32 protein-coding genes (2 of these 32 only partly in view) are annotated in these 57,671 nt (G+C 68.9%); 22 read left to right on the forward strand and 10 right to left on the reverse strand.

Annotated elements, in window-relative coordinates; genetic code table 11:
• The 6 genes from OHS03_RS32055 to OHS03_RS32080 form a co-directional block, all read left to right on the forward strand.
• A protein-coding gene (locus OHS03_RS32055; protein WP_407942432.1) for a non-ribosomal peptide synthetase crosses the window boundary here: on the forward strand, positions 1-1,387 show its end. 5,963 nt of this gene lie to the left of the window's left edge; only the last 1,387 of its 7,350 coding nucleotides appear in the window; the start codon falls outside the window, past its left edge; its stop codon occupies positions 1,385-1,387.
• 132 nt (positions 1,388-1,519) lie between these two features.
• On the forward strand, positions 1,520-7,315 hold the full coding sequence (locus tag OHS03_RS32060) for a non-ribosomal peptide synthetase (RefSeq protein ID WP_407942532.1): 5,796 nt from the start codon (positions 1,520-1,522) through the stop codon (positions 7,313-7,315).
• Between the two features lie 141 nt (positions 7,316-7,456).
• Positions 7,457-14,965: a non-ribosomal peptide synthetase gene (locus OHS03_RS32065; protein ID WP_328659183.1), complete on the forward strand. Its 7,509-nt coding sequence runs from the start codon at positions 7,457-7,459 to the stop codon at positions 14,963-14,965.
• Between the two features lie 122 nt (positions 14,966-15,087).
• Complete coding sequence (locus tag OHS03_RS32070; protein ID WP_328659185.1) at positions 15,088-31,926, forward strand: non-ribosomal peptide synthetase; 16,839 nt, start codon at positions 15,088-15,090, stop codon at positions 31,924-31,926.
• A 226-nt stretch (positions 31,927-32,152) separates the two neighbouring features.
• Positions 32,153-33,175 carry an alpha/beta hydrolase gene (locus OHS03_RS32075; RefSeq protein ID WP_056819268.1) on the forward strand — a complete coding sequence of 341 codons (1,023 nt, stop codon included), beginning with the start codon at positions 32,153-32,155 and terminating at the stop codon, positions 33,173-33,175.
• 144 nt (positions 33,176-33,319) lie between these two features.
• Complete coding sequence (locus OHS03_RS32080) at positions 33,320-34,558, forward strand: TetR/AcrR family transcriptional regulator (protein ID WP_328659186.1); 1,239 nt, start codon at positions 33,320-33,322, stop codon at positions 34,556-34,558.
• A 4-nt stretch (positions 34,559-34,562) separates the two neighbouring features.
• Here OHS03_RS32080 and OHS03_RS32085 read toward each other — a convergent pair whose 3' ends face one another.
• Positions 34,563-36,071: an aldehyde dehydrogenase family protein gene (locus OHS03_RS32085; protein WP_063004852.1), complete on the reverse strand. Its 1,509-nt coding sequence runs from the start codon at positions 36,069-36,071 to the stop codon at positions 34,563-34,565.
• Positions 36,072-36,386: 315 nt separating this feature from the next.
• On the opposite strand from OHS03_RS32085, the gene OHS03_RS32090 reads away from it, so the two are divergent.
• Genes OHS03_RS32090 through OHS03_RS32100 form a run of 3 tightly spaced genes read left to right on the forward strand, consistent with a single transcriptional unit; the run spans position 36,387 to position 39,039 of the window.
• Complete coding sequence (locus tag OHS03_RS32090; RefSeq protein ID WP_056818502.1) at positions 36,387-37,388, forward strand: daunorubicin/doxorubicin resistance ABC transporter ATP-binding protein DrrA; 1,002 nt, start codon at positions 36,387-36,389, stop codon at positions 37,386-37,388.
• Positions 37,388-38,197, forward strand: coding sequence for an ABC transporter permease (locus OHS03_RS32095; protein WP_062982471.1), 810 nt, complete (start codon positions 37,388-37,390; stop codon positions 38,195-38,197). The genes OHS03_RS32090 and OHS03_RS32095 overlap by 1 nt, the downstream gene beginning before the upstream one ends.
• Entirely contained in the window at positions 38,194-39,039 is an 846-nt protein-coding gene (locus tag OHS03_RS32100) for an ABC transporter permease (protein WP_056819265.1), read from the forward strand. The genes OHS03_RS32095 and OHS03_RS32100 overlap by 4 nt, the downstream gene beginning before the upstream one ends.
• Positions 39,040-39,090: 51 nt before the next feature.
• Here the strand turns inward: OHS03_RS32100 and OHS03_RS32105 are convergent, their stop codons facing one another.
• The 4 genes from OHS03_RS32105 to OHS03_RS32120 all read right to left on the reverse strand — a co-directional run bounded on the left by OHS03_RS32105 (position 39,091) and on the right by OHS03_RS32120 (position 42,935).
• Entirely contained in the window at positions 39,091-40,275 is a 1,185-nt protein-coding gene (locus OHS03_RS32105; protein ID WP_328659188.1) for a lycopene cyclase family protein, read from the reverse strand.
• A 74-nt stretch (positions 40,276-40,349) separates the two neighbouring features.
• Positions 40,350-41,519: an ABC transporter permease gene (locus OHS03_RS32110; protein ID WP_328659190.1), complete on the reverse strand. Its 1,170-nt coding sequence runs from the start codon at positions 41,517-41,519 to the stop codon at positions 40,350-40,352.
• On the reverse strand, positions 41,516-42,394 hold the full coding sequence (locus tag OHS03_RS32115) for an ABC transporter ATP-binding protein (RefSeq protein WP_328659192.1): 879 nt from the start codon (positions 42,392-42,394) through the stop codon (positions 41,516-41,518). Before OHS03_RS32115 ends, OHS03_RS32110 begins: the two co-directional genes overlap by 4 nt.
• Positions 42,395-42,458: 64 nt before the next feature.
• On the reverse strand, positions 42,459-42,935 hold the full coding sequence (locus OHS03_RS32120; RefSeq protein WP_194825856.1) for a hotdog fold domain-containing protein: 477 nt from the start codon (positions 42,933-42,935) through the stop codon (positions 42,459-42,461).
• A gap of 556 nt (positions 42,936-43,491) precedes the next feature.
• Here OHS03_RS32120 and rpsJ point away from each other — a divergent pair.
• From rpsJ to rpsQ, 11 genes are read left to right on the forward strand one after another with little or no spacing between them, the layout of a single operon-like run.
• Complete coding sequence (rpsJ, locus tag OHS03_RS32125; RefSeq protein ID WP_040804197.1) at positions 43,492-43,797, forward strand: 30S ribosomal protein S10; 306 nt, start codon at positions 43,492-43,494, stop codon at positions 43,795-43,797.
• Between the two features lie 14 nt (positions 43,798-43,811).
• Positions 43,812-44,477 (forward strand): 50S ribosomal protein L3, encoded by a 666-nt coding sequence (gene rplC / locus OHS03_RS32130; protein WP_056818490.1) that lies wholly within the window; start codon positions 43,812-43,814, stop codon positions 44,475-44,477.
• Positions 44,474-45,148, forward strand: a complete 675-nt coding sequence (rplD, locus tag OHS03_RS32135; protein ID WP_056818488.1) for a 50S ribosomal protein L4 — start codon at positions 44,474-44,476, stop codon at positions 45,146-45,148. Before rplC ends, rplD begins: the two co-directional genes overlap by 4 nt.
• Positions 45,145-45,450 (forward strand): 50S ribosomal protein L23, encoded by a 306-nt coding sequence (rplW, locus tag OHS03_RS32140; protein WP_056818486.1) that lies wholly within the window; start codon positions 45,145-45,147, stop codon positions 45,448-45,450. The genes rplD and rplW overlap by 4 nt, the downstream gene beginning before the upstream one ends.
• Positions 45,451-45,482: 32 nt before the next feature.
• Positions 45,483-46,319: a 50S ribosomal protein L2 gene (rplB, locus tag OHS03_RS32145; protein WP_056818484.1), complete on the forward strand. Its 837-nt coding sequence runs from the start codon at positions 45,483-45,485 to the stop codon at positions 46,317-46,319.
• A 14-nt stretch (positions 46,320-46,333) separates the two neighbouring features.
• Positions 46,334-46,615: a 30S ribosomal protein S19 gene (gene rpsS / locus OHS03_RS32150; protein ID WP_056818481.1), complete on the forward strand. Its 282-nt coding sequence runs from the start codon at positions 46,334-46,336 to the stop codon at positions 46,613-46,615.
• The gene (rplV, locus tag OHS03_RS32155; protein ID WP_062982460.1) at positions 46,612-47,025 is read left to right on the forward strand and encodes a 50S ribosomal protein L22; all 414 of its coding nucleotides are present in this window, start codon (positions 46,612-46,614) and stop codon (positions 47,023-47,025) included. The genes rpsS and rplV overlap by 4 nt, the downstream gene beginning before the upstream one ends.
• Complete coding sequence (gene rpsC / locus OHS03_RS32160) at positions 47,026-47,820, forward strand: 30S ribosomal protein S3 (RefSeq protein WP_062982459.1); 795 nt, start codon at positions 47,026-47,028, stop codon at positions 47,818-47,820.
• A 3-nt stretch (positions 47,821-47,823) separates the two neighbouring features.
• Positions 47,824-48,240, forward strand: coding sequence for a 50S ribosomal protein L16 (rplP, locus tag OHS03_RS32165; RefSeq protein WP_056818475.1), 417 nt, complete (start codon positions 47,824-47,826; stop codon positions 48,238-48,240).
• Entirely contained in the window at positions 48,240-48,479 is a 240-nt protein-coding gene (rpmC, locus tag OHS03_RS32170; protein ID WP_056818473.1) for a 50S ribosomal protein L29, read from the forward strand. Before rplP ends, rpmC begins: the two co-directional genes overlap by 1 nt.
• Positions 48,476-48,745, forward strand: a complete 270-nt coding sequence (gene rpsQ, locus OHS03_RS32175; RefSeq protein ID WP_056818470.1) for a 30S ribosomal protein S17 — start codon at positions 48,476-48,478, stop codon at positions 48,743-48,745. Before rpmC ends, rpsQ begins: the two co-directional genes overlap by 4 nt.
• Before the next feature lie 152 nt (positions 48,746-48,897).
• Here the strand turns inward: rpsQ and OHS03_RS32180 are convergent, their stop codons facing one another.
• The 5 genes from OHS03_RS32180 to OHS03_RS32200 all read right to left on the reverse strand — a co-directional run bounded on the left by OHS03_RS32180 (position 48,898) and on the right by OHS03_RS32200 (position 54,497).
• Positions 48,898-50,898, reverse strand: a complete 2,001-nt coding sequence (locus OHS03_RS32180; protein ID WP_328659194.1) for a helix-turn-helix domain-containing protein — start codon at positions 50,896-50,898, stop codon at positions 48,898-48,900.
• 135 nt (positions 50,899-51,033) lie between these two features.
• The gene (locus tag OHS03_RS32185) at positions 51,034-51,870 is read right to left on the reverse strand and encodes an SDR family oxidoreductase (protein WP_328659195.1); all 837 of its coding nucleotides are present in this window, start codon (positions 51,868-51,870) and stop codon (positions 51,034-51,036) included.
• Positions 51,871-52,073: 203 nt separating this feature from the next.
• Positions 52,074-52,808 carry a CPBP family intramembrane glutamic endopeptidase gene (locus tag OHS03_RS32190; protein WP_063004755.1) on the reverse strand — a complete coding sequence of 245 codons (735 nt, stop codon included), beginning with the start codon at positions 52,806-52,808 and terminating at the stop codon, positions 52,074-52,076.
• 127 nt (positions 52,809-52,935) lie between these two features.
• Positions 52,936-53,877 (reverse strand): RluA family pseudouridine synthase, encoded by a 942-nt coding sequence (locus tag OHS03_RS32195; protein WP_328659197.1) that lies wholly within the window; start codon positions 53,875-53,877, stop codon positions 52,936-52,938.
• 44 nt (positions 53,878-53,921) lie between these two features.
• The gene (locus OHS03_RS32200; protein WP_328659199.1) at positions 53,922-54,497 is read right to left on the reverse strand and encodes a putative glycolipid-binding domain-containing protein; all 576 of its coding nucleotides are present in this window, start codon (positions 54,495-54,497) and stop codon (positions 53,922-53,924) included.
• A 118-nt stretch (positions 54,498-54,615) separates the two neighbouring features.
• On the opposite strand from OHS03_RS32200, the gene OHS03_RS32205 reads away from it, so the two are divergent.
• Together OHS03_RS32205 and OHS03_RS32210 are read left to right on the forward strand one after the other, a co-directional pair.
• On the forward strand, positions 54,616-56,448 hold the full coding sequence (locus tag OHS03_RS32205) for an ABC transporter ATP-binding protein (RefSeq protein ID WP_328659201.1): 1,833 nt from the start codon (positions 54,616-54,618) through the stop codon (positions 56,446-56,448).
• Positions 56,445-57,671: the 5' portion of an ABC transporter ATP-binding protein gene (locus tag OHS03_RS32210; protein WP_328659203.1), read on the forward strand. The gene runs 510 nt beyond the window's last position; the window shows 1,227 of its 1,737 coding nt (coding positions 1-1,227); its start codon is at positions 56,445-56,447; its stop codon lies off the right edge, out of view. Before OHS03_RS32205 ends, OHS03_RS32210 begins: the two co-directional genes overlap by 4 nt.

Raw genomic sequence — 57,671 nt, forward strand, 5'->3', positions numbered from 1 at the left:
CGCTGTCGCCGGGCGCGGTGAGCGGGCGCTCGACGAGCTGGTCGGCATGTTCGTCAACACGTTGACGCTGCGCACCACCCTCGATCCGGCCGGTTCCTTCGACGAGGCCGTCGATGTGGCCCGCGAGACCGATCTCGGCGCGTTCGCCAATGCGGATCTGCCGTTCGAGCGGGTCGCCGAGGTCGTCGCGCCGGGTCGGGGCAGTGCGCAGAGCCCGCTGTTCCAGGTGGCGCTCACTTTCAGCAACAACGAGGCGGCCGCGCTCGAACTGCCCGGCCTCACCGTGAACGCCCTGGACACCGCGATCGCGGCCAAGTTCGACCTGCAGGTGGACGTCGAACCGCGCTTCACCGCCGCCGGTGATCCCGACGAGCTGGTCACCCTGTTCAACTACGCCACCGACCTGTTCGACGAGGCCACCGTGCGCAGCATCGGCGCCCGCTTCGCCCGCATCCTGACCGCGGTGGCCGCCGACCCGCAGATCCGCATCGGCGATATCGACATCCTCGACGAGTCCGAACGTGCTCGGCTGCTCGCAGGCGCGGCACAGGCGCCCGCGCCGAGCGCCCCATCGGGCGGCACCACGCTCGCGCAGGCCTTCACCGCCGCCGCCGAGGACGATCCCGACGGACCCGCCCTCGTCTGGGGCGACGACGCGTTGACCTACGAGCAGCTCGACGCCCGCTCCGCACGCCTGGCCCGGCTGTTGATCGCCAGGGGCTTCGGCCCCGGAGACGGGGTGGCCGTCGATCTTGCGCGCGGTGTCGACTGGGCCGTCGCGGTCTGGGCGATCCTCAAGGCAGGCGCGGCCGTGGTCCCGGTGACCGGCGCCCAGCCGCACACCGAACCCATCGCGAAGCTGGGCATCACGGTCGGCGAATCCCGTGGCGTCGACTGGATCTCACTCGACGACCCGGCGATCAAGACCGAGCTGTCCACCTATTCCGCCCGCCCGGTCACCTACGCCGACCGCACCCGCGCCCTGCGCGGCGGCGACCCGGTGTTCGTGGGCGCCGACGGCACCCGCAGCTACGACGAACTCGCCACGGCGGGTGCGCGGGTGCGCGCCGACACCGACCTGACCTTCGAAGCGCGAACCTTCGGGTACGGCGCTGTGGACAGCTTCACCGCCCTGGTGGAGCCGGTCGCCGCGGGTGTGGCCGGTGCATCGATGGTGCTGGTGCCGGATGCGGTGGACGGTTTGTCGGCGGCGCTGGCCGAAGAGTGGGTAACCCACGTGTTCGGTGATCGCGCCGGGATCGAGGCACTCCACACCGCCGAACTCGGCGATCTGCAGGCACTGATCGCCGACGACGCCGCACCGGGCAATCCGGGCTCGGCCGATGTGGTGCTGGTACTCGGGGACTCGCGCGCTCAGGTGGCATGACCTCGGCACTTCGCGCCGACGTGTGGGAGCTGGTGCGAGACAACAAGTTTCGGTGATGGGTGAGGTGGAACAGCTATGACACGACCGGCAAGAACCCGACCGGTACGTACGCGTCGCCCGCGCGTCACCGCGTTGGCACAGCTGCTGGCCACCGCGGTCGAGACCAATCCCGACGGTCTCGCGGTCGTCCTCGCCGACGCCACCCGCACCATCGGCAGCCTCACCTACGCCGAACTCGATGAGCGCTCCAATCGCATCGCCCGCCTGCTGATCGACCGCGGCATCGGCGCGGGCGACCTGGTGGCAATCGGAATCCCGCGCTCGGTCGAGTCCGTGCTCGCCGTCTGGGCCGTCACCAAAACCGGCGCGGGCTTCGTCCCGGTCGACCCGAACTACCCGCCGGACCGTGTGGCCCACATGATCACCGACTCGGGCGCCGTCTTCGGCTTGACCGTCGCCGCGGTCGCCGACCGCCTCCCCGCCGAGGTGCGGTGGCTGCCACTCGACGGTCACCAGCCGGGTCGGCCCGCCGACGGCGACGAGCCCTTCTTCGACGATATCTCCGGTGCGGCGATCACCACCGCCGACCGGCTGCGTCCGGTGCGGGCCGAGGACCTCGCCTACCTCATCTACACCTCCGGCTCCACCGGCCTACCCAAGGGCGTCGCGGTGACCCAGGCCGGACTCGCCGGATTCAGCGCCGAACAGACGCGTCACTACGGTGTCGAATCCGGCTCGCGCACTTTGCACTTCGCCTCACCGTCGTTCGATGCCTCGCTGCTCGAACTGCTGCTGGCGATCGGGGCAGGCGCCACGATGGTGATCGTCGACCCGAGTGTCTACGGCGGCGACGATCTGGCCGCCCTGCTGCGGCGCGAGCGGGTGAGCCACGTTTTCATCACCCCGGCCGCGCTGGCCTCGATCGATCCGGACGGGCTCGACGATTTCCGGGTGGTGGCGGTTGGTGGTGAGTCCGTGCCGCCGGATCTGCTGCGGCGCTGGGCGATACCGCTCGCCGACGGCACCCTGCGCGAGTTCCACAATGTGTACGGGCCCACCGAGACGACCATCGTCACCAACATCAGTGTGCCGCTGAAACCGGGCGATCCGATGACCATCGGCGGCCCGATCAACGGCGTGGCCGAATATGTCCTCGACGACCGGCTCGGTCCCGTTCCGCCCGGCGTCACCGGCGAGCTCTACATCACCGGCGCCCAGCTGACCCGTGGATACCACGCCCGCCCCGGACTCACCTCCTCGCGCTATGTCGCGAATCCGTTCGACCTGACGGGTTCTCGCCTCTACCGCACCGGCGACCTGGTCCGCTGGACCGCCGACGGTGCGCTGGACTATGTGGGCCGCAACGACTTCCAGGTGAAGATCCGCGGCTTCCGGATCGAACTCGGCGAGATCGACGCGGTGCTCTCGGCGCACGAGAGCCTCGACTTCGCCGCCACGATCGGCCACGAACTCGACAGCGGCGCAACCATTCTGGTGTCCTACGTGCACGCCGCGCCGGGCGCTGCCGTGGATACCGCCGCCCTCACCGCCTTCGCCGAGCGCAGTCTGCCCGCGCACATGGTGCCGACCGTGCTGATGGAACTCGACGCGATCCCGCTCACCCCGGTCGGCAAACTCGACCGAAAGGCGCTCCCCGCACCGATTCTCGAGCACGCCGAATTCCGCGCTCCCACGACGCCGGTGGAGCAGATCGTGGCGGGCACCTTCGCCCAGGTGCTCGATCTCGGCGACACCCAGCTCGGCCTCGACGACGACTTCTTCGCCCTCGGCGGCAACTCGCTGATGGCCACCCAGGTGGCCGCCCGCCTCGGCGTCGCGCTGGACACCGACTTCCCGGTCCGACTGCTGTTCGAGGCGTCGACGGTGGAAACGCTGGCACGGCGACTCGCCGAATCCGCCGGAGCGGGTGCTCGTCCGGCACTGGCGGCGGGGGAGCGGCCCGCGCGGATTCCGCTGTCGCTGGCCCAGCAGCGGATGTGGTTCCTCAATCAGTTCGACCCCGGATCGGTCGCTTACAACATCCCCATGGCGGTGCGGCTACACGGCGCGATCGATGTCGAGGCGCTGCGCGCTGCCGTGGCCGACCTCGTCGCCCGGCACGAAACCCTGCGCACGATCTACCCCGAGACCGACGACGGGCCGATCCAGCAGATCCTGGCCGAGACCGAGGCGACGCCCGGGCTCGAGGTGCGCTCGATCGCGCCCGATCAGCTCACCGCCGTCATGCACGAGTTCGGTTCGTCCGGGTTCGATGTGCGCGCCCAGGTGCCGTTGCGAGTCGCGCTGTTCGAGCTCGACGCCGACGCCTCGGTGCTGGCGGTGGTGGTGCACCACATCGCCGGTGACGGCTCTTCGCTCGCGCCGCTGACCAGGGACCTCATGCTGGCCTATGCGGCGCGTTCGGCCGGTAGCTCGCCGGAGTGGGCGCCACTGACGGTGCAGTACGCCGATTACGCGCTGTGGCAGCGAGACCTGCTCGGCAGCGAGGACGATCCGCAGTCACTGGCCTCGGCTCAGCTCGCCTACTGGCGCGCGGCGCTGGCCGGGCTGCCCGACCAGCTCGACCTGCCCGCCGACCGGCCGCGTCCGGCCGTGCAGACCTTCGCCGGTGGTCGCGTTCCGATCGAGGTCGACGCCGAAACCCATCGCGCACTGCTGGCTTTGGCGCGCACGCAGGGTGCCACGCTGTTCATGGTCGTGCACACCGCCCTCGCGGTGACCTTGGCGAGGCTGGCGGGCACCGACGATCTGGCGGTCGGTACTCCCGTCGCCGGCCGCGGTGAGGCCGCGCTCGACGACCTGATCGGCATGTTCGTCAACACCCTGGTCTTCCGCACCACCCTCACCTCCGGCGAGTCGTTCACCGAACTCCTGGCCCGCCAACGGGACAGCGACCTCCAGGTGTTCGCGAACGCGGACCTCCCGTTCGAGCGCCTCGTCGAGGCGATCAACCCCGCCCGCTCCACGGCGCGCCATCCGCTGTTCCAGGTCGGCCTGTCCTTCCAGAACCTCAGCCGCACCGGCCTCGAACTCGGCGAGACCGCGGTCGAGGGCGTCGACGTGGACCTCGCGGTCTCCCAGTTCGATCTGCACGCCATCGTCGCCGACGCCTACGACAGTGACGGCGTCGCGCAGGGAATCAGTGGCGTATTCACTTATGCCACAGACCTTTTCGACGAGTCGACCGCCCAGACCTATGCCGACCGTTTCGCGCGAGTTCTCACCGCCATCGCCACCGCGCCCGAACGTCCCGTCGACGAGCTCGAACTGCTCTCCGATGCCGAGCGGGAACGAATCCTGCACGACTGGAACGCAACCGACCACTCGTGCCCGTCCGCGACGCTGGCCTCGCTGTTCGCTGACAGCGCGGCAGCCGACCCCGATGGTGTGGCGCTCGTCGATCCCGCCGGCGCGCAGCTCACCTATCGTGATGTCGCCGCGCGGGTGAATCAGCTTGCGCGACATCTGATCACGCGGGGCGTGGGAGTAGAGGACCGCGTGGCGCTGGCGATCCGGCGCTCCACCGACCTCGTCGTCGCGATGTACGCGGTGACGCAGACCGGCGCGGCCTACGTCCCCGTCGACCCGGATCAGCCCGCCGACCGCGTCGCTCACCTCCTCGATACGGCGGCGCCTGCCTGCGTATTGACCACCACGCGTGACGGATTCGCGGCTGTGTCGGCGCCGGTGATCGCCATCGACACGATCGATACTTCCGCGGTCTCGACCGCGCCGATCGTGGCGAGTGAGCGCGTCGGCGTGCTGCGTCCGGAGAACACGGCCTACATCATCTTCACCTCCGGGTCGACCGGCAAGCCGAAGGGCGTGGCGGTCTCGCACGGCGCGATCGTCAATCAGTTGCTCTGGAAGACGGCTGCTTTCGGCCTCGGTCGCGACGACTCGGTCCTGTTGAAGACCGCCGCCACCTTCGACCTCTCGGTCTGGGAGTTCTGGTCGGCCGCGAGCTGTGGTGGCCGCCTGGTGATCGCCGCCGCCGACGGCCACCGCGACCCCGCCTATCTGCTGCGTGCACTCGCCACGCAAGCGGTGACAACCCTGCACGTGGTGCCCTCGATGCTCGACGCGTTGCTCACCGAATCCGCCGGCGCGCTCCCGCGTTCACTGCGCCGCGTACTCGCCATCGGCGAAGCCCTGCCCGCCGCTACCGCCCAGCGTTTCCTGGCGACTACCTCGGCGGCACTGCACAATCTGTACGGCCCCACCGAAGCCGCGGTCTCCATCACCGACCACCGCGTCACCACCGCCGATCGCGCCACGGTCCCGATCGGTCGACCGGTGTGGAACAGCGGCGTCTACGTCCTCGACGCCCGGCTGCGCCCGGTTCCGGTCGGTGTCGCAGGCGAGCTGTATCTCGCGGGCGCGCAGCTCGCTCGCGGCTACTACGCCCGTCCCGACCTCACCGCCGACCGCTTCGTCGCCGACCCTTTCGCCGGACCCGGCGGCCCGCGTATGTACCGCACCGGCGACCTCGTCGCCTGGACTGCCGACGGCGAGCTCGACTACCGCGGTCGCACCGACTTCCAGGTGAAGATCCGCGGATTCCGCATCGAGCTCGGCGAGATCGAGGCCGCCCTGCTCGCCGCGCCGCGGATCGCCAATGCGGCGGTCATCGCGTCGACGGATCCGCAACTCGGCGACCGGCTCGTGGCCTACGTCGTCCCCGCGTCCGGAACCTCGCTCACCGCCACGGAAGCCAAAGCCGCCGTAGCGCAGGTGCTCCCGTCCTACATGGTCCCCGCCGCCTTCGTCGTCCTCGACCACCTCCCGCTGAACGCCAACGGCAAACTCGACAGAGCCGCGCTCCCGGCGCCGGTCCTCGAACCGCGTCGCTATCGCGCACCCGAGACCGATCACGAGATCGCCGTAGCCGCCGTCTTCACCGAGGTCCTCGGCGCGCGAACCCCCGGCCTCGACGACGACTTCTTCGCCCTCGGCGGCAACTCGCTGCTGGCCACTCGCGTTGTGCACCACCTCCGCGAACACACCGGCGTCGAACTCACCGTCGCGGCGTTCTTCGCCGACCCGACCGTCGCCGGTCTCGCCGCGAGAATCAGCGACGGACCGGCAGGCGCCGCCGACCTCGAAGCGGCACTCTCGGTCGTGCTCCCGATCGCGCGCCGCGGCACCCGCCCGCCGCTGATCTGTGTGCACCCGGTCTCGGGTCTGGCATGGGCCTACGCGAGCCTGGTGCCGTATCTGCCCGACGATCTGCCCGTGGTCGGCATCCAGTCGCCCGCGCTGAGCGATCCGGAATTCCGGCCCACATCGGCTGAAGAACTGGTCGACCGCTACCTGGCCGAAATCCGTGGCGTCCAACCGCACGGCCCCTATCAGCTGCTCGGCTGGTCGCTCGGCGGCGTGCTCGCACAGGCTGTCGCGACCCGTTTACAGGCCGAGGGTGAAACGGTGGCATCGCTGACGATGCTCGACAGCCTCCCCGGCGCGGCACTCGCCGATTTCGGTACCGAATTGCGGCACGTGCTCGTCGAACTCGGCATCCCGGAGCACCAGCTACCCGACCGTCTCACCGAGCTGGGCGAGGAGGCGCTCGAATCGCTGCACGACGCGCTGGCGGGCGACGCGCCGATCTCGCGTGCGCAATTCGTCGGCATGTACCGCGGCGCGCTGCACTCGGTGGCGTTGCTCACCGAGCTCGAACACACCGGATTCGAGGGTGATCTCACCTATTTCACCGCCGTACGGACCCCCCAAAAGCTGGGGGACGGCGCCTCGCGATGGCGGCCGTTCGTCAGCGGAATCATTGCTGACCACCCGGTCCAGGCCACTCACCAGCAGATGCTCTCGACTGTGGCGGTAGCCACGTTCGCACCGGCAATTGCCCAGGTCGTCGCGGGTAGGCACGGATCCGTCGATACGTGTCCGTAACAGGCTCGATGGGCATTACGATTCCGTTGCGATAGAGTTGGTGTGTCGTGGCGCACACCTCGGCGACGGTCGGCAGCGGCTATGTAGGTGTGGCTATGCTGTGTCCGACTCGGCCGCCGGACGCGAGAGGTGTATTGGTCTGTGGAAACCCCCCGCCGCACGGGCCGTGCCGGTCGCCGACGTGCTACCGGCGTTCCGTTGTTCGGTCAGCTACTCACGGCCGCCGTCGAATCCGCGGCCGATTCGATCGCGCTGCGCTACAACCCGACCGGGATGCCAGGTGCGGAACTCGCGCTCACTTATCGTGAGCTCGACGAGCGATCCTCGCGCTTGGCCCGTGAACTCATCGACCGTGGCATGGGCGCGGGCGATGTCGTCGCGATCGCGATCGCTCGATCGATCGAATCCGTGCTCGCCGTGTGGGCCATCGCCAAGACCGGCGCCGCGTACGTGCCGGTCGACCCGGCCTACCCGGCCGACCGAATCGCCCACATCGTGGCCGACTCCGGCGCGACCATCGGCCTGACCACCGCGGCCCATCGCGCCTGCCTCGGCACCACCGCGTATTGGATCGAACTCGATGACCCGGTGGTCGCCGAACGCATCGCCGTACGGCCCGCGCACGCGGTGAGCTACGCCGACCGGGTCCGCCCGATCGACGAACGGCATCCCGCCTACGTCATCTACACCTCCGGCTCCACCGGCAAGCCCAAGGGCGTCGTGGTGACCCATGCCGGGCTGGCCACGCTGGTGGCCGCCGAGCGCGAACACTATGGCGTGGAACCCGATTCGCGCGTGCTGCATGTTTGCTCGCCGAACTTCGATGTGTCGGTGCTCGAGCTGCTGCTGCCCTTCGGCGTCGGCGCCACGCTGGTGGTCTCGCCGCCACGGGTGTTCGGCGGTTTCGAACTGTCGGACCTGCTGCGCCGCGAGCGCATCACCCACCTGCTGATCACCCCGGGCGCGCTCGAGTCCGTCGATCCGGCCGGGCTGCCGGATCTGGCGACCGTGATCGTCGCGGGCGACCGGTTCGGTCCCGAGCTCGTCGGCCGCTGGGCGACCGGTGGGCGCGAGTTCTACAACGGCTACGGGCCCACCGAGGCCACGATCCTGGCTACCAGCACCGCGGCGCTGCGGGCGCACGCGCCGATCACCATCGGCACCGCGGTGCCCGGCATGGGTCTGTACGTGCTCGACGCGCGGCTGCGGCCGGTTCCCGCCGGAGTGGTCGGCGAGCTGTACCTGTCCGGCCCCGCGCTGGCACAGGGGTATCTGGGCAGGCCGGGGCTCACCGCCGAACGTTTCGTCGCCTCGCCGTTCGGGCCGGGCAGGCTGTACCGCACCGGCGATCTGGTCCGCCGCTACGAACACGACGGCACGCTGGAATACCTCGGCCGCACCGATTTCCAGGTGAAGGTGCGCGGCTTCCGGATCGAGCTGGGCGAGATCGACAACGCGCTCACCGCGCACCCCGACCTCGACTACGCGGTGACGCTGGGCAAGACGATGCCATCGGGTGCGACGGCACTGGTCGCCTATGTGCTGCCGCGCGTCGGCCACACGGTCGATACCGGGGCGCTGGCGGAGTTCCTCGCGGAAACGTTGCCCGCGTACATGATTCCGTCGGTCATCATGGTGCTCGACGCGGTGCCGCTGACCCCGGTCGGCAAGCTCGATCGCGCCGCGCTGCCGACGCCGGTGTTCACCGTGCGCGGCTTCCGCGCGCCCGCCACCCCGGCCGAGCAGGTGGTAGCCGATGTGTTCGCGGCGCTGTTGCTGCGTGACGGCGCGGGCCGGGTCGGCGCCGACGACGACTTCTTCGAACTGGGTGGCGACTCGCTGCTCGCCGCCCAGGCGGTGGCCCGCATCGGTGCCGCGCTGGATGTGCGGGTGCCGGTGCAGGCGGTCTTCGAGGCGCCGACCGTCGCCGGTCTCGCCCATCGCGCCGAGCAGCAACGACTGTCGGCGCACGCGCTCCCGTTGACGCCGCGTCCGCGCCCCGAACTGATCCCGCTGTCCTACGCCCAGCAGCGGATGTGGTTCCTCAACCGCTTCGACCCCGCGTCGGCGGTGGACAACATCCCGGTCGCGGTCCGGCTCTCCGGTCGCCTCGACCTACCCGCCCTTCGCGCCGCGATCGCCGACCTGATCGCCCGCCACGAAGTTCTTCGCACGGTCTATCCGGTATCCGGCGGCGTCGGTTCCGAGGGCTACGGCGCGGTGCTCGACGGCGAAGGTCACCAGCTGGTGCTGGCGGCGGGCGATCCGGCCGCGATGCCCGAGTTCGACGTCGTCGAGGTGGCCGAGGACGAGCTCACCGAGGCGATCGGCGCCGCGGCGCTGACCGGCTTCGACGTCACGGCCGGTCCGCCGGTGCGGGTTCGGGTGCTGGCGATCTCGGACAGCGAGCACGTCGTGGTGTGCGTGGTGCACCACATCGCCGCCGACGGATTCTCCTTCGCGCCGCTGACCAGGGATCTGCTCACCGCCTACGCCGAACGACGCGGTGGCGGCGCGCCGCAGTGGCCGCCGCTGCCGGTGCAGTACGTCGACTACACGCTGTGGCAGCGCGAACTGCTGGGCGTCGAGAACGACCCGAGTTCACTGCTCGCCGCGCAACTGGCCTTCTGGCGACAGACCCTGTCCGGCCTGCCCGAACAGCTCGAACTGCCCACCGACCGCCCCCGTCCGGCGGTCTCGAGCCGGGCGGGCGGCTCGCTGAGCATTCAGGTGCCCGCCTCGGTCCACGCCGGCCTGTCCGCGCTGGCCCGCGAGCACAACGCCACACTGTTCATGGTCGTGCACACCGCGCTGGCCATGCTGCTGGCCCGGCTCACCGGCACCCGCGACATCGCGATCGGCACCCCGGTCGCCGGCCGTGGTGAGCAGGCGCTCGACGAGCTGATCGGCATGTTCGTCAACACCCTGGTCCTGCGCACCGAGGTGAATCCGGCGGCGAACTTCGCCGAGTTGCTCACCGAAGTTCGTTCGCGCGATCTCGCGGCCTTCGGACACGCCGACGTGCCGTTCGAGCGCCTCGTCGAACTGCTGGAGCCGGTGCGTTCGACGGCACGGCACCCGCTGTTCCAGGTGATGCTGACCTTCCAGAACCTGGCCCGTTCCGATCTCGCCCTGCCCGGCCTCGCCGTGTCGTCCGCCGATTTCGCGGTGCCGCTGGCGAAGTTCGATCTGCAGGTGGAGCTCACCGAACACATCGGCATCGACGGCGCACCGCAGGGCATGGCGGCCACATTCGTCTATGCCACAGATCTTTTCGATCGCGGCACCGTCGCCGACTTCGCCGACCGCTGGACGCGGGTCCTCGCCGCCGTGGTGGCCGATCCGGCCAGGCCCGTGGGCGACATCGACGTGCTCGCGCCCGGTGAGCGTGAACTCGTGCTGCGCGAGGGCAATTCGCCCGGCATCGCGGTTCCCGAGGTGACCCTCGCCGATCTGATCACCGCCCAGGCGCGACAGCGACCCGACGCGATCGCGATCAGAGCGGGGGAGCGATCTATCACGTTCGCCGATCTCCTCGGCCGGGCATCGGCGCTGGCGCGTGCGCTCATCGCGCAGGGCGCGGGCCCGGAAACCCTGGTGGCCGTTGCTGTTCCGCGCACCGAGGAATTGCCGGTCGCCTTGCTCGCGGTGCTGTTGTCGGGTGCGGGCTATCTGCCGATCGATTCCGGATACCCGGCGCAGCGCCTCGGCTACATCCTCGCCGACGCGAAACCCGCTGTGCTGCTGTCGACCTCGGCGGAGCACGAACTGCTGACGCCCCTCGCGAATCTGCCCGTGGTGTTGCTCGACGAGCAACCCGTCTACTCCGAGGCCCCGCTGCATCCTGGCGAACGCCGCGCCGGGTTGTACCCCGATCACCTGGCGTACGTCATCTACACCTCGGGTTCCACCGGCCTGCCCAAGGGCGTCGGCGTGACCCATCGCAATGTGCTCGAGCTGTTCGCCAACACCCAGTTGCTGTTCACTTTCGACGAGGACGACGTGTGGACGGTGTTCCACTCCTTCGCCTTCGACTTCTCGATCTGGGAACTGTGGTGCGCGCTGGCAGGCGGCTCGTCGGTCGTCGTCGTCGACCACCTGACCTCCCGTTCGCCGATCGAGTTCCGCGAGCTGCTGGCCACCGAACACGTGACGGTGCTGAGCCAGACCCCCACCGCCTTCGCGCAACTGGACGAAGCCGACCGCGCCGCACAGGCCGCGGGCGCCACACCGCTGCCACTGCGCTACGTGGTCTTCGGTGGCGAGGCCCTCGACCCACGCAAGCTCAACCGCTGGTACGACCGGTACGGCAACGGCCATGGCGCGCCGGAACTCGTCAACATGTACGGCATCACCGAGACGACGGTCCATGTCTCCCACCAGGTCCTGACTTCACGGACGGCGGAGATCGTGGCCGAGCGGGCGGACGTCGGGGGAGCGGATGCGGCGGTAGAGCGGCGTGAGGATGCCGCCGAACTGCCCGGCAGCCTCATCGGCCGCGCACTGCCAGGGCTGTCGGTGGTGGTCCTCGACGATCGGCTGCGCCCGGTGCCCTTCGGCGTCGCGGGTGAGCTCTACATCGCGGGCAACCAACTCTCGCGCGGCTACCTCGGCAAGCCGGGCCTCACCGCCACCCGCTTCGTCGCCGACCCGTTCGGCGAACCCGGCGCGCGCCGCTACCGCTCCGGTGATCTCGGCCGCTGGATCGGTTTCCGCGGTACCCCCACCCTCGAATACGGCGGCCGCGGCGACCAACAGGTCCAATTGCGTGGTTTCCGCATCGAACCGGGTGAGATCGAGGCCGCCCTGCTCCGGGTACCCGGCGTCGGTCAGTCGGCGGTCATCGTGCGCGCCGACGAGCACGCCGGTGACCGCCTGATCGCCTACGTCGTCGCGGCGACAGATATCGTCGAGCCCGAGGTTGCCGGTCCGAAGAGCCCGGTAGGGGCACGCTTCGAACGTGGCGGCGCGGGCTTCGCCGACGAAGACTCCGGGGCGCGCGTGGCCACGGCACTGGACCCGGTGCAGGTGCGCGCCGCCGTCGCCGAATTCCTCACCGGCTATATGGTTCCCGACGCGGTCGTGGTGGTCCCCGAACTGCCGATGACCACCAACGGCAAGCTCGACCGGGCGGCCCTGCCCGCCCCGGAGTTCACCGCTGCCACCACCTTCCGCGCGCCGACCACGCCCATCGAACTCAGCGTCGCCGAGGTGTTCGCGTCCCTGCTCGGCGTGCCCGAGATCGGCCTCGACGACAACTTCTTCGACCGCGGCGGCAACTCGCTGCTCGCCACCAGGGCCATCGCCCGCATCGACCAGGCACTCAGTACCGACCTGGTGGTGCGCGACCTGTTCGAGGCGCCGACCGTCGGCTCACTCGCCGCGCGCGTGCGCCCGGGTTCGGTGACCGCGCCACGACCGCCGCTGATCCCGGCGCAGGATCGAGGCGTCATTCCGCTCTCGCCCGCGCAGCAGCGGATGTGGTTGCTCAACCGCATCGATCCCGACTCACCGGCGTACAACATCCCGCTGGTCCTGCGGCTGCGCGGCGCGCTCGACACCTCGGCACTGCGCTACGCCGTCGCCGACGTGCTCGAACGGCACGAGGCGCTGCGTACCCGCTTCCCGGCCGATGACGCCGAAGCTGTTCCGTACCAGGAGATCCTGCCCGTCAGCGCGGTGTTGCCCACCGGCCTCGCGCTAGAGGAATGCGACGATCCGCGCGAACGGGTAATCCGCTTGCTCTCCGGTGGTTTCGACGTCGCCGAGCGAGTTCCCCTGCGCGCCGGGCTGTTCACGGCCCGCGCCGACGATCCGCTCGCGGAGGAGGAATATGTGCTCGCCGTGGTGGTGCAGCACATCATCGCCGACGGCGCCTCCCTGGCACCGCTGGCGCGTGACCTCGTGATCGCCTACCGGGCCCGCGTCGAAGGCCGCTCGCCGGCTTGGGCTCCGCTGCCCGTGCAGTACGCCGACTACGCGCTGTGGCAGCGCGAGGTACTCGGCGCGGAATCCGATGAGAACTCCACCGCCGCGAGGCAGCTGGAATTCTGGCGGCACACCCTGTCGGGACATCTCGGCACGGTGGAACTCCCGCACGACCACCCCCGCCCCTCGCACGCCTCGCTGCGCGGCGCCGACGTGAGCGCCACGCTGCCCGCCGACGTCCATGTCGGCCTCGCCGAGATCGCCCGCAGGCACAACGCCTCGCTGTTCATGGTCGTGCACGCGGCACTCGCGGTGTTGCTCGCGCGGATCTCCGGCAGCACCGATATCGCGATCGGCACCCCGATCGCCGGACGCGGCGAACCCGAACTCGACGACCTGGTCGGCATGTTCGTCAACACCTTGACCCTGCGCACCGAAGTCGACCCGCGCCGCGGATTCGACGAATTGGTCAGCGCCGCGCGCGAAGTCGGCCTCGCCGCGTTCGCCAACGCCGACCTGCCGTTCGAGCGAGTCGTCGAGGAGGTGGCCCCGACCGGCACCGTGTCGCACAACCCGCTGTTCCAGGTGGTGCTCTCGTTCCACAACAACGAGACACCCGTGCTCCGCCTGCCCGGCCTCACCATCGAGGCGATGGACCTCGCGGCCCGGCCCGCCAAGTTCGACCTCCAGGTCAATGTCGAACCGCGCCTGTCCGCGACCGGCGAACCCGACGAGATCGGCGTCGTCTTCACCTACGCCACCGACCTTTTCGACGAGCACACCGTCGCGGCTTTCGCCCGCGGGCTCACCGAGATCGTCACCGCTGTCGCCGCCGATCCCACGGTGCGGGTCGGCGACATCGACCTGCGTGATGCCAGAGAACGCGAACGCGAACTGACTGCCGCGGCCTATGCGCCCGCGCCGTCGGCCAACGGCGCCGCGCTGGCGCAGGAACTGGCCTCGGCGGTGGAGGAGGACCCGGACGCGCCCGCTCTCGATCTGGGCGAATCAGAGATCGTCTACGCCGAATTCGATGCCCGTTCTTCGCAATTGGCTCGCTCGCTGATCGCCCGCGGCGCCGGGCCGGGCACCGGAGTCGCGGTGCGCCTCGACCGCGGGGTGGATGCGGCGATCGCGACCTGGGCGGTGCTCAAGGCCGGCGCCGCGGTGGTGCCGCTGATGACGATGAACGCGCGCCTGCCGGGCGGCCTCGAGGTGAAGCTCGGCCTGACCATCGACATCCTCGACGCACCCGACGGCCTGGACTGGTACGACCTCGCCGACCCGGCACTGCGCGCCGAACTGGCCGCGGAATCGCCGCGCCCGATCGGCTACGCCCATCGCACCCGCGCGCTGCGCGGCGACGACGTGGCCTTCGTCGGCGGTGGTCGCACGCTGAGCTACGACGAGTTGGCGACCGCGGCCGAGCAGGTGGCCGAGCGCACCGGACTCAACTTCGAATCGCGGACGCGAGCGGCGGGCAGGCCGGATTCGGTGGCGGGCGTGCTCGAGATCGTCGCGGCCGCGATCGCGGGTGCGACGCTGGTGATGGGGGCAGACCAGGGGGGTGCGGACGAGGTGAGCCACGTGTTCACCGAGGCCGCGGTGGCCGTCGCCGAGCCCGGCGACGGGACCGGTGCGAGGATTGTCGCGCTCAGTGAGATGATCGGCAACGCCGGGCAGCCGCACGAGCGGCGCACGGTAGTCGGGATGGATGGATAGGTGGAACGAACACTGGCTGGTCCGCGCGCGGTGCGGATGAGTGGCAGTGCGCGTCGATATCGGTACGAGGTGTGCATGACCGGGCAACGGCAAGTCGACTCCGTCGATCGGACGGAACTGTCGTGACCCGGGCGAACCGGGCGTCTGGCGCCCGCGCCCGGCAGCGCGGGAAGTCGCTGCCGCAACTGCTGTCCGTGGCCGTGGAGTCGAACCCGAGCGGGCTCGCGCTCTCCTGGGACGACGGTGTCTCGGCGCCGGTGCGCTGGACCTACGCCGAGCTCGACGAACGTTCCAACCGCCTGGCGCGGCTGCTGATCGCCCGCGGCGTCGGTCCGGAGGACGTGGTGGCCGTCGGCATTCCGCGCTCGCCGGAATCGGTGCTGGCGATGTGGGCGGTGACCAAGACCGGTGCGGCGTTCCTACCGGTGGACCCGAACTATCCGCCCGCCCGCGTGAGCCACATGCTCGGCGATTCCGGTGCTGTGCTCGGCGTCGCGGTCGGTGCGGCGGTGGACCGATTGCCGGGTGCGCTCGACTGGCTGTGTCTAGACGACGACGGCGTGCGTCGCGCCACCGACGATCAGTCCGGCGATCCGGTGACCTTCGCCGACCGGGTGCGCCCGCTGCGGCTGCAGCACCCCGCCTACGTGGTGTACACCTCTGGTTCCACCGGCCTGCCCAAGGGCGTTGTGGTGACGCACGCCGGGCTGGCCGGGTACTGCGCCGAGCAGCGCGCGCACTACGCGATCGAGCCGACCTCACGCACCCTGCACTTCGCGTCGCCCTCGTTCGACGCGGCGGTGCTCGAACTGCTGATGGCGGTGGGCGCCGGGGCCGCGATGGTGCTCGTGCCCGCAGGCATTCTCGGCGGCGCCGAGCTGGCCGATGTGTTGCGTCGCGAGGCCGTCACGCACATGTTCATCACCACTGCCGCGCTGGCCTCGCTCGATCCGGCCGGGCTGGACGCGTTGGCCGTGGTCACGACCGGTGGCGAGGCCTGCCCGCCGGACCTGATCCGACGCTGGGCCACGGATTCGCGCCGGTTCCACGATTGTTACGGGCCGACCGAGACCACCATCGTGACGAATATCAGCGCGCCGCTGGTGGTGGGCGACACGATGAACATCGGTGCGCCGCTGCGTGGGGTGACCGAGTACGTGCTCGACGAGCGCCTGGTTCGGGTGCCCGACGGGATGATCGGCGAGCTGTACATCGCGGGCAACGGGTTGGCGCGTGGCTATCACCGTCAGCCTGGATTGACCGCGTCGCGTTTCGTGGTCGACCCCTTCGCCGGGGCGGACGGGCGGATGTATCGCACCGGTGACCTGGTGCGTCGCCGGGTGGACGGTGCGATCGAGTTCGTGGGGCGCAACGACTTCCAGGTGAAGGTGCGCGGGTTCCGGATCGAGCTCGGTGAAATCGATACCGTGCTGACCGCGCACGACACCGTCGACTTCGCCGTGACCATCGGGCACGAACTCGACAACGGCACCACGATTCTCGCCGCCTACGTGCACGCCGCACCCGGCGCGCGAATCGACACCGACCAGCTGTTCGAGCACGCGAGGACCGGTCTGCCCGCACATATGGTGCCGACCGCGCTCACCGTGCTCGACGCCATCCCGTTGACTCCCGTCGGCAAACTCGATCGGGCCGCGCTGCCCGCACCGACCCTGCGGGCCGAGGAATTCCGTGCGCCCTCGGGTGCGATGGAAGAGCTGGTGGCGCACATCTTCACCGAGTTGCTCGCGCCGGAGCACCCGGTGGGCGCCGATGACGACTTCTTCGCGCTCGGCGGCAATTCGCTGCTCGCCACGCGGGCGGCGGCGCGCCTCGGGGCAGAGCTCTCGGCGCGGGTACCCGCGGGTCACGTCTTCGAAAGTCCCACTGTCGCAGGACTCGCCACGCTGCTGGAGCCGCTGAAGGGCGCGGGCGGGCACGCGCCGCTGGCGCCGCGCGGGCGTCCCGAACTGATCCCGCTCTCGCCCGCGCAACAGCGGATGTGGTTCCTCAACCAATTCGATCCGAATTCCACGGCCGAGACGATCCCGTTCGCGCTGCGCCTGTCCGGACCGTTCGACCCTCGCGCGCTGCACGCGGCGCTGACGGACCTGGTCGGTCGGCACGAATCGCTGCGCACGTGGTACCCGGTCTACAACGCCGACGAGCGTGAGCGTGGTGCGCGCGCGGGCGAAGACGGTGCTGTGGTCGACGGTGTCGGCCACCAGGTCGTGCTGCCGATGGCCGAGGCTGTCCCCGATGTGCTGGTCGACTCGCTCACCGAGGACGACTTGCCGCTGTGGCTGGCGGAATTCGCCGGGACCGGGTTCGACGTCGCCGCTGGTGTGCCGTTCCGGGTGGCGTTGGCCGAGCTCGGGCCGCACGACCATGTGCTCGCCGTGGCCCTGCACCACATCACCGCCGACGGCGCCTCGGTGGCGCCGCTGCTGCGTGACCTGCTCGGCGCCTACCTCGCTCGTCGCAACCGCTCGCGACCCAGGTGGCAGCCGCTGCCGGTGCAGTACGCCGACTACACGCTCTGGCATCGCGAGTTGCTCGGCTCCGAAGCGGACCCGGATTCGGTTGCCACCGCCCAGATCTCGCACTGGCGCAGCGCGCTCGCGGGCCTGCCCGACCGCCTCGACCTACCCACCGATCGTCCTCGCCCGCCCGTATTCACCGGCCGCGGCGCCGAATTCGGTTTCCAGATCCCGGCGGCGGTGCACACCGCGCTCGCCGCGCTCGCCCAGCGCAGCGGCGCCTCCGAATTCATGGTCGTGCACGCGGCTTTCGCGGTGCTGCTCGGTCGCGTCGCGCACACCGACGACATCGCCATCGGTACCCCGGTGGCCGGGCGCGGCGCCCGCGAACTCGACGACCTGATCGGCATGTTCGTCAACACGCTGGTGCTGCGCTCGCACCTCGACCCGCGAGCGAGTTTCGCCGAACTGCTGCGCGCGACCAAACGCGCCGACCTCGCCGCTTTCGCCCACGCGGACCTGCCGTTCGAGCGCCTGGTCGAATTGCTCGATCCGGTTCGCTCGCAGGCCCATCACCCGCTGTTCCAGGTCGCCCTGTTCTTCCAGAACCTCGACCTGCCGAACCTGCGACTACCCGGCCTCGACGCCACACCGGTCGAATTCGGTGGTGCGGTGGCACGTTTCGACCTGCAGCTCACCATCGTGCCCGGCGCCGATCCGACCGAGCCGATGGCCGCGTCGTTCAACTACGCCACCGATCTGTTCGATGCCGACACCATCGAATCCCTGGCGGCCAGGTTCACCCATCTGCTCGACGCGGTCGCCACCGACGCCGATATCGCGATCGCCGACATCGATCTGCTCACCGAGGCCGAGCGTGAGCAGACCCTGGTGAGCTGGAACGACACCCGTCATCCGGTGCCGCCGGAGCCGATGCTCGACGCGTATCGCCGTGCGGTGCAGATACATCCGGACGCCACCGCGCTCGTCTACGCGGACACGGAGCTGACCTACCGGCAGTTCGACGAGCGCGTGAACGCCCTCGCCCGGGTGCTGATCGAGCAGGGCGTCGGTCCCGAAAGTCTGGTCGGCCTGGCCATCCGCCGCTCACCCGAACTGGTGATCGGCATGTACGCGGTGCTCACCGCGGGCGGCGCCTACGTGCCGCTCGACCCCGACCACCCGGCCGAGCGCATCGCCTACATCCTCGACACCGCCCGGCCCGCCTGCGTGCTGAGCACCCGCGCCGACGCCATCGCGGTCCCGGACGGCACCTCGTCGCTGTTGCTCGACGATCTCGATGTCGTCGGAATACCGGTTGATCCGGTCCTACCGTCGGAATTGCGCGCGCCGCTGCGCCCCGAGAACCCGGCCTACGTCATCTTCACCTCGGGTTCGACCGGCAAGCCCAAGGGTGTCGCGATCTCGCACGCCGCCATCCACAACCAGCTGGTGTGGATGCTGGCGAAGTACCCGCTCGCGCTGGGTGATGTCTACCTGCAGAAGACCGCGACCACCTTCGACGTGTCGCTGTGGGGCTATTTCATGCCGCTGCGCGTCGGCGCGAAACTGGTACTGGCCACCCCGGACGGCCATCGCGACCCCGCTTATCTGATCGACCTGATCGGCAAGCACCAGGTCACCGTCACCGACTTCGTCCCGTCGATGCTCACGATGTTCGCCGCCCAGGCAGCGGCCGAGGACTCCGGGCAGGCGGGCCACGCCGACCTGGAGTCGCTGCGCGAGATCTTCGTCATCGGTGAGGCGCTCCCCGCGGAGACCGTCGATGCCATGGCCGCGGTCAGCTCGGCCAGGTTGCACAACCTGTACGGTCCGACCGAAGCCGCTGTCTCGGTGACCTACTGGCCCGCCCGGCCGGGTGAGCGCTCGGTGCCGATCGGGCTGCCGCAGTGGAACTCCCGTGTCTATGTCCTCGACGAGCGGCTGCGGCCGGTGCCCCCCGGTATCGCGGGAGAGCTCTATCTCGCGGGGGATCAGCTCGCCCGTGGGTACCTCGCGCGGCCCGGCCTGACCGCCGATCGCTTCGTCGCCGATCCCTTCGCCTCGGTGTCCGGCAGCGGGTCCGAAGGGGCGCGCACTCCAGGCCCCGTGCGGGGTGCGCGGATGTACCGGACCGGCGACCTGGTGGTGTGGCGACGGCCCACCTCGAATGCCCCGCACCGACTGGACTACCTGGGGCGTATCGATTTCCAGGTGAAGTTCCGTGGTCAGCGGATCGAGCTCGGCGAGATCGAGACCGCGCTGTTGGCGCACGAATCCGTGAGCCAGGCAGTGGCATTGGTCGTCGCGACCGAGCTGGGTGATCAGCTGGTCGCCTACGTGGTGCCCGCCCACGGCCACGGCACCGAGCCGGACCGGCTGCGGGCCGCTGTCTCCAAAACCCTTCCGGTCTATATGGTTCCGGCGTCGATCACCGTGCTCGGCGAGCTGCCGCTCAACCCCAGCGGCAAGCTCGACCGCAAGGCACTGCCCGCGCCGAGCTTCACCGCGCGGGCGTTCCGCGCACCGAGCACCGCCCAGGAGCGGCTCGTCGCCGGTCTGTTCGGAGAAGTCCTCGGCCGTACCGATATCGGCGCCGACGACGACTTCTTCGCGCTCGGCGGCAACTCGCTGATCGCCACCCGCCTGGTCGCCCGGCTCGGTGCCGCCACCGGTGGCCGAGTCGCCGTGCGCACGCTCTTCGAAACCCCCACGGTCGCCGCGCTCGCCGCTGTCCTCGGCTCCGATGTGGTGGCGGAACCGACCTCTGGGCTGGGCACCCTGCCCCGCCCCGACGTGCTGCCCCTCTCGCCCGCCCAGCGCCGCATGTGGTTCCTCAACCGCTTCGACCAGGGCGCCGACGACGGAGCCGCCGCCTACAACCTCCCCTTCGCGCTACGCCTGACCGGCACCCTCGACGTGCCCGCCCTCACCGACGCCCTGCGCGACGTGGTGGCCCGCCACGAGGTGTTGCGCACGATCTACCCCGACACCGCCGACGGGCCGATCCAGCAGATCCTGCCGGTCGACGCGGTGGACCTCGACGTCACCGTGCACCGGATCGGTGCCGACCACGCGACAGCACAGGTGAGCGCACTCGCGTCGACCGCGTTCGACGTGACGACCGAGGTTCCGCTGCGGGTCAGGCTGCTCGACATCACCGGCAGCGGACCCGACGCGCCCACCGAGCACGTGCTCGCCGTGGTGGTGCACCACATCGCCGCCGACGCCTCCTCGATGGCGCCGCTGGTGCGTGACGTGACCACCGCCTACCTCGCCCGCGCCGCGGGCCATGCTCCGGATCGGGCGCCGCTGCCGGTGCAGTACGCCGACTACGCGCTGTGGCAGTTGGACCGGCTCGGCGCCGAGGACGACGCGGATTCCGCCGGCGCCGAGCAGCTCTCGTTCTGGCGTTCCGAACTCGCCGACCTGCCGGATCTGCTGGAACTGCCCGCCGACTACCCACGGCCCGCGGTCGCCTCGCTCCTGGGCGGCCGGGTGCCGGTGCGCATCGGCGCCGAGACACACGCCGCGCTCACCCGGATCGCGCGGGAGAGTGGCGCGACCGTGTTCATGGTGTTGCACACCGCCTTCGCGGTGCTGCTGGCGCGGTTGGCCGGCGCCGCCGATGTCGCGGTGGGGACTCCCGTCGCCGGACGCGGTGAGCGTGAACTCGATGATCTGATCGGCATGTTCGTCAACACCGTCGTGTTGCGCACCCGCTACGACGGTGGCGCCACCTTCGCCGAACTGCTCGCCGCCCAGCGCGCGAGCGATCTCGCCGCGTTCGCCGCCGCTGACATTCCGTTCGAGCGGCTGGTCGAGGTGCTCGATCCGCCGCGCTCCACCGCACGCCATCCGCTGTTCCAGGTGGGGCTTTCCTTCCAGAACGTGGACCGGGCCGAACTGGAACTGCCTGGATTGCGGATCGCGCCGGTGTCCGCGGAACTGGCTGTGTCGCAATTCGATCTGCATCTGATCGTCGGCGACGCGCACGACGCGCACGGGGCGCCCACCGGCATCGAGGGCTTCTTCACCTACGCCACCGATCTCTTCGACGCGGCGACGGTGACAGCCTTCGCCGACCGGCTCGCGCTGGTACTCGACGCCGTGGTGCGCGAACCCGCCGTGGTGGTGGGCGATATCGAGCTACGGACCGCCGCCGAGCTGGCCTCCGAAACAGTCAGCGGGGCAGCTGATCTCGCTGTGCCCGGCGGCACGCTCGCCGACCTGCCGATGGTCGCCCGTCCCGAAGCCGTCGCGCTCGTGGCCGATCTGCCCGAGGGTCGCCTCGAGCTCACCTACGCCGAGTTCGAATCACGGGTGAACAGGCTCGCGCGCCACCTGATCTCGATCGGGGTCGGCCCGGAGTCGCTGGTCGCGCTCGCCCTGCCGCGTTCGATCGATCTCGTGGTCGCGATGTACGCGGTGACCAGGTCCGGCGGCGCCTACGTGCCCATCGACCCCGATCAGCCCGCCGATCGCACCGACTACATCCTGCACACCGCCGCTCCGATCTGCGTGCTCACCAAGGGCTTCCGTACCGATGCCGCGCCGGTGGTGCGGGTCGACCACCCGGTGATCGCCTCCGCCGATCCGCGCCCGATCACCGACGCCGACCGCCGCGCGCCGCTGCACCCGGAGAACACCGCCTACGTCATCTTCACCTCGGGCTCGACCGGTCGCCCCAAGGGTGTCGCGGTGCCGCACGCGGCGGTGGTCAATCAGTTGCAGTGGCTCCGTGGTGAATTCGGTACGACCGCCGCCGATGCCTTCCTGCTGAAGACTCCCGCCACCTTCGACCTGTCGGTCTGGGAATTCTGGTCCGCCGCCGTCTGTGGCGGCCGCCTGGTGATAGCCGCCCCCGACGGCCACCGCGATCCCGCCTACCTGGATACCCTGATCACCGACGCGGGCGTCACCACCCTGACCGCCGTGCCCTCCCTGCTCGAGGCGCTGTCGGGCTACTGGGAGTCGCACTCGCACGACGAGAACGGCGCCGGGCTCACGGGTTCGGGCCGCGTCGGTCCGTTGACCCGCATCCTCGCGATCGGCGAGTCCCTGCCCGCCACACTGGCCCAGCGCTTGCTGAAAGCCTTGCCGGGCACCAGGATCGACAATCTGTACGGCCCGACCGAGGCCGCGGTCTCGATCACCGATCACCGGGTCAGCGACGCCGATGTGCTGACCGTGCCGATCGGCGGTCCCGAATGGAACAGCCGCGTCTACGTCCTCGACGAGCGCCTACGCCCCGTCGCCCCCGGCATCAGGGGCGAGCTGTACCTCGGCGGCATCCAGCTGGCTCGCGGCTACCTGCGCAAGGCGGCCCTGACCGCCGAACGCTTCGTCGCCGACCCGTTCGAGCCCGGCGCGCGCATGTATCGCACCGGCGACCTCGTCGCCCGCGCGGTGGGCGGCGAGCTGATCTACCTGGGCCGCAGTGACTTCCAGGTGAAGGTCCGTGGATTCCGGGTGGAGCCCGGTGAGGTGGAAGCCGTACTGCTCGGGCTGCCCGGGGTGACGCAGGCCGCGGTGCTGGCTCGTACCGACCCGCACTTCGGTGACCGGCTGGTCGCCTATGTGGTCGGCGCGGATCTCGATGTCGCGCAGCTGAAGTCCACGCTGCGGGACAAGCTGCCGACCTATCTGGTGCCCGACGCCTTCGTCGCGCTCGCGGAGCTGCCCTACACCGTCAACGGCAAGCTGGATCGAAAGGCGCTGCCCGCGCCGGTCTTCGAGGCCGCCGCCTTCCGTGCCCCCGCGACCCACACCGAACAGCTGGTCGCGGAGGTCTACGGCGAGATCCTCGGCGTCGCCTCCGTCGGCGCCGACGACGACTTCTTCGCCCTCGGCGGCAACTCGCTCCTCGCCACCAGGGCCGCGGCCCGGATCGGGACGGCGCTCGATCGCTCGATCGGGGTCCGGTTGCTGTTCGAAGCGCCGAGGGTCGCCGATCTCGCACTGCGCGTGCACCGCTCGGACGAGGCGACCACGCCGCGCCTGCTCGCCGGACCGCGCCCGCAGCGGGTGCCGTTGTCGCTGGCACAGCAGCGGATGTGGTTGCTCAACCGGCTCGATCCCGACGCGACCGTGTACAACATCCCGGCCGCGATCCGCCTCACCGGCGCCCTCGACCTGCCCGCCCTCAGCCTCGCCGTCGCCGACCTGTTCGCCCGGCACGAGGTCCTGCGCACCCGCTATCCGGCGCGCGGGGACGTGCCGATCCAGGATGTGCTCGCGCCCGATGCGGTGCGCGTGGACCTGACGCCGGTCGAGGTCGCGGGCGACGAGCTCACCGACGAGGTGCGCCGGACCGTCGCCACCGGATTCGACGTCACCGCCGCGCCGCCGGTCCGGTTGCGGCTGCTGCGCCTCGGCGCCGACGACCACGTCCTGGTGTTCGTCGCCCACCACATCAGCGCGGACGGGTTCTCGATGGGCCCGCTCACCCGCGACCTCGTCCTCGCCTACACCGCGCGCACGGCGGGCTCGCCGCCCGCGTGGTCGCCGCTGCCGCTGCAATACGCCGATTACGCCGTGTGGCAACGAGACGCGCTCGGTGACGAGGCGGACCCCACCTCCACGGCCGCCGCCCAGCTGGCCTACTGGCACGATGAGCTCGCCGGGCTGCCCGAGGAAATCGCGCTGCCCGCCGACCGGCCGCGTCCGGCGGTCCAGTCGTTCGCGGGCGCCACCAGCACCTTCGAGATCGACGCCGCACTCCACGCCGAACTCGCCGGACTGGCCCGCGCGCAGGGCGTCACGGTGTTCATGGTCGTGCAGGCCGCGCTCGCGGTGCTGCTCGCCAGGCTCAGCGGCACCGACGACGTCGCCATCGGCACCCCGATCGCGGGCCGTGGCGCGCGTGAGCTCGACGATCTGGTCGGCATGTTCGTCAACACCTTGGTGCTGCGCAGCCGGATCACCGAGAGCGATCCGTTCACCGCGCTGCTGACCCAGACCCGCGACACCGACCTGCGCGCCTTCGCCCACGCCGACGTCCCGTTCGAGCGGGTGGTCGAGGCGATCCAGCCCGCGCGGTCGGCGGGCAGGCACCCGCTGTTCCAGGTGGCCCTGTCGTTCGAGAACCTCGCCCCGGTGGCCTTCGAACTGCCGGGGATCACGGTGGGGGCGCTGGACGCCCGCACCGCCGAGGCCAAGTTCGACCTGTTGCTCACCGTGCGTGAGCAGCAGGACAACGGCGGCATGTACGCCGAATTCGGCTACGCGACAGACTTGTTCGACGCGGCGACCGTAGATAGCTTCGGTCAGCGCTTCGTCCGTCTGCTCGCCGCCGTGGCCGCGGACCCCGACCTGGCCGTGGGCGATATCGACCTGCTCGATCCCACCGAATTCCGCGCGCAGATCACGTTCGCGGGCCCGGCGGCCGAGCCGGAGCGCACCCTCGCGCAGTTGATGAACGACGCGGTACGCGCCAATCCGAGCGGCATCGCCCTGCGCGGCGACGGTCGCGGATTCACCTACACCGAACTCGACGCCGCCGCCAACCAGCTCGCGCGCGGTCTCATCGCGCGCGGCGCCGGTCCGGAAGCCGCTGTCGCCGTGGCGATTCGACGTTCGGTCGAATCGGTGCTCGCGGTGTGGGCGATCGCGCGGACCGGCGCGGTGATCGTGCCGATCGACCCCGGCTACCCCGCCGAGCGGATCAGCCACATGGTCACCGACTCCGGCGCCGTCTTCGGCATCACCCTCGCCGCCGAACTCGCCGAATTGCCCGCGCTGCCCGGCGACGGCGGCTGGGTCGCGCTCGACGATCGGGCGTTCACCGCCGAGATCGCCGGGTGCGCGACCGTCGGCCTGCGCGAGATCGAACTGCTCGCGCCGCCGAACACCGGCAACGCCGCGTACATGATCTACACCTCCGGCTCGACCGGTCTGCCCAAGGGCGTCGTCGTCACCCACGCCGGACTAGCCAACTTCTGCGCCGAGCAGAAGCAGCGCTACCATCTCGACTCCGCTACGCGGGCACTGGCTTTCGCCTCACCGTCGTTCGACGCGTCCATGCTGGAACTGCTGCTCGCCATCGGCGGGGCGGGCACCCTCGTGGTCGCTCCCGCCGGATCCGTCGGCGGCACCGAACTCGCCGAGCTGATCCGCACCGAGGGCGTCACCCACACCTTCCTGACCCCCTCGGTTCTGGCCACCCTCGACCCCGACGGTCTCCCCGGTCTGCGCGCCCTGATCGTCGGCGGCGAGCACGTACCCGCCGACCTGGCCGCACGCTGGAACACGCTGCCCAAGAGGCATTTCCACAACGGGTACGGACCCACCGAAACCACCGTCATGACCGCCATCAGCGACGCGCTGCGTCCTGACGACGCCGTCCACATGGGCGGCCCGATCCGTGGCACCCGAGCCCTGATCCTCGACGAACGCCTGCGTCCGGTCCCCGAAGGCGTCACCGGCGAGCTCTATCTCGGCGGTGTCCAACTGGCCCGCGGCTACCACCGGCGTCCGGCTCTGACCGCGTCGCGCTTCGTCGCCGACCCCTTCGGCGATCGGCCCGGTGCGCCCGCGGGCGCACGCCTCTACCGCACCGGCGACCTCGTCCGCCGACGCGGCGATGTTCTCGAGTTCATGGGCCGCAACGACTTCCAGGTCAAAATCCGTGGTCTGCGCATCGAGCTCGGTGAGATAGACGCTGTGCTGGCCGCCGCGCCCGGCGTCGCCTGGGTCACCACGCTCGGCCGCGACAACGGCAGCGGCTCGACGATGCTGGTGTCCTACGTCATGGCCGATCAGGGCCGCGCTCTCGACACCGCCGAGCTCACCGCGCTCGCCGCACAGGTGCTGCCCGACTACATGGTGCCTGCCGCGATCGTCGTCCTCGACGAAATTCCGCTGACCCCCGTCGGCAAGCTGGATCGGCGAGCGCTGCCGGACCCGTCCGCCGTCCGCGGCGAATACCGCCCGCCACGCACCGCCGCCGAGAAGACCATCGCCCGCGTGATCGGCGACGTTCTCGGCCACGACCGGGTCGCCCTCGACGACGACTTCTTCGCCCTCGGCGGCGACAGCATCACCGCCATCCAGGTGGTGTCGCGGGCCACGACGGCCGGCGTGGTGCTGCGCCCGCGTGATCTGTTCGACGCGCGCACCGTCGCCGCGCTGGCCGGACGCGCCGACGTCACTGTCGAACCGGGCGTCCCGTCCGCCACGCTCCCGCTCACCGCGACCGCCGCCCAGCTCATCGAAGCGGGAGCGAGCGTCGTCGAACCCCGTGCGGTACTGCTCGAGGTCCCGGCCGACTGCCCGGACCAGGCCGTCGCGGCCGCCGCGGCCGCGGTGATGAGCCAGCATCCGATGCTGTGGGCGCTGCTCGACCGCACCGGCGACACCCCGGTGCTGCGCATCCCGCCGCCCGACGAGCGCACCGGCGGCGCCTTCCGCAGGCTCGACACCGAAGACGGTGAGTCCTCGCTGCCCGTCGACGACATCGTCGCCGCGGCCGCCGCGGCGCTCGACCCGGACGAGGGGCGCAATATCCACTTCGTGCTCACCGGCGACGCCGGTAGCTCGGCCACCCTGGTCGTCGTCGCGAATGCCCTCGTCCTCGACGAGAATTCGTGGCGCGCGGTGATCGACCAGCTGACCTCCGCATGGAGTCGCGGCCGGCACGCCGCGCCCGCCGCGCCCGATGCCGGACTCGGCGATCTGGTACGCCGACTCGCCGAGTACCCGTCCACCCCCGCGGCGCGCGTCGAACGTGAGTACTGGCACCGCGCGATCCGTTCCAGGGCAGGCGAATCCGTCGATCTGCACCAGCGCAACCGGGTCTCGCTGAGCATCACCGGTGAGGGCACCACCGCGGTGCGCACGGTCGCCGACGCCTACCGCGCCACCGTGGACGAGGTGCTGCTCACCGCCGCCGCGCTGGCACTGCACACCGGGGCCGAGACCACCGCGGCACGGGTGATCGGCACGGTGGTGCGGCTGCGCGCCGACCAGCGCCTGCTCGGTCGGCCCGACGCCGAGGACGTGGTCGGCGGGTTCACCACCGACTACCCGCTGGCACTGCGCCTGGACGGGATCGACGTCGCCGACGCGCTCGTCGGCGGTCCGGCCGCGGGGACGGCCCTGGCCCAGATCAAGGAACTGCGCCGCGCGGTCCCGGCCCACGGCGCCGGTTTCGGCCTGCTCCGCTACCTCGACGCCGAGACCTCCGACAGTGTCCGCACGCTGGACCGCGGCCGATTCGCGGTGCGCATGCGCGACCTGCGCCCGGCGCGTGTGCACACCGACGTCGCCACCGACGACCTGGCATTGGTGCTCACCGTCGATGCCACCGACGACGGGTTGGTCGCCCGATTCGACTACGCCACCGCCGTACTCACCGCGGACGCGGTCAAGACTTTCGCCGAACACTGGATCCGCGCGCTCGGCGGACTCGCAGAACACGGATTGCGGCCCGGTGTGGGCGGATTCACGCCGTCGGACTTCCCGTTGGTGCGTCTGGGCCAGACCGAGCTGACGCGCCTCGTCCGTCGCTACCCGCTGCTCAGCGACGTATGGCCGGTGACCCCGCTGCAGTCGGGGATGCTGTTCCACGCGCTGCTCGCGGAGAACTCGGTCGACCCCTACATCACCCAGTTCGTCCTCGACCTCGACCCGTCTGTGGACGCCGAACGACTGCACGAGGCGGCCCAGGCCGTGCTCGACCGGCACGACAACCTGCGCGTCGCGTTCGCCACCGACGCCGCGGGCACCCCGCTGCAGGTGGTGCTCGACGACATCGACGTGCCGTGGCAGGTCATCGATGCCGACGACGCCGCCTACCAGCGCATTCGCGCCGCCGACCTGGCCACGCATTTCGACATGGCCGCCGCGCCGCTGTTGCGGTTCACCCTGGTGCGCACCGAGGGGACCGCGCATCTGCTCGTCACCAGCCATCACATCCTGATCGACGGCTGGTCGACGCCGCTGCTGCTGCAGGAGCTGCTCACCGCGTACATGATCGGCGGCCGGAGCAGGCGTCTGCAGAAGGTCGCGCCCTACCGCGACTACCTGGCCTGGCTCGTCGACCAGGATCTCGAAGCCGCCAGGACGGCATGGCGCACCGCGCTCACCGGCCTGGCCGAGCCCACTCCGCTCGCGCCCGTCGATCAGGGCCGCGAGATCGCCACGGGCACGGGGGAGACCGGCTTCGCGCTCTCGCCCTCGGACACCACCGCGCTGAGCGAGCTCGCCGCGAGCCTGGGCGTCACGGTGAACACCGTGGTCCAGGCGGCGTGGGGTCTGCTCATCGCCCGGCTGGTGGATCGCGACGACGTGGTGTTCGGCGCCACCGTCTCCGGCAGGCCCGCCCAGCTCGCGGGTGTGGAGCGGATGGTCGGGCTGTTCCTCAACGCGATTCCCGTGCGGGTGCGGGTGCGTCCCGGCGATACCGTCGCCGAGTTGCTGCGCAGGCTGCAGGACGATCAGGCCGCGCTGCTCGATCATCACTACCTCGGCCTCGGTGAGATCCAGGAGATCGCGGGCATCGACGCGCTGTTCGATTCGCTCGTCGTGTTCGAGTCGTTCCCGGTCGACCGCGAGGGGCTCGCACAGGCCGCGTCCGGGTCGGCCGCCGTCACCGGGATGGACGCCGCCAACGGCACCCACTACCCGCTCACCGTGCAGATCGTCGCCGATGGACAGCTCCGGGTCTCGGTGAAGTACCTGCGCGATGTGTTCGGTGAGGACACCGCGAATGCCATGGCGCAACGCTTCTCGATGCTGCTGGCGAGGTTCACCGCCAGCCCGAACGCCAGGATCGCCGAGATAGACGTGCTGCTCGCGGAGGAGCGCGCGACGCTGGCGGCGGTCAACGCCACCGACGCGCCCGAACTGCTCGACGAGGCCACCCTGCTGTCGTTGTTCGACGCGCAGGTCAAGCGCACACCGGACGCCACCGCGCTGATCGACGGTGAAACCGTCTACACCTACGCGGAATTCGACGACCGCGTGCGCGCGCTCGCCGCCGGGCTTCGGGCCGAGGGAGCCCGGCCGGAGACGCTTGTCGCGGTCGCGATGCGGCGCGGGATCGACCTGGTGACCGCGATCTACGCGGTGCTGCGGACCGGGGCGGCGTATGTGCCGGTCGACCCGGACCATCCGGCCGAGCGGACCGAGCGGGTGCTGGCCGCCGCCGCGCCGATCTGCGTACTCACCACCGGCGGATTCACGACCACCTCGGGCATTCCTGTCATCGAGATCGACGCTCTCAGTGGTGAAGTGGCTGATCTGGAGATGCCGAAGGCGGACAATCTCGCCTACGTCATCCACACGTCCGGGTCCACCGGAACGCCGAAGGGCGTCATGCTGACCCACCGGCAGCTGGTCAACCAGTTCCGCTGGGCACAGCGCACCTACCCGCACGGCCCCGGCGACGTGGTGCTGCACAAGACCCCGGTCACCTTCGACATAGCCACCTGGGAGTTGTTGTGGCCGTTGCACACCGGCGCCACCGTGGTGATCGCCGCCCCCGACGGGCACCGTGATCCGGCCTACCTGGCCGAGGTGATCGCCGAACGCGCCGTCACCACCGTGCATTTCGTGCCGTCGATGCTGGACGCGTTCCTCACCGACCGCGACAGCGGCGAGTTCCCCTCGCTGCGCTGGGTCTTCGCGGCGGGTGAGGCGCTGTCGTCCTCGACCGCCCGCCGGTTCGCTCAGGTGGTGCCCGAGGCGACGCTGGTCAACTGGTACGGACCCGCCGAGGCCACCGTGGTCACCGCGGCGCAGGTCGAAGCCGGTCCCGCCGTGGGTATTCCGATCGGCACGCCGGTCGCGAACACCCGCGTCCATGTGCTCGATCGTCAACTGCGACCGGTCCCACCCGGTACCGCGGGGGAGCTGTACCTGGAAGGCGTACAGCTGGCCCGTGGCTACCTCGGCGCTCCCACGCTCACCGCCGAACGTTTCGTCGCCCGTCCCGGCGGCGGCAGGCTCTACCGCACCGGCGACGTCGTGCGCTGGACCTCCGACGAGAGCCTGGAATACCTGGGCCGCAGTGACTTCCAGGTGAAGCTGCGCGGGCAGCGGATCGAACTCGGCGAGGTCGAGGCCGTACTGCGCGACCACCACAGCGTCCGGCACGCCGCGGTCGCGCTCGTGCACGGCCCGACGGGTGACCGTCTGGTGGGCTACATCGTGCCTGCGGAGGCGCAGGTCGAGGAAGCTCGAGCGGCGGCTCGCCCCGAGGGCTACTCGATCGAAAGCGGCTCCACCACTGTCGGTTTCGATCAGTCCGCGTTGCTCTCCCATGCCAGGGCGGCGCTCCCGTCGTACATGGTTCCGGCCAGCCTGGTGCTGCTGCCTTCCCTGCCGCTCAACGCCAGCGGCAAGCTCGACCGCAAAGCCCTGCCCGTCCCCGCCTTCACCACCCGCGCCTACCGCCCGCCGACCACGCCGTTGCAGCGTGCGGTCGCCGAGGTCTACGCGGAGGTACTCGGCGCGGGCAAGGTCGGTCTCGACGACGACTTCTTCGAACTCGGCGGCAACTCCCTGGTCGCCACCAAGGCGATCAGCCGATTGCGCACCAGGGTCGGCGCCGAGGTGCGGGTGCAGTGGTTCTTCACCGACGCCACCGTCGCCGCGCTGGCCGAGCGGATCGACGCCACCCAGTCCGCAGGCGGTGAACACGATCTCACCTCCGACCTCGAATCCGACGACGCCCTCGGTGTCCTGCTGGCCATCCGCAACCGGGTCCCGCACGGTACCGAGGCGGGCGGCGCGCTGTTCTGCATCCACCCGATGTACGGGCTGTCCTGGTGCTATGCCGGTCTGGCGCAGTACATTCCGGCCCGGCGACCGATCTTCGGCCTCCAGTCGCCCGCGCTCAGCGAGGCGGGCTACCTACCGGGCACGCTCGCCGAGATGGCGCGCCGCTACGCCGCCGAGATCAGGACCCAGCAGCCGCACGGGCCGTACCGGCTGATGGGCTGGTCGCTGGGCGGTGTGCTCGCCCACGCCGTCGCGACCGAACTCCAGGCGGCGGGGGAGCAGGTGTCGCTGCTGGCGATGCTGGATTCGCATCCTGATATCGACGTGCCCGATTTCCACACCGCGGTCCGCGACGCGCTCGCCGAACTCGGCGTCGACATCAGCGCGGCGCTACCTGCCGCGGGCGTGCGGGAACTCAGCGAGGACGCACTGGCCGCGCTGCACGCGATCATCCCGGCCAACATGGCCGTGCTCACCCCCGAACGGGTGCGCCGGATCTATCGCAGCGCGGTGCGCTCGGCCGAATTGATCGCCGAGCACCGGCCCGCGGTGTTCCAGGGCAGGCTCGAATACTTCAGCGCGCTCGGACACGAGGCGGCAGCGGCGAATTGGGCCCCGTATGTCGACGGCGCGGTGCGTGATCGACCGGTCGCGGTGGTGCATGATCAGATGACTTCGCCGCAGGCGCTGGCCGAGATCGGGCCACGTTTGGCGGAGCTGCTCGACGCCGGTGACCGTGCGGCGGGGGCGCGGTGACATTTACGCCGGGGCGCGATGACATCAGTGGTGCCGGTGAGGCATGATGTGACCGCGCTGTTGTAACGATTACCCCTGTTGTAGCTACCGGATAACCCGTAGGGTCTGGCGTGTTGCAACTTCGTGCCCTGCAGGGGAGCACGGACCGAATCGGAATTCGAGACGAAGCGAAGGTGCGAAATTGATGCGTCGGCACACCCGGCGTCGTGGCTCCCGGGCCGCGGCGATGATCGCGGCAACGGCAGTGGCGGCGGGACTGATGTCCGGCATCGGTACGAGCCCGGCATCAGCTGACCCGATCATCGATTCCAAGAGCCTGCTCGCCAACCCGGTCTCCGAGGACGGCTCCAAGATCGTCAAGGCCGAAGTGAAGGACTCGCGCAGTCTGCGACTGCACGTGTACTCCGCGGCCATGGACCAGAACATCATCGTCGACGTGCAGCGCCCCGCCGACGCCTCGGTCCCGCGTCCCACCCTGTACCTGCTCAATGGTGCGGGCGGCGGCGAGGATTCGGCGTCGTGGGTGGCCAAGACCGACGCGCTCGAGTTCCTCGGCGACAAGAACGTCAACGTCATCCAGCCGATCGGCGGCGCCTGGAGCTACTACACCGACTGGATCAACGACGACCCGGTCGTCGGGCGCAACAAGTGGAAGACCTTCTTCACCGAGGAGCTGCCCCCGCTGGTCGACGGCGCGCTGGGCACCAACGGTGTGAACGCGATCGCGGGCCTGTCCACCTCGGGCACCACCGTGCTCGCGCTGCCGATCGCCAAGCCCGGCCTGTACAAGGCGGCCGCGGCCTACAGCGGTTGCGCGCAGACCTCCGATCCCGTCGGTTCGGAGTTCGTGAAGCTCACGGTCGAGACCTGGGGCGGCGGCAACACCCTGAACATGTGGGGTCCGGAGGGCTCGGCGGAATGGGTCGAGAACGACCCGTACGTGAATGCCGAAGGCTTGCGCGGCGTCGATCTCTACATCTCCACCGGCAACGGTCTGCCCGGCCCGTACGACACCCTCAACGGTCCGTACGCGCTGCCAGGGGCCTATGGCCTGGCCAACCAGATCGTGATCGGTGGCGTCATCGAGGCGGGCACCAACTACTGCACGCACAATCTGGCCAACCGGCTCAACGAACTCGGTATCCCGGCGACCTTCAACTTCCGCCCCAGCGGCACCCACTCGTGGGGCTACTGGAAGGACGAGCTGAAGCTGTCGTGGCCGACGCTGGCTCGCGGACTCGGCCTGTAGACGGATCTTCTCTCGAACCGCCCCGGTAGCGAGTACGTCGCTGCCGGGGCGGTTCCATTTCTTCGACCTGCCCTCGACGTTTGCGAATTGTGGTTAACTTAGGTTGACTGGTCCAACCTGGTTCGCGTAACGGAAAGTGAGTGCATGGTCGCCGATCGCAGTGAGGCCGAACAGGCCCGCGAGCCGACGACCGCACCTGCCCGCGTCGTGCGCCGCAGGCCGAAGGACCGCAAGATGCAGATCATGCGGGCCGCCGCCCGTGCGTTCAGCGCGCGGGGTTACTACCCGGTCGGCGTGGACGAGATCGCCGCCGAGGTCGGCATCTCCGGGCCCGCGCTGTATCGCCACTTCGCCAACAAATACGCGCTGCTCGTGGCCGCCGCCGAAGAGGGTGCTCGGGGTTTGCGCGATGTCGCCGCCGCGGCCGACGACCCGTCGCTGAGCCCGGAAGCCAGGCTGAACGCGGTGCTCACCGCCGTCGCCGAACGCAATATCGACATCCGTCGCGAGGCCGGGCTCTACCGCTGGGAACGCCGCTACCTCGAGCCCGATGACCGGGTGCGCATTCGCGCGTTCTATCGCGAACTCGAGTCGAACGTCGCCGCGCGGATCGCCGAGGTGCGGCCGGAGGCGAGCGCCGACGACGTGATCCTGCTCGCGGTCGGCGCGCTGAGTTCGCTGGCCAGTATCGCCGCGCACCGCACCACCCTCTCGCACGGACGCATGCTCGCGGTGCAGCTCCAGATGGCCTGGGCGATCGTGCGCGCCGAGTTGCCGCCGACACCGGCGGATGCAGAGCCCGACAAGCAGACCCGTGGGCTGCCGGTGACGTCGAAACGTGAACAGCTGCTCACCGAGGCGATCCGGATCTTCGGTCGCAACGGGTATCACGAATCGGGCATCGAGGAGATCGGCGCCGCCGTGGGCATCAACGCCTCGAGCGTGTACCGCCACTTCGACAGCAAGGCCGACCTGCTCGCGGCGGCCTTTCATCGCACCGCCGACCGACTCGCTGTCGCGATCGGCGAGGCGCTGGCCGAAAGCGACGACCGCGCCGACGCTGCCCGCCGCATCGCCGACCAGCACGCTCGCCTCACCTTCGCGACGCCCGAGATCATGCCGGTCTACTACGCGGAGTTCAGCAACCTCCCGCAGGCCGAGCAACACCGCCTGCGCGCCATCCAGCGACAGAACATCCTCGAATGGGCGAACCTGCTCGACGACGACCCGATCGAAGCGCGCTTCCGCGTGCACGCCGCCGTCGGCCAGATCATCGACGTCGGTCGCCTGCTGCGCTTCGACTCGCGCCCCGAACAACTGGCCCGCCTCACCGCACTCACCGACGCGGTGTTGCTCGGCAGCGGCTCGGCGGACGAGAACTAGCAGGTCAGCCGCGGCCGTGGCGGAGGCGGAAGATCGCTCTCGCGGTCTGGAGGTGCCCAGGGCGACGGTCGAAGGTGGACAGCCGGATCGGCGCCCGGTAGCGCCTGCGGGCGATCGACATCGTGCGGCTGTATTCGTGCAGACCCTGCTGACCATGGCTGTGGCCCTGGCCGTATTCGCCGACCCCGCCGAACGGCAGGGCGGGGATGCCGGTGAACGCGGTCGACGAGTTCACCGTCACCACACCCACTTTCAGCTGTTCGGCGATGAACTCGGCGCTGGGGATGTCGAGGGTGAAGATGGTGACGGCGATGCCGTTGCCCGCCGCGTTGACCCGGGTGACCGCGTCGGCCAGGTCGGCGACCCGGTTCACCACGAGCACCGGGCCGATGCCCTCGCCCGTGATCGCGATGCTGTCTTCGGGGACCTCGGCCAGCACGATCGGCTCCACATACGGGTCGCGGAACGAATCGAGTCCGCCCAGCACCGCGTGCCCGCCGTGGGCGAGCGCGTCGCGAACCTGTCTGCGCACCACGTCGACCTGGGCGGCATTGATCATCGGTCCGTAGGAGGCGCGATTGTCGGCGCCGGGACGCAGCTTGGCCGCCCGCTCCGCCACTTTGGCCAGGAAGTCGTCGAAGACCGAATCGGCGACATAACAGCGCTGGATGCCGGAGGAGTTCTGCCCGGCGTTGGCCATCGCGCCGAACACCGCCGCCTCCGCAGCCGCGTCGAGCACCGCGTCGACGTGCACGATCATGCTGCCCTTGCCGCTGTTCTCCACCACCACCGGCGTGAGCGACTGGGCGCACAGGGCGATCACCTCGCGTCCGCGGGCCTCGGGCCCGGCGTAGGCGATCTTGTCCACCTCCGCTTTGCACAGGGCGGTCGCGGTCCGCGAATTACCGGTAACCGCCTGCAGTACGGGCTGTTCGGGCGAGACCGCGGCCCAGCTGTCGGCCAGCCAGGTGCCGACGCCGGTACTGAGCTCGTGCGGATTGAACACCACCGTGTTACCGGCTGCCATGGCGTAGGCGATCGAACCCATCGGCGTGAACACCGGGTTGTTCCACGCGCCGAGCACCCCGATGACGCCCAGCGGCAGATAGCCGACGGAGGCATGCTGATTGCGGGTGAACCAGCCGGTGGACAGGCGGCGGCGACCCAGTGTGCGCGCGGCGTTGCGGGCGGCCCAGTCCAGATTCTCCACCGCCAGCATCACTTCCAGGGTGGCGTCGGCCTCCGGTTTGCCGGTCTCGCTGCGCAGAATCTCCACCAATTCGCCTGCGTTGCGGGCGATCTGACGACGCCACTCGAGTAACAGGCGCTTGCGCTCACCGAATTCCAGTTCCCCCCACCAGTTCTGGGTGGCCCGGGCGGTGCGCACCGCACGGGTGACCTCGGCGGTGCCGTGGACGGGATACTGCGCGAGCTGTTCACCGGTGCGCGGATCGAAGGCCGTGAGCACATCGGATCGACCGATCGGCGCGGCAGTGGAAGCCGACTCGACCATGGTCACCTCCCCACAAGATCGAACACGCCCGCGTGCGGGCCGGTGAGACGAGTGTTTCCCCGCTGTCAGCGTATGGGTGTGCGGCCCGGCCGACAAGGTCAACGCACTGCCCTTGCACTGCCCACGTGAGTAACGCCACTGGGGCAGGCGAAGGATGCCCCGGCAAACTGGGCGCATCGACGCGGACCTGGGCCGGGAAAACCGCCGGACCGGTAACATCGCGCCGAACGGTATGGATCACTTACCGGGAAGAATTTTTCCGCGTGCGCTCGTCTCGTTCAGGGCCGTGCGCACCCGGCCGATGGTGGAGAGTTGATGCCGAGTTCGATCTCAGTGGATTCGCCCGCAGGTGGCGTCGCATCGCGCGACAGTGAACCCGCGGTGCTGGTGTCCGACGTGCGCAAGTCGTTCGGTGACGTGCACGCCCTGCAGGGCATCAGTTTCCAGGCCGAAAAGGCCAGTGTGCTGGGCATACTCGGACCCAACGGTGCGGGAAAGACCACCATGGTCAAGGTGTTGTCGACGCTGCTGCGCCCCGACTCCGGCACCGCCGTCGTCGCCGGGCACGACGTGCTCACCGACGCCGCGGGCGTGCGTCGCTCGATCATGATGACCGGTCAGTACGCCGCCCTCGACGAGAACCTGACCGGCCGGGAGAACCTCGAGCTGTTCGGTCGCCTGATGGGCCTGACCAAATCGGCCGCGCGCAAGCGCGCCGAGGTGCTGCTCGAAGAGTTCGACCTGGTCAGCGCGGGTAAGCGGGCCGTGCGCAACTACTCCGGCGGCATGCGCCGTCGCGTCGACATCGCCTGCGGACTGGTCGTGCGACCGGAGGTGGTGTTCCTCGACGAGCCCACCACCGGCCTCGACCCGCGCAGCAGGCAGGGCGTGTGGGACCTGGTCACCGCGCTCAAGAACCAGGGCATCACGGTGCTGCTCACCACGCAGTACCTCGAAGAGGCCGACGTCCTCAGCGACAACATCATCGTCATCGACAAGGGCACCGTCATCGCGGAAGGCACCGCCGACCAGCTCAAGGCCAAGACCGGCGGCAGCTACTGCGAGATCGTCCCGCTGGACCTGAGCCGCCTCCCGGCGACCGTGCGGGCCCTCGGTGACCTGGTGCCCGCTGTCGTCGCCGCCGATATCGACGGCGCCGACAAGCTGTCCATCCCCGCCCCCGACGGCGCCGCCACCCTGGCCGAGGCGCTGCGCAGGCTCGACAACGCGGGCATCGACCTCGCCGACATCGCGCTGCGCAGGCCCTCGCTCGACGACGTGTTCCTGTCGATCACCGGTCACTCGGGCGGCCACTAGTGAGCGTGTCCACCCCCGCGGCGAACACCTTGTTCGCCGAGCTACCCGCTGTGCACCCGAGCAGTTTCGCGCAGTGGCGCGCGCTGACCGGGCGCATCGTGCGCACCATGGCCACCAAGGGCGAGCTGATCGTCGCTGTGCTCACCCCGCTCGTGGTCACCGTGGCCTTCTACCTGCCGTTGCGGTACGTGATGAAGGTCCAGGGCATCGACTACGCGCAGTACGTGATGCCGATCGTCGTGCTGCAGACGATGGCCATGACGATGATGTCGAACGCGCAGCTCGCGGCGTTCGAAGCGCTCACCGGGTTGAGTACCCGACTCCAGACGATGCCGATCGGTTCGCTGGTTCCGCTGATGTCGCGGATCTGCGCGGGTCTGGTGCGGTCGATCGTCTCGCTGATCGCGACCGTCGCCTACGGCTATGTGATCGGCTTCCGGTTCACCGGCGGCTGGTTGCAGGCGCTCGCGTTCTGCGGATTCGCGCTGGCCGTCGGCGTGGTGCTCACGCTCGGCGCCGACGCGCTCGGCAGCCTCACCAAGAACCCCGAGGCGCTCAGCCAGGCCCTCACCCTGCCGATCCTGATCTTCGGCATGATGTCGACCGGATTCGTGCCGGAGGCCAGCTTCCCGGCGTGGGTGCGGCCGTTCGCGCGCAACCAGCCGATCTCCCAGTTCGCCCAGACCCTCAGCGATATGGCCGCGGGCCATCTGAGCTGGGCAGGCACGTGGGTGTCGCTGGCGTGGCTCGGCGGACTGGCTGTTTTCTTCCTCCCACTGGCTGTGTGGGCGAGTGTGAGGCGATCATGACAACAATCGAGAAGTCGTCGGTCGAGGAGGCCGCGGCCGACCTGCCGGTGGTGCATCCCAAGCCGGAGAGTTCGGTGTCGGTGTGGTTCACCCACAGCCTCATCCAGACCAAGCGGCTGCTGATGGTGTGGTTGCGTGACCCCTCGACGACCATCCAGACCATCGCCTACCCGGCGGTGACCCTGCTGATGTTCCGCATCGTGCTCGGTGACTCCATCACCGCGGCCACCGGCGCTCCCAGCATCTACGGCCAGGCCGCGCTGCTGACCCTGGTCGCGGCCATGACCGGCGCGGTGGTGAGTGCGCTCGGGTTCAAGCGGGAGAAGGCATCGGGACTGCTCAGCCGGTTCTACACGATGCCGCTGAACAAGGCTTCGCTGCTCACCGGTCGGCTGCTGGCCGAGATGCTGCGCATCCTGATCACCACGTTGATCGTGCTGCTCGTCGCGGTGCCGCTCGGCTTCCTGTTCATGGAGGACCCGCTCGCCAATATCGCGCTGGTCCTGGTTCCGGTGCTGTTCGGCATCGGGTTCGCGGTGATGGTGACCGCCCTGGCCACGATCACCGAGGGCGTCATGCTGATCAGCCTCATCGGCATTCTCAATACGCTGCTGATGTTCTTCAACACCGGCTTCGTTCCGGTCTTCGCCTACCCCACCTGGTTGCAGGACGTGGTCGCGAATCAGCCGATGAGCTGTGCGATCGATGCGATGAAGGGGCTGTCCTACGGTGGTCCGGTCGCTGAACCGCTGCTCAAGACCGTCGCCTGGACGGTGGGGATGGTCGTGGTCTTCGCCTACCCGGCGATCGTCGGCTACAAGAAGGCCGCCGAGTCGTCCTGAGACCGTCGCATGCTGATCGCCGCCACGAACGCTGTGGCGGCGATCAGTGCGTTATCGGCTGGGTGAGTCGGCGCCTGCGGGTGCGAAGGGGTAGTCCACCCAGCGGTCGCGGTTGGTCCAGCCGACGAGGTCGTAGCGCCACCGGAACGGCCAGGTGTGGGCGACGGTGTCGAACAGGGCGGCGCCGAGCGCGGAGTAGTCGTCGTGGGCCGAGAGCAGCGCGCGCTGGCGGCGGTCGGATTCGGTGAAGAAGGCGTCGAACATGGCGATGGACTGGTCGGTGGTGAGTCGACCCAGACCCCACAGGCCACGCATCCGCATCCAGTACACGGCCCTGGCCCGCCACGGCCAGAGGGCTTCGATCGGATTCTCGCCGCGCTGCACCGCGGCGACGGCGGTGTCCGCCAGCGCGAGTGAGTCGGCCACGCTGTAGCCGGTGCACGGGTGCATCATCCCGCCGCGCGAGCCGAACGGCACCGCCACCGCGGTGCCCTTCTTCGGCGGTGGCTGATCCAGGGGATAGTGGGCGGCCTCGTGCGGTTCGTCGCCGGTGAGGGTGATCCCGTGGGCCGCGAGCCTGGTGAGGGTGCGCTTGCGCAACTCGTGCTGCGGCATCCCACCGCGCAATCCCAGGCTGGTCTCCTCGAAGATCACCGTGCCGTCCCCGAGCGGCACCGCGTAGAGGAACGACGGCGGCTCGTCGGGGCCCGCACCGTTCTCCGGCCGCCAATCCAGCAGCAGCCCTTCGCCTTCCGCGACCATCGGCGCCGCGGTCTCGGCATCGACGAAGATTCCGTGGGCCGAGGCGGCCCTGCGCTTGCCCAACGTCGGCAGCCCCCGCGTATCGAACACCGCCCCCGCCGAGATCACCGTCCCGTCCGCCAGCTCCACCTCGTGGGCGTCCACCCGCCGCGCCCGATCCGCGAAGACGGTCGCGTCGTCCAAGGCCAACGCCGCGTGCAGCCCCGCTTTGGAGAGCACGCAATACGGCCGCTCGATCCGATGCTCGCCTTTGGTCCACACCGTGGGCGCCGCGATCCGCTGCGCGATCGCACTCGCGGGCAACCACGCCGGCAACTCGTCGATCCAGCAGGAGAAGGTCGGCGGGAACAACCGCTCCGGCCGCGGATCCACCGCGGCCACTCGCAACCCGGCCACCGCGGCTCGATGCGCCAACCCCCGCCCGGTCGGCCCCAGCCCGACCACGCAGATATCGAATTCCCGCACAACACTCACGTCCGCATTCAATCGGCCCCACCCGTCACCACGCAAGCACCAGTGACCCGGTCGTCACTCGCCCCGATGCTGCCCTAGTCCTCCAGGGCCAGGGCCTGGCGCATCGTCAGGCGAGCCTGGGTCTGCATCAGCGAGCGGCGGTAGATCTTCTCGGCGACGACGACGATCGCGTAGGTGGCGACCGCCATCAGGGCCAGGGCGATGAAGGGTTCCCACCAGGCGGCGGTGCCCTCGGCCAGGCGGGCGGGCATGGCGACGATGGACATGATCGGAATATAGGAGCCGATGACACGGGCCGTGCCGGTGAGGAAGATGCCCGCGAACAGCACGATCATGATGAGCAGCCCGAGCGGAGTCGAGGTGGACTGGAGGTCTTCGCTGCGAGTGGCGAGCGCGCCAGCGACGGCCCACAGGCTCGCCAGGGCGAGGAAGCCGACGAGGAAGAAGACGATGAACCAGCCCGCGGCCCCGGCGATCTGGCCCAGCTGAGCACCCTTGCCGGTCGCCGCCAACCCGACCAACCCCGCCCCGACGAACAGAGCCAACTGCGCGAACGCCAGTGCCGCGTTGCCGACGACCTTGCCGATCAGCAACTGCCGCAACGGCATCGCACTGGCCAGGATCTCCACGATCCGGTTCTGTTTCTCCTCGACCACACTCTGCGCGATGGACATGCCGAACAGCACCGACGCCAGATAGAAGAGGAACGCGAAGACGAACGAGACGATCTTGGCCAGGCCCGGGTCGATCGCGCCCTTCTCCAGCAGGTCGTATGTCACGGTCGCACCGCGGGCCAGCTCGTCGAGCGAGACGCCCGCGACAGCGGCATTACGCTGCAACGCGATCTGCTGTGCGGCGGCGGTGATGTAGGTGGTGGCGTTGTCGTCCTCGGCGGTCTTGCCGATCAGCTGCCATCCGCTGGGGTCGGCGGGTACAAGGCCCACGTCGACCTCGTCCTCACGGACCAACTGCTCGACCGCGGCCTGGTCGGCGACGGGTCGCGCGATGAAGCTCACGTCGGTCCCCGCGTTCGAGGCCAGGGTGTTCGCCGTCTCGAGTACGACCGAGGTGTCCGAACCGGTGATCGCCACGTCGATCTTGTCCGGCCTGCTGCTGAGGAACCCGGTGAGAACCAGCGACGCGAGGATCACCACCAGCGTCACCACAGTCGAGATGACGAAGTTGCGGTCACGCAGCTTCACCGCGATCTCCCTCGCGGCAACGATCCGCCACACGCCGTTCACGCTGTCACCTCCCGGTAGATTTCGGCGACCGTCGGCCTGGCCTCGGTGAACTCCCGCACCGACCCCCGCGACAGCGCCTCCTTCAACACCCCGTCGGTGCCGCCGCCGTCGATCTCGAACAACACACGCGGCCCGACACTCTCGACCACGCGAATCCCCGGATAGTCCCGCAACCACCCCGCATCACCCTCGAGCACCAGCCGATACCGTGAGCCACCGCTGGACCGCAGCTCGTCTACCGAGCCCTGCCCGACCACCCGGCCCGAGGCGAGCACCACCAGCTGATCGCACAGCTGCTCCACCAGATCCAGCTGATGCGAGGAGAACAGCACCGGCACACCCTGATCGGCGTACTCGCGCAGCAACTCCACCATCGAATCCACGGCTACGGGGTCGAGCCCGGAGAACGGTTCGTCCAGGATCAGCGCCGTCGGCTGCGCGATCACCGCCGCCGCGATCTGGACGCGCTGCTGATTGCCCAGCGACAACGATTCGAGCTTGTCCTTGCCGCGCGAGCCCAGATCGAACCGCTCCAACAGGGTTTCGGTGCGCGCCTTCGCCTCGTCGGCGGGCAGCCCACGCAAGCGGGCCAGGTATACGAGCTGGTCGAACACCGGCTGCTTGGGATAGAGCCCCCGCTCCTCGGGCATATATCCGAACGAGCGCCGATCCAGCTCGGTCACCGGCCTGCCTGCCCACCGGATCTCGCCGGACTGAACGGCCAACACGCCCATGATCATTCGCATCGTGGTGGTCTTGCCCGCCCCGTTGCCCCCGACGAACCCGGTCAGCGCGCCGGGCGGGACCGCGAACGACACATCGTCGACCGCGACGTTCTCCCCGAACCGGCGCGTCACATGGGCGACTTCCAACATCGGACTCCCCGTCTTTTGTGGCCTGAGCCACAACCGTACCGATGCAATGGTTCCCGCGCCGGGATCAGCGCGGTGAAACCCAGGTGGTGATGTCGGCGTGCACGACCTCGATGCCGTCCTTGTCGTAGATCGAGACGGGGACCGTGAGTTCCTGGCCCTTGGTGATCGCCGAGAAGTCGGGGATCACGTCGAGCTTCGCCACCGCGCGCAGGCCCGATTCCGCCTTGGCAAGGTACTGGACGTTCATCGATTTGGGGATCCAGCGATGGGTGGTGGGAACGGTGGCCTCGCTGAGCATGCCCATCGCCACCTCGGCGAGGTTGCAGGCCGCGATGGCGTGGAAGGTGCCGAGGTGGTTGTGGATGCCGAACCACTTCGGGGAGGTCACCTCGCAGACGCCGGGCTCGAGGCGAACCACCTGGGGGAGCACGGTGCCGAAGTAGGGGACCCGGGCGACCATGCCGAGCGAGAACAGCGCGTGTCCGATGCGGTTGTCGGGCAGCTTCTTCCAGCCGCGGAAGGTCGCGGTTTCCTGTGTCATGGCTGCTATCTTACTCAGAAGTAAGGTAGCGGGGAACCCTCCGGTGACCAGCGGGGGCGACGAGCCAGCTACCATTGCTCGGTACAGCCCAGCCGGCGGTGCGGTCCAGGTAGTAGCCCCTGTGGTGGCGTGATCGATACCTCATGACCCCCGATTTGAAGGACGTCGTCGGCATGGTGCATACTGTTCGGGTTGCCTTGCGCAGGATCCCCAACTCTTCGGAGCGGATGACCTGAGCAAGGGGAGCAGTAGTTTGTATCTCGCCGGTTCGCCGGTGTGGATACGTTCGGAACCACGCACTTCCGGCCCATGGTGAGTAACTGACCCGGGTCGGAGATTAAGAGTTAGGGCGACACGCCCGACCGCGTGGACCGGAGAACCATGACAGATGAACAGCGGCGAGGACTAGGTAGTGCCTTTTGGTGCGCCCTGGTTGCGGGTCTTTAGTGGGAAACCACGCTGAGGCGTCTTTCTGTGTTCGGGCTGTGCAAATTGAGGGTGGTGCGGGAGCAAGCTCCTGTGACCACGAAGGAAAGCGGAGAAAAGGACACTTAGCGTGGCGGGACAAAAGATCCGCATCAGGCTCAAGGCCTATGACCACGAGGCGATCGACGCGTCAGCGCGCAAGATCGTGGAAACGGTGACCCGCACCGGCGCCCGTGTGGTCGGGCCTGTGCCGTTGCCGACCGAGAAGAACATCTACTGCGTCATCCGTTCGCCGCACAAGTACAAGGACTCGCGCGAACACTTCGAGATGCGCACGCACAAACGCCTCATCGACATCCTCGACCCGACGCCGAAGACGGTTGACGCGCTGATGCGCATCGACCTGCCGGCCAGCGTCGACGTCAACATTCAGTGACGGGGACTCGAGACATGACTGACAACAAGAATCGGCCCCAGGCCGGAATCCTGGGCACCAAGCTCGGCATGACCCAGGTCTTCGACGAGAAGAACCGCGTCGTCCCGGTCACCGTCATCAAGGCGGGCCCGAACGTGGTCACCCAGATTCGTACCGTGGAGCGCGACGGCTATTCGGCCGTTCAGATCGCTTTCGGCGCCATCGACCCGCGCAAGGTGAACAAGCCGGTCTCCGGCCAGTTCGCCAAGGCCGGTGTCACCCCGCGCCGCCACGTCACCGAGATCCGCGTCGCGGATGCCTCCACCTTCGAGATCGGCCAGGAACTCTCGGCTGATGTCTTCGAAGAGGGCACCTACGTCGACGTGACCGGAATCAGCAAGGGCAAGGGCTTCGCCGGCACCATGAAGCGTCACGGCTTCAAGGGCCAGGGCGCCTCGCACGGTGCGCAGGCTGTGCACCGTCGCCCGGGTTCCATCGGTGGCTGTGCCACTCCCGGCCGCGTGTTCAAGGGCATGCGCATGTCGGGTCGTATGGGTAACGACCGCGTCACCACGCAGAACCTCTCGGTTCACAAGGTCGATGCCGAGAACGGTTTGCTCCTGGTCAAGGGTGCTATCCCCGGCCGCAAGGGCAACATCGTGATCGTCAAGAGCGCCGTGAAGGGTGGTGCGCACGCATGACCAGCCTCGACAAGAAGGCCAACCTGACGCTGACCGTTAAGGCCGCAGGCGGCAAGACCGAAGGCACCGTCGAACTCCCCTCGGAGATCTTCGACGTGACCGCCAACGTCGCGCTGATGCACCAGGTCGTTATCGCTCAGCTGGCCGCTGCTCGCCAGGGCACCCACTCCACGAAGACTCGTGGCGAGGTCCGTGGTGGCGGCAAGAAGCCGTACCGCCAGAAGGGCACCGGCCGCGCCCGTCAGGGCTCGACCCGTGCGCCGCAGTTCGCCGGCGGTGGCACCGTCCACGGCCCGCAGCCGCGTGACTACAGCCAGCGGACCCCCAAGAAGATGAAGGCCGCCGCCCTGCGCGGTGCCCTCTCCGATCGGGCCCGCAACGAGCGCATCCACGTGATCACCGAACTGGTCTCGGGTCAGAACCCGTCGACCAAGATTGCCAAGGACTTCCTGGCCGAGCTCTCGGGCCGCAAGAAGTTCCTGGTCGTCGTCGGCCGCGAGGACGTCGCCGCGTGGAAGAGCGTGGCGAACCTGCAGAACGTGCTGCCGATCGCCCCGGATCAGCTCAACACCTACGACGTGCTCAACAGCGACGACGTGGTGTTCAGCGTCGAGGCCCTGAACGCTTTCGTTCACGGTCCCGCCGAGGCGGCCCAGGAGGAGAGCAAGTGAGCACCATCGCCGACCCCCGCGACATCCTGCTCGCACCGGTCATCTCGGAGAAGTCCTACGGGCTGATCGAGGAAGGCACCTACACCTTCCTGGTGCACCCGGATTCGAACAAGACGCAGATCAAGATCGCCGTCGAGAAGGTTTTCGGCGTCACGGTCACCAGCGTCAATACCGCCAACCGTCAGGGCAAGCGCAAGCGGACCAAATTCGGTTACGGAAAGCGCAAGGACACCAAGCGCGCACTCGTGACCCTCTCGGCCGATAGCAAGCCCATCGAGATCTTCGGAGGACCGGTCGCGTAAGCGCCTGGGACTCCAGAAAGCGAGAAGAACTCATGGCAATCCGTAAGTACAAGCCGACAACGCCGGGCCGTCGTGGCTCCAGCGTCTCGGACTTCGCCGAGATCACCCGGTCGACGCCGGAGAAGTCGCTGCTGCGCCCGCTCACCAAGTCCGGTGGTCGTAACGCGCACGGTCGCATCACCACTCGTCACCGCGGTGGCGGTCACAAGCGTGCCTACCGTCTGATCGACTTCCGTCGACTGGACAAGGACGGCATCCCGGCCAAGGTCGCTCACATCGAGTACGACCCCAACCGCACCGCCAACATCGCACTGCTGCACTTTGCCGACGGCGAGAAGCGCTACATCATCGCGCCGAAGGGCATCAAGCAGGGCAGCCCGATCGAGTCCGGCCCCACGGCCGACATCAAGCCGGGTAACAACCTGCCGCTGCGCAACATCCCGACCGGTACCACGATTCACAACGTGGAGCTGCGTCCGGGCGGCGGCGCCAAGATGGCTCGTTCCGCTGGAATGAGCATTCAGCTGCTGGGCAAGGAAGGGCCGTACGCGACCCTTCGTATGCCTTCGGGTGAAATCCGCCGTGTCGACGTGCGCTGCCGCGCCACCGTCGGCGAGGTCGGCAACGCCGAGCAGTCGAACATCAACTGGGGCAAGGCCGGCCGTATGCGCTGGAAGGGCCGTCGTCCCACCGTCCGTGGTGTCGTCATGAACCCGGTCGACCACCCGCATGGTGGTGGTGAGGGTAAGACCTCCGGTGGTCGCCACCCGGTCTCCCCGTGGGGTCAGCCTGAAGGCCGTACCCGCAAGCCCAACCGCCCGAGCGACAAGCTCATCGTTCGCCGTCGTAAGACCGGCAAGAAGCGCTAAGGAGGAGGTAAGAAATGCCACGCAGCCTCAAGAAGGGCCCGTTCGTCGACGACCACCTCCTCGCGAAGGTGGACGTGCAGAACGAAAAGGGCACGAAGCAGGTCATCAAGACCTGGTCGCGTCGCTCGACCATCATCCCCGATTTCATCGGACACACTTTCGCCGTCCACGACGGTCGCAAGCACGTCCCGGTGTTCATCTCGGACAACATGGTCGGCCACAAGCTCGGTGAGTTCGCGCCGACCAGGACGTTCAAGAGCCACGTCAAGGACGACCGGAAGAGCAAGCGGCGATGACTGAAACCAATACCGAAACGGTTCAGAACCCGACTGCACGCGCTACCGCCAAGCACGTTCGGGTCACCCCGATGAAGGCCCGTCGCGTCGTGGACCTGGTCCGCGGCAAGCGAGTCGAGGACGCGCTGGCCATTCTGCGGTTCGCACCGCAGGCTGCCAGCGAGCCCGTGGCCAAGGTCGTGGCTTCGGCCGCGGCGAACGCCGAGAACAACCTCGGCCTCAACCCGGCCACCCTGGTCATCTCGACTGCTTTTGTCGACGAGGGCGCCACCATGAAGCGTTTCCAGCCGCGGGCCCAGGGCCGCGCGTTCCGGATTCGCAAGCGCACCAGCCACATCACCATCGAGGTCGAGAGCGTGCCCACCACCGGCGCTGACACTCGTAGCCGCCGGAAGGGAGGGGCAAAGTAAATGGGACAGAAAATTAACCCCCATGGCTTCCGCCTCGGTATCACCACCGACTGGAAGTCACGTTGGTACGCGGACAAGCAGTACGCGGAATACGTGAAGGAAGACGTTCAGATCCGCAAGCTCCTCGCCACAGGCATGGAGCGGGCAGGCATCTCGAAGGTCGAGATCGAGCGCACCCGTGATCGCGTCCGTGTGGATATCTTCACCGCGCGTCCCGGCATCGTGATCGGTCGTCGTGGAGCGGAAGCCGACCGCATCCGCTCCGAGCTGGAGAAGCTCACCAAGAAGCAGGTTCAGCTGAACATCCTCGAGGTCAAGAACCCCGAATCGGATGCGCAGCTGGTTGCTCAGGGTGTTGCCGAGCAGCTGTCCAACCGTGTGGCGTTCCGTCGTGCGATGCGTAAGGCCATTCAGTCGGCCATGCGTTCGCCGAACGTCAAGGGCATCCGCGTGCAGTGCTCGGGCCGCCTCGGTGGCGCCGAAATGTCGCGCTCGGAGTTCTACCGTGAAGGTCGCGTTCCGCTGCACACGCTGCGTGCGGACATCGACTACGGCCTCTACGAGGCCAAGACCACCTTCGGTCGCATCGGCGTCAAGGTCTGGATCTACAAGGGCGACATCGTCGGTGGTCGTCGTGAAGTGACCGCCGCCGCCGCCGCTCCGGATCGCCAGCGTCGCGAGCGTCCGAGCCGTCCTCGTCGGTCCGGCGCCACTGGCACCACCGCGACCAGCACCGAGGTCGGGCGCGCCGCCACTGCAGTGGCGGAGGCTCCGGCAGAGAACAAGGAGGGCTGACGCATGCTGATGCCCCGTAGGGTCAAGCACCGCAAGCAGCACCACCCCGGTCGCTCCGGCATGGCCAAGGGCGGCACGGCGGTGGCCTTCGGTGAGTACGGCATCCAGGCTCTCGAGCCCGCCTACGTCACCAACCGTCAGATCGAGTCGGCACGTATTGCGATGACCCGCCACATCAAGCGTGGCGGCAAGATCTGGATCAACATCTACCCCGACCGTCCGCTCACGAAGAAGCCGGCCGAAACCCGCATGGGTTCCGGTAAGGGTTCGCCGGAGTGGTGGGTCGCGAACGTGAAGCCCGGTCGGGTCATGTTCGAGATGTCTTACCCCAACGAGGAGACCGCTCGTGAGGCCCTGCGCCGCGCGATGCACAAGCTCCCGATGAAATGCAGGATCGTGACCAGGGAGGAGCAGTTCTGATGGCTACCGAAACACCGGCCGCAGAGCTCCGCGAGCTCAACGAAGAGGAGCTCGTCGCCCGCCTGCGTGAGTCGAAGGAAGAGCTGTTCAATCTGCGCTTCCAGATGGCAACGGGTCAGCTCGACAACAACCGTCGTCTGCGCGTCGTCCGCCACGAGATCGCGCGCATCTACACGGTCATGCGTGAGCGCGAGCTCGGCCTGGCCACGGCACCCGCTGGCAAGGGAGATGCGGCATGAGCGAGAACACCGAAGAGCGCAACAGCCGCAAGGTACGCAGCGGCTATGTTGTCTCCGACAAGATGAACAAGACGATCGTCGTCGAGCTGGAAGACCGTCACCGGCACAAGCTCTACGGCAAGATCATTCGCACCACCTCCAAGGTGAAGGCGCATGACGAGAACGAGATCGCCCACGTCGGCGACCACGTTCAGCTGATGGAGACCCGTCCGCTGTCGGCCACCAAGCGCTGGCGTCTGGTCGAGGTCCTGGAGAAGGCCAAGTAAGGTCCCTCCTCGATCCATCGAGATCGTTTCTTCGAAGGCCCGTTTCCCCGATGGGGAAGCGGGCCTTCGTCGTTGGACGACCCGGTTGTCGTCGCATCGCAAAAGGCCCGCTCCCGATGTTCGGGGGGCGGGCCTTCGCTGTGTCGGCTGGGTCAGCCGGTGAAGGCGTAGGGCTGGCGGATCTTGTGGGCGAATTCGACGATGTTGGTGACGGTGCTGCTCGGGACGCCGACTTCACTGCCGATGCTGCGCGCCGACCAGGACTGGTCGGTGAGCTCGAGGATCTCCTCGATCTGGTCGAGGGTCAGGCGCAGGGGGCTGCGGTGGGCGATGCGGCGGGCAAGGGCGCGGACCTCGGTGTCTTCGTCGAAGTCGACATCGTCCGGGGCGAGGAGGTCTTCGTCGTCGTCGAGGTCCGTATCGACCTGATCGACCGGCTCGGCCGGGACGGTGTCGGCGGCGAATACGACCGGCTCGGGGGATGCAACGGGAGCGGGTTCTGTGGGCTCGGGCGCTGTCTGCTCGGAGGTCTGCGTGGGCGCTGCCGGTGCACCCGGCGAGGGTTCCGGTTGCAAGACCAGTTGCTCGGCAGGTTCGGCGGTGAGGGTCAGCTGCTCCGGCTCTACGGCGGAGGGCTGTGGATCATTGTGCACCGCTACCGGATCGGTGATCGGTGGAGTGTCGCCATCAGGGTCACGGGCGACGGTGCCGGCGTGCATCGTCGCCTCGGGAACCGGATCGGTACCGGTGGCGTCGCCCGCGGTGGCATGGGCGACGGTGGTGACCGGTATTCGGCGCAAGGTGGGGGCGGCGCCGTTGGTCCGGGTCGAGTGCTCGGCGCCGTTGCGGCGGTGGTCGGCCGCGGCCTTGTGGATCAGCTCGAGGGTGCCGGGGGCGTTCGGCTTGTCGCCGGAGGGGCGACGCAGGCTATGCGGGTAGGTGCGCTCGGCGGCCGTTGCCGCGATGGTTTCGGCTTCGGCGACGACAGGTTCAGGGCTCGGTGCCGGAGTATCGCCGACCACCGGCTCCGGGACTACCGGCAAGACAGGTGATTCGACCGCCTCGCGATCCGCTTCGACCGCCTCGCGATCCGCGGTGATCGTCTGCTCGGACGACGCGACGGTTTCGCGATCCGCTTCGGCTGCGACGGAATCGTTGTCGGGCATCGCGCGGGGCCGGGTGTCGTATGCCTCGGCGGCAGCCGGAGCGGTCGAGCCGACAACGGCGAGGTCGGACAGCGGCGATCGGGGCTCGGGCGCAACGCCGTTCATCACGGTGTGCGCGAGTGCTTGCCTGTCACCACCCAGCGAGGTCGCCTTCTGCGGAAACGCCGTCGCGGCGATCCGTTCGGCATGGGCATACCCGGCGTCCCCGGGCAATTCGACGGAGGCGCTCTCGATCAACATCGCGTACCGAGCCGAGACCCACGCGTGCAGCCAGATCACCACACCCACCATTACCGGAGCGATGGCGAATTCGGCTGCGCGACCGAAGGATCCGGCGGCCAGGTGGGGACCCGCGTTCAAGGCGATGGTGGTGCCGAGCAGGGCTAGTTCGAATACGATCACCTTGCCGCGTTCCAGCTCACGTCCCCAGCGGGCAGCGGTGGTCGCGGTGACCATGATGACGATGATCGGGATCGAGATCATGGCCTCGATGCCATAGCTGAGCCAGTACAACGGGTCGCTCATGTCGCCGCTCGGCACGAGATTGCGTTGCACATTGACCCCGGCCCAGACCATGCCGAGAACGACGACCGCGATCAACGCACGCGATGACCATTCCGACCGCCGGTACAGCTGGGCCAGGCGCGCGTCGGCGCTCGACACCCGTCGTCGTGCGGCCAGCGCCTTGCGATGCCAGCGCGCGTCGGCCTCGTCGGTGCGGCGGATGAGGGCGCTGGTGCGGCGGTCGCGTTGTTCGGTGGCGAGTTCGTCACCAACGGCGCGTCGACGTTGTTTGCGTCGTTGTGTGCGAATCCATTCGGCCAACTCGCGCTCGGCGCGGATCTCGTCGTCGGAGAGCGCGTCGTAGAGAGCGGTGTCGTGTTGCAGGGGGAGCTTGTCGCGAGCCGTCGCGACCTGCTGGGCGAGCGCTGTGATCTCGGTGTTCGGCGCGGTGGCGGCATTCTCGCTCAACCGATCGTCGGACATATCGCGCCTTCCGCCACTCGAACATATGGACTATCGAACATATGTGTGATTGCCAGAGAGCGTAAACGCCGACCGTGCCCCGGTCAACGACAACGAGTCGATTCCGTCGAATCCCCGGTAGCGACACGCCGGGATTCAGGAATCACTATCGCCGCGGAGCAGCCTTTTCTCGTAGGCGGATCGGTTCGACGATCCGGCCACCGCCACAACCTGATTCGGCACGGTCCGCCGCAAGACGATGTCGCGCAACCACTGTGGCAGCACGCCGACGAGGCCGACCACCGGTCCGAGATGCGCGGGCAATGTCACCTCGAATCGCGGCCGCTCGACGGCATCGAGAACGGCTCCGGCGACATCACTCGGCTGGAGTAATTGTGCCGCGCCCGTTGCGGTTCCGGCTGCCAACTCGGTGTCGACCACGCCCGGCATGATCGCCGTCAGTTGCACGCCGCTGCCGCGTAATTCCTCACGAACCGCGGTCAGATAACCGAGGACCCCGTGTTTGGTCGCGGCGTACGTCGCTTCACCGGCGGGGGAGACCTTGGACGCGAGAGACGCGATGGTGACGATGTGCCCACGCCCGCGTGTCCGCATCGTGGGTGCCGCCAGTCGCACCCCGCGGATCACCCCGTGCAGATTCACCGCGAGCATCCGGTCCGTCGCACTGTCGGGTTCGGTATCGAACGGCCCGACCCACATCACCCCGGCATTGTTGACGAGCACATCGACCGGCCCGAGTATCGCCTCGGTGACGGCGAGGAAATCGTGAAACGACCGCTCATCGGTCACATCGAGTTCGCATCCGTGCACCGTTCCCGGCAGCCCGGCCGCGGCCTCGCGCGCCGCGTTTCCCGACAGATCGCCGAGGCACACCCGAGCTCCCGCGACCGCGAACTGCCGCGCGATCTCCAGCCCGATCCCGGCGGCACCGCCGGTCACCGCGACGACCCTTCCGGTGTGCGTACGTGTCATGGCGAAAATGCCCTCTCGGTGGAAACCGCTATATCTGGCATGCTGTCATGCCAGAAATCGGTCGCCAGTATTCCACGCAGTCACGACGCGGCGATAGCCTCGGCGGCAAACCTCTGGACACTCGACCATCAGGCGTCCGCGGCGTTCGACCTTTGCACAACAACTCCCGCTGAGAGTGTGGTGATCGACTTCCCGGCGTGAGTTCAGCGCAGGGCGGTGTGCCAGACGACGGCGGCGGCGAGCGCGCCCGCGCCGTTGAGCGACCAGTGCAGGGCGATGGGCGCGAGGAGGCTACCGCTGCGGCGGCGCAGCCAGGTGAACACGACGCCCGCGGCTGCGGTGGCAGCGACGGCCAGCGCTATGCCGACCAGTTGTCCGAGCAGGCCGCCACCGACGATGCTGGACAGTCCCTTGTTGCCGGAGGTGAGGCCGAACGAGGACGCGATATGCCAGAGTCCGAACATCAGCGAGCCTGCCGCGAAGAGCCCGCGGACGCCGAGGACCCGATCGAGCGTGCCGTGGAGTACGCCGCGGAACGCGAGCTCTTCGGGGATCACCGTCTGCAACGGGATGACGATCATCGACGCGATGAGGGCGCCGGAAATCGTCGCGTATCGATCGGCGAGGAAGAACGGCCTGGTGAGCGGTAGTAGAGCGCCGATCGCGACCGCGGTCAACACGATCCCGACCGCGCCGAGGGCGTACACCGTCCCGCGCTTCCAGTGCCGCGGTGACAGTCCGAGTTCAGCCCAGCCCAGCCCTCGCTTGCGCATCAGCGCCAACAGCGCGAACGCCGCGACGGGCACGGTGACGATATTTGCCCAGGCCGTCGTGAAGTGCGCGATCAGATTGGTACCGGCCAGCACGACGACAACCACGGCGATGTCGATGTAGGCATGCAGCTTCGGCCGGGAATCGGCGATGGCGGGTACGGGCACCCGACCGAGTGTACGGAAATATCACGAAAGGAAAACGGTCCGGTGAATGCGGGACAACGCGCCGACTCCGGCCTCGAGCGGCCCGGAGTGCGCCCATCAAGATCGTCGGGATTCGCCGCGCTGTGAGCTATTCGACAGCCGATCCGGACCATCCGGCCGGATCGGTCCATGCCCGCAGCGTGCGCTGGGTCTCGAACCGCCGTGGCACACCGCTGACCGGATCCGTGAATTCGAGCGAAGCCGCCAGCAATTGCAACGGCCGTGTGTAATCGTCGACCGGTTTATCGGTGATCACCGGATAGAAATCGTCGCCGAGAATCGGCACGCCGAGCCCGTTCATATGGATCCGCAGCTGATGGGTTCGCCCGGTGTGCGGGCGAAGACGGTAGCGCCCGAGCCCGTCGCGGTGCTCGACCAACTCCACCTCGGTCTCGGCATTGGGTTCGCCGTCCACTTCATAGGCGGCGAGCACCTGCTTCTCCTTGATGATCCGGCTGCGCACGGTCCGCGGCAGTTCGAGCGCGGGATCGTAGGGGGCGATGGCCTCGTACTCCTTGCGCACGGTCTTGCGGTGGAACATCGTCTGATAGGCCCCGCGTCGCGCCGGATTCACCACGAACAGCAGCAGACCCGCGGTGACCCGGTCCAGTCGGTGCGCGGGGATCAGGTCGGGGAGTTCGAGGTCGTTGCGCAACCGCACCAGCGCGGTCTGCAGGATGTGCTGGCCGCGCGGGATCGTCGCCAGGAAATGCGGCTTGTCGATCACGAGGATGTCGTCGTCGCGGTGCACGATCCCGATGTCGAACGGCACCTCGGTCTCGACGGGCAGATCGCGGTGGAACCACACGGCGCCGCCCGGCACGAACGGCGCGTCCGGTGCCAGCGGACCTTCCAGATCCACGATCTCACCCGCCACCAGCATCGCGTCGATCCTGGCCGGATCCACCCGCGGCAACCGCTCGACGAGGTGGTCGCGCACGGTCGCCCACTGCCCGTCCTCCGGGAGCCGGAGTCGAGCGGGATCGAGGCCGTGCCGTTTCGGCAGCGGCGGCTGCTGCCTACGTCGCATGAAGCAAGTGTGGTCTGTCCGGTGAACGCGCTCCGCCGTGGGGTTCAGGCGGTGCGCGTCGCGATTCCCGGATACTCCACGACCAGGCCCGACTCGTCGTAGTCCAGGGTGGCCTCGAAGTCGAAGTCGGGAGCGCTATAGGCGTAGCGCTGACCGGCCCCGTCGGCGATGCGGCGATAGTGCTGCGGTAGCCGGGCCGCGGTGAGGTCGGCGGCCCGGAGATAGACCGCGGGCGCGTCGGCCGCGTCACCGACCACGAGCCCGAGGCGATGCACCGGTAAGGCGTTCGTGAACGCCGACGCCTCGAGATCGATATCGAGGCACCCGTCGAACTCGGGCACGAGCGTGCCGTCGACCTGCCAGCGCCCCAACCCGTCGGACTGCACATGCACCGACCGCCTGCCCTCGGGATAGCGCCCGACGATCTGTGCCGACCTGGTATTCCAGCCCCCGTCGAGCCGCAGCCGATAATCGATCGCCCAGACGATCCCGTCCTCGACCGCCGTCGCACACCCCTCGACGAGAAGTCCGCGCGCATCGTCGCGGAAATATGCCACTTCGAATCCGGTGCGCGCGTCACGATGCAACCAGGCGGCCGAAGGCGGCAGGGGAGTGAACATGGCCAACGCATTCCCTGAATTCCGCCGCCCAATCGCTGGCCCCGCCCGACGAGCGATCAACTTAGGCTAACCTACCTTTTGCGGAGTTGCCGCGGACAGGTCGAGAGGCGAGAACGATATGACGGTGCAGGTAGCGCCGCCACCGGGGGCGGAGTCGGGGAACCGGCTGCCCAAGGCGGCAGCGAAAGCGCAGAAGCAGCGGGAAGCGCTGGCGCGCAAGGAGATTCTGGCGCCGGTATCGGGGATGCTGACGGTGGCGAGCCTGATCGTGGCGCTCGCCTCGGTGTGCTCGGTGGTCCCGTTCCTGCTGATCGTCGCGGCCTGCCGCGAACTGCTGAACTCCCCGGCCGACACCGACCGGGTGTGGTGGCTGTTCGGCGCTGCCGTGCTCGTGCTCGTCGTGCGGGCTTTCCTGCAGGTCGTCGCGCTCAGCTGGTCGCACGCGGTCGACGCCGGCTACCAGCTCACGCTGCGCAGGCTGCTCGCGGCCAAGCTCACCCGGGTGCCGCTCGGCTGGTTCGGTGAGCGCAGCTCCGGTGAGGTCAAGGGCTATCTGCGCGACGATGTCGACGCCCTGCACTTCCTGGTCGCGCATGCCCGGCTCGATTTCATCGGCGCGCTGGTGGTCCCGCTGGTCACCCTCGGCTATCTGTTCACCGTCGACTGGCGACTCACGCTGGTGCTGATGATTCCGCTGATCGCCTACATGTTCCTGTTCAGCAAGATCATGGACCGCGACGGCCGCGACCGCCTCGCGGTGTACACCCGGTGGGAGCGTCGCCTGTCCGCCGCCACGGTCGAGTTCGTCGACGGCATCCAGGTGGTGCGGGCGTTCGGTCAGGCGGGCAAAGCGCACAAGGAGTTCCAGGACGCTGTCGAAGGCCAGGTCCAGGCGGCGCATCGGATGAAGACGCCGATCATTCGCGTGCAGGCGGCCTCCGACATCGTCGTGATGCCCGTGTTCGTCATGCTGGTCGTGGTCCTCGGGGGCCTCGCCGGGGTCGGCCTCGGCTGGGTGGACCCGCTCGATCTGCTGCCGTTCCTGCTGGTCGGGCTCGGTATCGGCAGTTCGCTGCTCGGCCTCGGCTACGGCTCGCAGGCCCTGCGCGCCGGTGGCGCCGCGGCCCTGCGGCTGCACGAACTGCTGCAGACCCCGGAATTGGAGATCGCCGAAACACCGGCGGGCGTTCAGACCGGCATCGTGCGCTTCGACGGCGTCGAGTTCGCCTACCGCACCGGCCATGATGTGCTGCGCGGCATCGACCTCGAACTGACCCCCGGCACCATCACCGCGCTGGTCGGCCCGAGCGGTTCCGGCAAGTCGACCCTGGCCAAGCTGCTGCCCCGCTTCTACGACGTGGGAGCGGGCCGAATCACCATCGACGGCCGCGATATTCGCGAGTTCACCAGCGAAGAGCTCTACCGCACAGTCGGATTCGTCTTCCAGGATGTGCGCCTGATCCGCGGCAGCATCCGCGAGAACCTCCTGCTGGCCCGCCCCGACGCGGATGCCGAAGCCATCGAGCGTGCGACAAGAGCCGCCCAGATCCACGACCGGATCCTGGCGCTGCCGCGCGGCTACGACTCCGAGATCGGCGTCGACGCCACGCTCTCCGGTGGTGAGGCGCAGCGCCTGTCGATCGCTCGCGCACTGCTGGCCGACACCCCGGTGCTCGTCCTCGACGAGGCGACCGCGTTCGCCGACCCCGAGTCCGAGGCCGCGGTCCAGGACGCGCTGGCCGCCCTCGTCGCCGGGCGCACGGTGCTGGTCATCGCGCACCGTCTGCACACCATCACCGGTGTCGACCGGATTCTGGTGCTGGACAACGGAGCTCTCGTCGAACAGGGCACGCATGAGCAACTGCGGGCTGCAGGCGGTCTGTATCAGCGGCTGTGGGAGATCAACGAAGCTGCCCTCGGCGCGCTCGCCCTGGTGGAGGAAACACGATGATTCGCAAGGTTTTCCGGCTCGTCCCCGACGAGTTCGCCCCCCTGATCTCGCGGCTGCTCGGAGTGATCGTGGTGCAGGCGCTGTGCCAGGCCATCGCGTATCTGCTGCTGGTTCCCGTGCTGGAAGCACTGTTCGACGACGACCTGAGCGGCGCGTGGCTGTGGGCGCTCGGCATGGCCGCCGCCGTGGCCGGTGTGGTCGTCTTCGGCTACCTGCAGGCCGTGATCGGTCTGCGCATCGGCCTCGGCATGCAGCGCGGACTACAGACCCGGCTCGGCGATCAGCTCAACGCGTTGCCGCTGGGCTGGTTCGAAGATCGCGACGCGGGCCCGCTCTCGCGGGTGATGGTCGAGCAGGTGCGTGAAATGCAGGGCCTGATCGCCTATCTGCTCACCAAGGTGCTTACCGGCATCATCGTGCCGCTGGTGGTCGCGATCGGGATGCTGTTCATCGACTGGCGCGTCGGCGTGGCGATGTTGCTCGCCGCACCGGTGCTCTACCTGGTGAACAATCTCGCCAATCGCGCCTACACCGGCGCCGACGCCCGGCTGCACGCCGCGGCGGCCGAAGCCGACTCGCGGGTGGTGGAGTTCGCGCAGGCCCAGCCGGTACTGCGTGCGTTCGGCGCGGTCGGCGCCGGCAACAAGAAGCTGGATTCGGCGCTGGTACAGCAGCGTTCGGCCGTGCTGAAGATGATGGTCGCGACCGTGCCGGGCCTGACCGTGTTCGCGCTGTTCGTGCAGGCCGTATTCCTGGTGCTCGCCTATATCGCGGTCGTCCAGGTGACCGATGGCGCGATCTCGGCCGCTGCGGCGATCGCGCTGATCGCGGTGAGCGCGCGCTTCATCGAACCGGTGAACCAGGCCGCCCAGCTTGGTACGGCCCTTCGCTCGGCCGCCGCGGCCGCCGATCGCATCACCGATCTGCTCGCCGAATCGCCGCTGCCCGCCGCTACCGAACCGGTCACCCCGGGTGCGCCCGCGGTGGTCTTCGACGAGGTGAGCTTCGGCTACCGCCCCGGCGAACCGGTGCTGTCGGATCTGACCTTCACCGTCCCCGCCGGCACCACCACCGCGATCGTCGGGCCGAGCGGTTCGGGCAAGACCACCCTGCTGCGTCTCGCCGCCCGCTTCTACGACGTCGAGTCCGGCACGGTCTCGGTGGGCGAACACGATGTGCGCCAACAGCCTTCCGACGCCCTGCTCGATCAGCTCTCGCTGGTT

Source organism: Nocardia salmonicida (assembly GCF_036142455.1).
Classification (GTDB): Bacteria; Actinomycetota; Actinomycetes; order Mycobacteriales; family Mycobacteriaceae; genus Nocardia; species Nocardia salmonicida.

Bases quoted from the DNA above. Each gene is read 5' to 3' on its own strand.
- OHS03_RS32075 (WP_056819268.1), top strand. From the start codon at position 32,153: ATGATCGCGGCAACGGCAGTGGCGGCGGGACTGATGTCCGGCATCGGT.
- OHS03_RS32080 (WP_328659186.1), top strand. From the start codon at position 33,320: ATGGTCGCCGATCGCAGTGAGGCCGAACAGGCCCGCGAGCCGACGACC.
- OHS03_RS32085 (WP_063004852.1), bottom strand. From the start codon at position 36,071: ATGGTCGAGTCGGCTTCCACTGCCGCGCCGATCGGTCGATCCGATGTG.
- OHS03_RS32090 (WP_056818502.1), top strand. From the start codon at position 36,387: ATGCCGAGTTCGATCTCAGTGGATTCGCCCGCAGGTGGCGTCGCATCG.
- OHS03_RS32100 (WP_056819265.1), top strand. From the start codon at position 38,194: ATGACAACAATCGAGAAGTCGTCGGTCGAGGAGGCCGCGGCCGACCTG.
- OHS03_RS32115 (WP_328659192.1), bottom strand. From the start codon at position 42,394: ATGTTGGAAGTCGCCCATGTGACGCGCCGGTTCGGGGAGAACGTCGCG.
- OHS03_RS32120 (WP_194825856.1), bottom strand. From the start codon at position 42,935: ATGACACAGGAAACCGCGACCTTCCGCGGCTGGAAGAAGCTGCCCGAC.
- rplC (WP_056818490.1), top strand. From the start codon at position 43,812: ATGACTGACAACAAGAATCGGCCCCAGGCCGGAATCCTGGGCACCAAG.
- rplD (WP_056818488.1), top strand. From the start codon at position 44,474: ATGACCAGCCTCGACAAGAAGGCCAACCTGACGCTGACCGTTAAGGCC.
- rplB (WP_056818484.1), top strand. From the start codon at position 45,483: ATGGCAATCCGTAAGTACAAGCCGACAACGCCGGGCCGTCGTGGCTCC.
- rpsS (WP_056818481.1), top strand. From the start codon at position 46,334: ATGCCACGCAGCCTCAAGAAGGGCCCGTTCGTCGACGACCACCTCCTC.
- rplV (WP_062982460.1), top strand. From the start codon at position 46,612: ATGACTGAAACCAATACCGAAACGGTTCAGAACCCGACTGCACGCGCT.
- rpsC (WP_062982459.1), top strand. From the start codon at position 47,026: ATGGGACAGAAAATTAACCCCCATGGCTTCCGCCTCGGTATCACCACC.
- rplP (WP_056818475.1), top strand. From the start codon at position 47,824: ATGCTGATGCCCCGTAGGGTCAAGCACCGCAAGCAGCACCACCCCGGT.
- rpmC (WP_056818473.1), top strand. From the start codon at position 48,240: ATGGCTACCGAAACACCGGCCGCAGAGCTCCGCGAGCTCAACGAAGAG.
- rpsQ (WP_056818470.1), top strand. From the start codon at position 48,476: ATGAGCGAGAACACCGAAGAGCGCAACAGCCGCAAGGTACGCAGCGGC.
- OHS03_RS32180 (WP_328659194.1), bottom strand. From the start codon at position 50,898: ATGTCCGACGATCGGTTGAGCGAGAATGCCGCCACCGCGCCGAACACC.
- OHS03_RS32185 (WP_328659195.1), bottom strand. From the start codon at position 51,870: ATGACACGTACGCACACCGGAAGGGTCGTCGCGGTGACCGGCGGTGCC.
- OHS03_RS32195 (WP_328659197.1), bottom strand. From the start codon at position 53,877: ATGCGACGTAGGCAGCAGCCGCCGCTGCCGAAACGGCACGGCCTCGAT.
- OHS03_RS32200 (WP_328659199.1), bottom strand. From the start codon at position 54,497: ATGTTCACTCCCCTGCCGCCTTCGGCCGCCTGGTTGCATCGTGACGCG.
- OHS03_RS32205 (WP_328659201.1), top strand. From the start codon at position 54,616: ATGACGGTGCAGGTAGCGCCGCCACCGGGGGCGGAGTCGGGGAACCGG.